Consider the following 57,671-nt stretch of genomic DNA (forward strand, 5'->3'; position numbering starts at 1 on the left):
ACGCCACTCTTTTGTCTTATGCTTGTCGGGGCAGGGCAGTCATCTCCGCTCTTCTTGTCTAGCTGCGCCTCCTTGCCCCTCGAGGTCATAAGCCAATCTGGCTGTGTGGCTGAAGAACGCCACTCTGCCATTTTGTCTTATGCTTGTCGGGGCAGGGCAGTCGTCTCCGCTTTTCTCTGTCTAGCTGTAGGCGCTAGTGCGTATGGTGGTTTCGAATTTTCTGCAGGAGTCAAAGAGCGACTCCCACAGAAAATCCTCCAACCTCCTATCGCACTGGACGAGCACCTTCCGCTTTTCTTCATTGTCCAGCTATAGCGGCTAGACTCTCGGTCATAAGCCGTCACGCCTGTGTGGCAAAGAGCGCCACTTCGTCGGTCCGTCTTATGCCTGCCGAGTCTGGGCAGCCGCTTCCGCTTTTCTTGTCTAGCTGTAGGCGCTAGTGCGTATGGTGGTTTCGAATTTTCTGCAGGAGTCAAAGAGCGACTCCCACAGAAAATCCTCCAACCTCCTACCGCACTGGACGAGCACCTTCCGCTTTTCTTTTATGCATAGTTTTCTTTTTGTGGGGAGATACTGTTGGTTGTACAGCAGTTCCTGCGAGGAGGGAAATTTCATAATGGCGCGAAACAAAGTGGAGATATGCGGTGTGGATACTTCGAAGCTTCCTGTGTTAAAAAATGAAGAGATGCGTGATTTATTTCGTCGTCTTCAGGGAGGAGAGCTAAGTGCCCGAGAAAAGCTGGTAAATGGGAATTTGCGGCTCGTTCTAAGTGTAATTCAACGGTTTAATAACCGCGGTGAATATGTGGATGACTTGTTTCAAGTTGGCTGTATTGGACTAATGAAATCGATTGATAACTTTGACTTAAGCCATAATGTCCGTTTTTCTACATATGCTGTGCCTATGATTATCGGTGAGATTCGGCGGTATTTGCGTGATAATAACCCAATTAGAGTTTCTCGTTCGCTGCGGGATATTGCTTATAAAGCGTTGCAGGTGAGAGAGAGGCTGATTGCTGAAACATCGAAGGAACCGACAGCTGAAGAGATCAGCAGGGAACTGGATGTACCGAAAGAAGAAATTGTATTCGCACTTGATGCCATTCAAGATCCGGTCTCTTTATTTGAGCCAATTTATAATGACGGCGGCGATCCTATTTTTGTGATGGACCAATTAAGCGATGACAGCCATAAAGACACGCAATGGATTGAAGAGATCGCTTTAAAAGAAGGCCTGAAAAGACTGAATGATCGGGAAAAAATGATCATCCGCAAACGCTTTTTTCAAGGTAAGACACAGATGGAAGTAGCTGAAGAAATTGGAATTTCACAGGCACAGGTTTCAAGGCTTGAAAAAGCAGCTATTAAACAAATGAATAAAAATATTAATTAGAAAATAGATAAGACTCTTGTGAGGCGGGCGCCTAAAGAGTCTTATTTTTTTATTTCTGCATATAGTAGTATATCGGTAACTAAGAACCAAAGGAGGCAAGACATTGGGAAGAATATCTGATTTTCAGTTAAAAGATATTATCAATGTAGCCAATGGCAAAAAACTCGGCAATATTTCTGATATTCACCTGAATTTAACAGCGGGAACCATTGATTCGATTGTGATTAGCAGTTCAGGAAAAATTCTTGGTCTCTTTGGAAAAGAAGAAGAAATTGTCATCCCTTGGTCACAGATTGTTAAAATTGGAGAAGATGTGATTCTAGTTCGCTACTCTGAACAATCACTGCCCGCAGACGCCGGACAGAAAAACGAATAATTTGTTTTTCAGTGACGTTTCCTGTTTGATTATGTTACACTAAAAGAAAATGCTCGGGAGTAGAAAAATGACAGAACCTTTTGTTTCTGCACATAACAGTTTTTATATAATAAAAGATTGGCATGAAACTATTCCTGGCCTTGTCGCGGGTTTTTCCACTAAAATGGGCGGCAAGAGCACCGGGGAGTTTGATAGCTTAAATACCGGTTTTCATGTGAATGACCGATTGGAAGATGTAATCGCTAATCGTCAGAAGCTTGGTGAGCTTCTACGTTTTCCTGCAGAGGCATGGATTGGTGCCTGCCAGACACATGGAAACCGTATAGCTTGTGTAACAAAATCGGACAGTGGGAGAGGAGCCTTATCGTATGACTCAAGTCTCCCTGATACGGATGGTTTGTATACAGATGAAAAGGGCATCCTGTTAACACTTTGCTATGCTGATTGTGTTCCTCTCTATTTTTTATCAAGGAAACATGGGAGAATAGGGACTGCTCATGCAGGCTGGAAGGGAGCGGTGCTCGGTATCGGAGCTAACCTTGTAGAACAATGGAAGAAAGACGGAATTGAGCCGCAAGAAATAGAAACGGTCATTGGTCCGTCCATTTGTAAAGATTGTTATAAGGTTGATAGCCGAGTGATTGAAGCAGCACAGCGTTGGATCAGTGATCTTGATAATCCACCATTTTCACTAGTGGATGGGGAGGCAGGACAGTTTCATCTTTCTTTGCAAGAGCTTAACAAGCTCATCTTATTGAAAGCAGGACTTCCCCTTGAAAATGTCCGTGTGACAAAGTGGTGTACAAGCTGCAGTACGGAGTTTTTTTCTCATCGGCGTGATCAAGGCAAAACGGGAAGAATGTTAGGGTTCATTGGATGGAAGGAAGGAGTTTCAACGTGAAAGTAGCAGAGAAATTACAGGACATACAGTCACAGATTCAAGCAGCTTGCCAAAAAGCAGGCAGACAGGCAGATGAAGTGAAAATCATTGCTGTAACGAAATATGTATCAGTAGAACGGGCTCAGGAGGCGCTTGAAGCCGGACTTGTTCATCTCGGGGAAAACCGAGATGAAGGGTTATTAGAAAAGTGGGACAAGCTAACAGGAGAGCCAGTTTGGCATTTTATTGGCAGTCTGCAATCGAGAAAAGTTAAAAATATAATCGATAAAGTTTCATACATACATTCTCTTGACCGTCTTTCATTAGCGAAGGAAATTGATAAACGGGCTGAAAAGCCGATTAATTGCTTTGTTCAAGTGAATGTATCCGGAGAAGAGTCCAAGCATGGTTTGTCTCCAGAAGAGGTTGTTTCGTTTGTAGAGCAGTTAGCTAAATATGAAAAGATTGTTATATGCGGCCTGATGACAATGGCACCGTTGACAGATAATGAGGACCTGTTAAGAAGCTGCTTTAAACAATTAAAACAGCTTCAGAAGGAAGTTCAGAGCAAACGATTGCCGCATGCACCATGTACGGAGTTGTCAATGGGGATGAGCAATGATTATCAAATTGCCATCGAGGAAGGTGCAACGATGGTCAGAATTGGCACTGCCCTTGTTGGTGAATAAGCCCGGGAGGTGGAATGGTGGGAATCAAGTCTAAGTTTAAAGCCTTCTTTTTATTAGATGAAGATGACTATCAACTGGTGGAAGAGACTGAGGTGGATGAAGAGGAAAGACCAGTAAAAAGCGCAAAACCTGCTAAGAAAAATGTAGTGAGTCTACAAAGTGTGCAAAAATCTTCTAAGGTTATTCTTAGTGAACCGCGAGTTTTTGCAGAAGCGCAGGAGATTGCGGACCATTTAAAGGGTAGAAAAGCGGTCATTGTCAATCTGCAGCGTATTCAGCATGATCAAGCAAAGCGAATCATTGACTTTTTAAGCGGCACCGTTTATGCCATTGGTGGAGATATTCAGCAGCTTGGCCCAAAAATCTTCCTTTGCACTCCAGATAATGTGGAGGTGGATGGCAGCATTACACAGTTTTTAACAGAAGATGATACTGATAATACGAGGTGGTCCTAAGCGATATGGAAATCGTGGTTGGTTTGTTGATGAGATTGATCGAGCTCTATTCCTGGGCTCTTATTATCTATATTTTAATGTCCTGGTTTCCAAATGCCCGTGAAACTTCTATTGGGCGCTTTCTTGCTAGAATTTGCGAGCCTTATTTGGAACCATTCAGAAAAATTGTTCCCCCGCTCGGCATGATCGATATTTCACCGCTTGTTGCTTTTCTAGTGTTGAATCTGGCAACAAGAGGATTAAGTCAACTTGCCATTTGGGTAATTTGATAACAAGACTAGATCGCAAGGGGAAGCAGCTGCTTCCTTTTTTGCTTTTATTTAAGGGCTCTGTCGTAACAAGAGCCAATAAAAAAGGAGAACAGGATATGTCATCCATTTATCAGCATTTTCGTCCAGAAGAAAAGGAGTTTATTGATCAGGTGCTCGAATGGAAAAGAGAAGCAGCTGAAATGTATGCACCAAAGCTGACAGATTTTCTGGACCCTCGAGAGCAGGAGATTGTTCGATCAGTTGTCGGGGCCCACGGTGACACGTCTGTTTTCTTCTTTGGCGGAACTGCTCATACAGAGAGAAAAAGAGCTTATATTTGTCCTAGTTATTTTACCCCTGTTGAAAAAGACTTTGATATTGTATTATATGAACTTCATTACCCTGATAAATTTGTGTCCATTGCCCATCCCCAAGTACTTGGCAGTCTAATGGGTCTCGGTCTGCGGCGGGGGAAGTTTGGGGATATTTTAACCGATGGAAAAAGAGTTCAGTTTCTGGCTGTAAAAGAAGTGAGCCAGTATATTGAGTTGAATTTGAATCAAATTGGCAAGACGGCAGTCACGCTAGATCAAAAGAGTCCTGATGAAGCTATTGCCCAAGAAGAGGAATGGAAAGAAATAAGCACGACTGTTAGCTCTCTGCGCCTCGATGCTGTTTTATCTGCTTTTATGAAGCAGTCGAGACAAAAAGTACAGATGGCTATTAAGGGCGGGCTTGTAAAGGTTAATTGGAAGCAGCAAGAGAATCCGGCTTTTGAATGTACGGAGGGCGATATTTTTTCTGTAAGAGGAGCAGGAAGGGCGAAGTTGTTAATGGTCGAGGGACAGACAAAGAAAGAAAAATGGCGAATCATCTTAGGAATCGTAAAATAAATTCTCAAAATTACAGGAATTTCACCACAAACTGTTGAAAAACCTATATAATGTTAAACAGTACATGAAAAATGCTAATGAGAGATTTGTAATGGAGGTGGGCTTATGCCTTTAACGCCGTTAGATATACATAATAAAGAATTCAGCCGCGGATTTCGCGGATATGATGAAGATGAAGTAAATAGCTTTTTAAATCAAATTATTAAAGACTATGAATTAATTATTCGAGAAAAAAAAGAGCTGGAAGAACAGCTGAACAGCCAAAGTGAAAGACTTGGATACTTTTCGAACATTGAGGAAACGTTAAATAAATCGATTGTCATTGCTCAGGAGACAGCGGAGGAAGTAAAAAGAAATGCTCATAAAGAAGCGAAGCTCCTTGTTCGGGAAGCAGAGAAGAATGCGGATCGTATTGTGAATGAATCGCTAGCAAAAGCAAGAAAGATCGCGATCGAAATTGAAGAGCTGAAAAAACAATCAAAAGTATTCCGTATGCGCTTTAAAATGTTAATGGAAGCTCAGTTAGATCTGCTGAATAATGATGACTGGGATGCTCTAATGGAATTTGAAGTAGATAATGAAGAATTAGAGAAACTAAGCGAAGAAGAATTGTAAGCTTGACGAACTGCTGGACAATTTTTATAATTGAAACATTAGAAAAGCGAATAATACACACGCGATGATAGGGACAGTACATTTTTTAGTTTTTTAAGCGAGTCGGGGAACGGTGCGAGCCCGGTAAAGGCGAAAAATGGAATATCACCCTGGAGCGCTCTTTCCGAACGACATTCAAGTAGGGAAGAGCGGGTCATTCACGATACGAATGCTTGAGTGAACACATTTTTGTGTTAAGCAGGGTGGCACCGCGGGAAACCTTCTCGTCCCTTTTTTAGGGATGAGAAGGTTTTTTTGTTGAAGCTGTAATTGTAAAAAAGGAGGATCTACTAATGGAATATAAAGACACATTATTAATGCCAAAAACAGAGTTTCCAATGCGCGGCAATTTGCCGAAGCGTGAACCGGCTATGCAGGAAAAATGGGAAGAAATGAAGATTTATGAGCGAGTTCAGGAGCGGACAAAAGGACGGCCAATGTTCGTCCTTCATGATGGCCCTCCTTATGCGAATGGTGACATTCATATGGGGCATGCGCTCAATAAAATTTTAAAGGATTTTATCGTCCGTTATAAATCAATGAGCGGATTCCATGCGCCATATGTACCTGGGTGGGACACACATGGGCTGCCAATTGAGCAGGCGTTGACAAACAAAGGCGTCAAACGGAAGGAAATGACGATTGCTGAATTCCGCAAGCTGTGTGAAGAGTATGCCTATGAACAAATTGCAAACCAAAAAGAACAATTTAAACATTTAGGCGTACGCGGTGATTGGGATAATCCGTATATTACATTAAAGCCGGAATATGAAGCTCAGCAAATTAAAGTGTTTGGCGAGATGGCGAAAAAAGGCTATATTTATAAAGGATTGCGACCTGTCTATTGGTCTCCATCCAGTGAGTCGGCTCTTGCTGAAGCTGAAATCGAATATAAAGACAAGCGGTCTCCTTCTATTTATGTTGCTTTCGATGTAAAGGATGGAAAAGGTGTATTAGATGAAGGAACAAAAATTGTCATCTGGACAACGACTCCTTGGACGATTCCAGCTAACCTTGGAATTTCTGTTCACCCTGACTTAACGTACGCCGTTGTGGAAGCAAACGGAGAAAAATATGTAATGGTAGAAGAGTTAGTGGAAGAAGTAGCTGCTAAAGTGGGATGGGAGTCTCCTCAAGTCGTGAAAACAGTTAAAGGGGCAGAGTTGGAGCATATTCTTGCGAAGCATCCTCTATACGGAAGAGATTCACTCGTTATGCTTGGCGAGCATGTGACGACAGATGCCGGAACAGGCTGTGTCCATACAGCACCTGGACATGGGGAAGATGACTTTATCATTGGGAAAAAATATGGATTGGATGTTCTTTGTCCAGTGAATGATCGCGGCGTCATGACAGAGGAAGCACCTGGCTTTGAAGGTTTGTTTTATGATGAAGCAAACAAGCCAATTACAGAGAAATTAGAAGAAGCAGGCGCACTATTAAAGCTAGAATTCTTCACGCACTCTTATCCGCATGACTGGCGGACAAAGAAACCAGTTATTTTCCGGGCAACGGCGCAATGGTTTGCCTCTATTGATAAATTCCGTAACGAGCTGCTTGAAGCGGTAAAAGAAACAAAGTGGGTACCGGCATGGGGAGAAACACGCTTATTCAATATGGTACGTGACCGTGGAGACTGGTGTATCTCTCGTCAGCGCGTTTGGGGTGTACCGATTCCTGTTTTCTATGCGGAAAACAACGAACCAATCATTACGGATGAAACGATCGCCCACGTATCAGAATTGTTCCGTGAACACGGCTCAAATATCTGGTTTGAAAGAGAAGCGAAGGATCTGCTTCCGGAAGGCTTTACGCATCCAGGCAGTCCAAATGGCCATTTCACAAAAGAGACCGATATTATGGATGTATGGTTTGATTCTGGTTCTTCTCATCAAGCTGTTTTGGAGGAACGCGAGGACTTACAGCGGCCGGCTGATCTCTATTTAGAAGGGTCTGACCAGTATCGCGGCTGGTTTAACTCGTCTTTAACGACGGGAGTGGCGATTACTGGCAAGGCTCCTTATAAGGGAGTATTAAGCCACGGCTTTGCCCTCGATGGCGACGGACGGAAAATGAGTAAATCACTCGGAAACGTTGTAGTCCCTTCTAAGGTTATGAAGCAGCTCGGTGCTGACATTTTACGTCTATGGGTAGCTTCTGTAGACTTCCAGGCGGATGTTCGTGTATCGGATGCGATCTTAAAACAAGTAGCTGAAGTTTATCGTAAAATCCGTAATACGTTCCGTTTCTTGCTCGGTAATTTAGCTGATTTTGAACCGAGCCGTGATACGGTTGCTTACGAAAATTTGCGAGAAGTTGACCAATTTATGCTCGTTAAGTTGAATAATCTTATTAAAGAAGTTCATTATCATTATGAGAACTATGAATTTGCCGCTATCTATCATGCGGTCAATAACTTCTGTACAGTTGACTTAAGCGCGTTTTATCTTGATTTTGCAAAGGATATTTTATATATCGAACCAGAAAATCATCAAGATCGCCGTGCGATTCAAACTGTCTTGTATGAAACACTGCTTTCTTTAACAAAGCTTTTATCACCAATTTTATCGCATACGGCCGATGAAGTTTGGGCTTATGTACCTGGTGTTTCGGAAGAGAGTGTCCAATTAACAGATATGCCAGAGTGGAAGGAACTATCTGGCGCAACTGAGCTGGTCGATAAGTGGACGAAGTTTATGAAACTTCGTGACGATATTTTAAAGGCTCTCGAAGAAGCCCGGAATGAGAAGGTAATCGGAAAGTCATTAACAGCGAAAGTAACAGTGTACACTGATGAAGAAGCAAGCGCGCTATTAGACTCTATCCAAGAAGATATGAAACAGTTATTAATCGTATCAGGATTCGAGCGTGGTGGAGCAAAAACAGAAGCTCCTGCTGATGCTTTACAATTTGATCATGTAGCTGTTGTAGTCGAAAAGGCAGAAGGAGAAACATGTGAACGGTGTTGGGTTGTTTCTACTGAAGTGGGAACAGATCCAAATCATCCGACACTTTGCCCGCGTTGTGCCGAAGTTGTTTCAGAGCACTACGCTGATGTACAGTAAGATAGATAAAGAAAAACTGGTGCTCATGCCAGTTTAAGTGGAGGTTGTCCTGCAAGTGTCCGTTCTGATAAATTATGCCGTGTGGATAATTATCGGAAACGTCTGCTGCTTGCAGGACAGCTTTTTTAATGGCAGAAAGACAGGCAAGAATGGAGGAGTTTTTTTGTACTATTTGCTGGCATTGTTAGTCGTTTTACTTGACCAGTGGACAAAGTGGCTGGTCGTGAAAAGCATGGATCTGGGAGAAAGCGTAGAAGTCATTAAGGATTTCTTTTATATTACTTCTCATCGCAACCGGGGAGCTGCTTGGGGTATGCTGGAAGGGCAATTTTGGTTGTTTTATATTATTACAGTTGCTGTAGTGGTTGGAATTGTTTATTATATGCAGACAGAGGCGAAAAACAAGCCGCTCATGAAGAGTGCTCTTGCATTTCTGCTTGGCGGAGCGGTCGGAAACTTTATTGACCGTATTTTCCGCAAAGAGGTCGTTGATTTTTTTGACACGTATATTTTTGGTTACGATTTCCCAATATTTAATATTGCAGATGCTTCTCTGACGTTTGGGGTTATTTTATTAATACTGGCAATACTTATTGAAGACAGGAAAGAAAAGAGGAAATTGAATGGATAGGATAGAGTATATCGTCCGCGAAGAAGAAGAGAACGTTAGAATAGATAAAGTAGCGGCAGGGATAAATGAAGAATGGTCCCGTACACAAGTACAGGATTGGATCAAGGCAGGGTTAGTAAAGGTAAATGGCAAACCGGTCAAGTCTAATTACAAGTGCTTGCCGGGTGATGAACTCATAATTGATATCCCTAACCCTGAGCCTCTTGATATTGAAGCTGAAGATTTAGACCTCGATATTTATTATGAGGATCAAGATGTTCTCGTTGTGAATAAGCCGCGTGGAATGGTTGTCCACCCTGCCCCAGGGCATCTTTCTGGTACGCTTGTTAATGGCCTTATGGCCCATTGTAAGGATTTATCAGGGATCAACGGGGTGATGCGTCCGGGCATCGTTCACCGAATTGATAAAGATACATCTGGGCTATTAATGGTTGCAAAAAATGATATGGCTCATGAAAAGCTCGTTCAACAGCTTGTAGACAAAACGGTTACACGAAAATATAAAGCCATTGTTCATGGTGTGATCCCGCATGATGATGGCACGATTGATGCCCCAATTGGCCGTGACACGAAGGACAGACAAAGCATGGCAGTGGTCAATGGCGGTAAACATGCTGTGACTCATTTTCACATTATCGAGCGCTTTAAAGATTTTACTTTCGTCGAATGCGTTCTTGAAACAGGGCGTACGCATCAAATTAGGGTGCATATGAAATATATCGGCTATCCGCTTGCTGGTGATCCAAAATATGGTCCAAAGAAGACGCTCGATATTGATGGTCAGGCACTGCATGCCGGTGTGCTCGGTTTCATTCACCCGCGTACTGGTGAGTACATGGAATTTGAAGCTCCGCTGCCTGAAGAATTTGAACGACTTTTAGAATTATTGTCGAAAAACAATTGACAATCATCGAAAGAAGCAGTAAGCTTATAACAGTTGAATAAGACCTTTAAACACAGTCCCGTGAGGCTGGGAAGGTAGCGGATGATGCACTGGGAGATTGTTCTTATACCCTCCGTGTGCTCAAGTATATCTGTCCTCTCGTCTACACGGCGGGAGGATTTTTTTATCACTAAGATCATGAGGTGATCGCATGGAAAAAGCGACAGTTATGGATGAGCAGGCGATACGCCGGGCACTGACACGAATTGCCCATGAAATATTAGAAAGAAATAAAGGCATTGAAAATTGTGTATTAATTGGAATTAAAACAAGAGGAATTTACTTAGCACAAAGATTAGCGGAGCGTATTAAGCAAATTGAAGGTCAGGAGATACCAGTTGGCGAACTTGACATTACTTTGTACAGAGATGACCTTTCTGTTAAAACGGAGAGTAACGATCCTGAAGTAAAAGGCTCTGATATTCCAGTCAATATCACAAACAAAGTGGTCATTCTTGTTGATGATGTTCTTTATACAGGCAGAACAGTCCGAGCTGCTCTTGATGCAGTAATGGATATTGGCCGCCCTTCTCATATTCAAATGGCAGTACTGATCGACCGCGGTCACCGTGAGCTGCCAATCCGAGCGGATTATATTGGAAAAAACATTCCATCAGCCAGTAGTGAGCGAATTGTTGTGGAGTTAGAGGAAGTAGACGATACTGATCGGGTGACGATTCACGAATAATAGGCGAACTCTTTAATCGCTGTCCAGAGAGACAGACAAAGAGAAAAAACTAACCTTTAAATGTATAAATCATACAAGAAAAACTTATAAACATGCACAACTTCATAGGAACCTTTTAAAAATGTCCAGAGAGGCATTTAAGGGTGTGGGACAATCTTCTGCATGGCATTTCCGTCAAAACATTGTCTAATGGCTAAACACCCTTGAAAATGGGTGTTTTTTTTATGAAAAATGGAGGCGGGAAAACAATGATGCAAAATTTAGTTTCAATTAAGGATATGAATAAAGATGAAATTCTGTTAATATTAATGCAGGCAAAGAAATTCTCTCAAGGTGAAATTTGGCATGCTGGCAAACAAACATTTGTCGCTAATTTGTTTTTTGAAGCTAGCACACGCACGAAGACGAGCTTTGAAGTGGCGGAGAGAAAATTGGGCCTCGACATCATCCCGTTTGAAGCGGGCAGCTCCAGTGTGTTAAAGGGAGAAACACTATATGACACTGTCCGTACACTTGAGTCAATTGGAGTCAATGCAGTTGTCATTCGGCACGAAGAAGACCAATATTACAAGCAGCTTATCAATAAAGTAAATATTCCTGTGATTAACGCAGGAGACGGCTGCGGACAGCATCCTACACAGTGCTTACTCGATCTGTTCACGATTCAGCAGGAATTTGGCCGATTCGAAGGATTGAAAATAGGAATCGTCGGCGACATTCGCCATAGCCGGGTAGCTCGTTCAAATGCGGAAGCCCTTCGCAAGCTTGGCGCAGAAATTCATTTCTCTGGACCGCCTGAGTGGTTTGCTGATGATTATGTAGCAGCCGGTGATTATATGGATTTAGATCATCTTGTTGAAGAAGTAGACGTTTTAATGCTGCTTAGAATTCAACATGAACGCCATGATGGCAAGTCCGCTATGACAAAAGAAGAATACCATGCAAAATATGGGTTAACAGTGGAAAGAGAAAGACGTATGAAGACAGGCAGCATTATTATGCACCCGGCTCCAGTCAATCGCGATGTGGAGATTGCAGACTGCCTTGTAGAGTGTGAAAGATCACGTATTTTTAAACAGATGGAGAACGGCGTATTTGTTAGAATGGCTGTTTTAAAACAAGTGCTGGAAGGGAGATTATCAAATGAACTTGCTAATCAAAAATGGCAATATTCTTGCTGAGAACGGTGAATTGAAAAAACAGGATATACGGGTAGAAGGAACAAAGATCTCAGAAATAGGGGAGAACCTTGCTGAAAATGGCGAACACGTTCTAGACGCAGAAGGACAGCTGATCGTACCGGGCCTGATTGATCTGCATGTTCATTTGCGTGAACCGGGCGGTGAACATAAAGAAACAATTGAAACAGGCACGCTGGCAGCAGCAGCCGGCGGTTTTACGACGATTGCGGCTATGCCGAATACTCGTCCTGTTCCAGATACAGTCGAGAACTTGACTAACTTAAATAACCGCATTGAAGAAACCGCACATGTTCGCGTGCTTCCATATGCTTCGATCACCATTAGAGAAGCAGGAAAAGAATTAACAGATTTTGCTAGTTTAAAAGAAACAGGGGCATTCGCTTTCACGGATGATGGGGTCGGTGTTCAGCAGGCTGGAATGATGTATGAAGCCATGAAAAAGGCAGCGGCGATTGATGCAGCAGTTGTTGCTCACTGTGAAGACAATTCGTTGATTTATGGAGGAGCTGTTCATGACGGCGAATTTGCAGCGAAACACGATATCCCTGGTATTCCCTCAATCTGTGAATCTGTACATATTGCTCGGGATGTACTAATTGCTGAAGCAGCAGGATGTCATTATCATGTTTGTCATATTAGTACCGAGGGGTCTGTCAGAACGGTAAGAGATGCAAAAAAAGCCGGTATTCGGGTGACAGCTGAAGTAACACCGCATCATTTGCTGCTTTGTGATGAAGACATTCCGGGAATCGATACGAATTTTAAAATGAACCCGCCGTTACGCGGCAAGAAAGATCAGCAAGCTTTAATCGAAGGATTGCTAGATGGAACGATTGATTTTATTGCGACTGACCATGCCCCGCATACAGCTGAAGAAAAAGCAGCTGGCATGAAGACCGCCCCATTTGGCATTGTTGGATTAGAAACAGCGTTCCCGCTTTTATACACACACCTTGTGCAAAAAGGGCTGATGACACTAAAGCAGCTCGTAGATTGGATGACGATCAAACCAGCACAGGCTTTCGGGCTGCCTTATGGAAGGCTTGAAGAGGGAGCAGTTGCAGATATCGCTTTAATTGACCTGCAAGCTGAAAAAGAAATTGATCCAGAAAAGTTCTATTCAAAAGGAAAAAATACCCCATTCGCGGGCTGGAAATGCAACGGCTGGCCTACAGCCACCATCTCAGAAGGTAAACTCGTATGGCAGGAAGGAAAGGTGCAAGCATGAAAAAACAGCTGATTTTAGAAGATGGAACAGTCTTTACTGGCAAGGGCTTTGGCAGTGAAAAAGACGTTATTGGAGAAGTTGTCTTTACGACAGGAATGACAGGCTATCAGGAAATATTATCAGACCCCTCTTACTGTGGACAAATTGTCACATTTACGTATCCGTTAGTTGGAAACTACGGCATCAATCGCGACGATTTTGAAACGATTCGTCCTGCTGTAAAAGCATTAGTCGTTAAGGAAGCAGCTGATTTCCCATCCAACTTCCGCAGCGAAATGTCACTTGATGAGTATTTAAAAATGAAACAAATCCCCGCTATTTGCGGTATTGATACGAGAAAATTAACGAGAATTATCCGTCAATACGGAACGTTAAAAGGCGCAATCGTGTCTGTGGAAGAAAAAGCAGAAGAAGTCGTCCACCGTCTTCAGGCAGCTGTTTTGCCTACAGATCAGGTTGATCAGGTGTCTACTAAATCGGCATACCCGAATCCAGGCCGCGGCTACCGTGTAGTGCTAGTGGACTTCGGAATGAAGCACGGCATCTTGCGCGAGTTAAACAACCGTGACTGCGATGTGATCGTAGTTCCACACGATACAACAGCTGAAGAAATCCTGCAATTAAATCCAGATGGCATCATGCTGTCAAATGGACCTGGGGACCCGAAAGATGTCCCGCACGCTATTGAAACGGTAAGAGAACTGATTGGTCAAGTACCGATTTTCGGAATCTGTCTTGGACATCAGTTGTTCGCCCTTGCATCTGGCGCCGACACGTTTAAATTGAAGTTTGGTCACCGCGGTTCGAATCACCCGGTGAAAGACTTGGCTACAGGAAAAACAGCTCTTACATCTCAAAACCACAGCTATGCAGTAGATGAAGAGACGATTGCTAATACAGAACTAAAGGTCACTCACATTGCGTTGAACGATGGAACGATTGAAGGTCTTGCTCATAAAACATACCCGGCCTTCACGGTTCAATACCATCCAGAAGCATCACCAGGACCAGAAGATGACAACCATTTATTTGACCGCTTTATCAACATGATGAAAGAACATGCTGGGAAGGAGCTTCAACATGCCTAAACGTACAGATATTGAAAGCATACTAGTAATAGGATCAGGTCCGATTGTGATCGGCCAAGCTGCAGAGTTTGATTATGCTGGAACACAAGCTTGCTTAGCTTTAAAAGAAGAGGGTTACCGTGTCATCCTTGTGAACTCAAACCCGGCAACGATCATGACAGATACTGAAATTGCTGATGCGGTTTATATCGAACCGATCACACTAGAGTTTGTTAGCCGGATTATTCAAAAAGAGCGTCCAGATGCTGTTTTACCAACGCTTGGCGGCCAAACAGGTTTGAATATGGCTGTAGAATTGGCAAAAGCAGGTGTGCTTGAAGAATATGGAGTGAAAGTGCTTGGAACAGAATTGTCAGCGATCGAGCAGGCAGAAGACCGCGACTTGTTCCGCCAGCTCATGAACGAATTAAATGAGCCGGTACCAGAAAGTGAAATCATCCATACACTTGAAGAAGCTTATGCATTCGTTGAAGAAATCGGCTATCCGGTCATCGTACGCCCGGCCTATACACTTGGCGGTACAGGCGGCGGGATTTGTACAAACGAAGAGGAGCTCATTGAGACGGTAACGAGCGGTCTTAAGTACAGCCCTGTAACACAATGTTTACTAGAGAAAAGCATTGCCGGCTTTAAAGAAATTGAATATGAAGTAATGCGCGACTCTAACGACAATGCGATTGTCGTTTGTAACATGGAAAACATTGATCCGGTAGGAGTTCATACAGGTGATTCTATCGTAGTGGCGCCGAGCCAAACGCTAAGCGACCGCGAATACCAAATGCTGCGGAATGCTTCTTTAAAAATCATCCGTGCGCTCGGTATTGAAGGCGGATGTAATGTCCAGCTTGCACTTGATCCGTACAGCTTCCAATATTACATTATTGAAGTAAATCCGCGCGTCAGCCGCTCATCGGCTCTTGCTTCAAAAGCGACGGGCTACCCAATCGCTAAGCTTGCAGCTAAAATTGCTGTCGGCTTAACATTAGATGAAATGAAAAATCCGGTCACAGGAAAAACATATGCTTGCTTTGAGCCGGCACTTGATTATATCGTTTCAAAAATTCCAAGATGGCCGTTTGATAAGTTTGAATCAGCAAACCGTACACTTGGTACACAGATGAAAGCAACAGGGGAAGTTATGGCGATTGGACGCACGCTTGAGGAATCTATTTTAAAAGCTGTTCGTTCTCTTGAAAGCGGTGTGTATCACCTGGAGCTTGAAGATGCGAAGGAAGCAAGTGATGCTTTGATTGAAAAACGGATTAGAAAAGCAGGAGATGAACGACTTTTCTATATCGGTGAAGCGCTGCGTCGCGGTGTAACGATTGAAACCATCCATGAATGGTGCCAAATCGATCTGTTCTTCTTGAAAAAGTTCTCTAATATTATTGAGTTTGAAAAAGAAGTAGCAGCCAACCGATTTGATGAAGAAACAGCAAAAACAGCTAAAGAAATGGGCTTTGCCGACTCTACTATTGCTGCGCTTTGGGGCGTCAGTGAAAAAGAAGTATATGACTGGCGTAAAGAAAATCAAATTATTCCGGTATATAAGATGGTAGACACATGCGCGGCTGAGTTCGAATCTGCAACGCCATATTATTATGGAACGTATGAAGAAGAAAACGAGTCCATCGTGACGGACCGCAAAAAGGTAGTTGTGCTTGGTTCTGGACCGATCCGTATCGGCCAGGGGGTTGAGTTTGATTATGCAACGGTTCACTCCGTCTGGGCGATTAAAGAAGCTGGATATGAAGCGATCATTATCAATAACAATCCAGAAACAGTATCAACAGACTTTAGTATATCTGACAAGCTGTACTTTGAACCGCTTACGATTGAAGATGTTATGCACATCATTGATTTAGAACAGCCAGAGGGTGTTGTTGTCCAATTTGGCGGCCAAACAGCGATTAATCTAGCAGAAAAATTGATAGAACACGGAGTAACAGTTCTAGGTACAACGGTTGAGGACCTGGATCGGGCAGAAAATCGTGATAAATTCGAGCAAACACTTCAATCCTTAGACATTCCACAGCCGCTCGGAAAAACAGCTTTCTCTGTTGAAGCCGCTGTGAAAATTGCTGAAGAGATCGGTTATCCGGTTCTTGTGCGCCCGTCTTATGTACTCGGCGGCCGGGCTATGGAGATTGTTTACAAAGAAGCAGAATTGCTTCATTACATGAAAAATGCAGTAAAAATCAATCCAGAACATCCGGTGCTCATCGACCGCTACTTAACTGGTCAGGAAATTGAAGTTGACGCAATTTCTGATGGTACAGACGTTGTAATCCCGGGCATTATGGAACATATCGAGCGGGCTGGTGTTCACTCTGGTGATTCGATCGCAGTATACCCGCCGCAGCAATTGACAAAAGAACAAAAAGAAACGATTGTGGATTACACGATTCGATTGGCAAAAGGCCTGAATATTATCGGTTTGTTAAACATTCAATATGTGGTTTCTAGAGGAGAAGTATTCGTGCTGGAAGTTAATCCGCGTTCAAGCCGTACGGTTCCTTTCCTGAGCAAAATTACGAACATTCCAATGGCGAACATTGCGACAAAAGCGATTCTTGGACACTCATTGCAAAGTCAGGGCTATGAAACTGGCCTCGTAAAAGAAGAGAAAGGCGTATTCGTGAAAGTCCCGGTGTTCTCCTTCGCTAAATTGCGCCGCGTAGATACGACGCTTGGACCTGAGATGAAATCAACAGGTGAGGTTATGGGGAAAGATACAACGGTTGAAAAAGCTTTGTACAAGGGACTAGTAGCAGCCGGCATTAAGATTCCTACAAAAGGAACGGTCTTAATGACAGTAGCAGATAAAGACAAAGAGGAAGCATTAGAATTAGCGAAACGCTTCAATAACATCGGCTACAAACTGCTGGCTACGCATGGTACTGCCCAATACCTTAAAGAATCTGGGGTATCTGCAGAAACAGTGGCTAAAATTGGCGCCAAAGGACCGGACATTCTTGATACGATCCGTTCTGGTGAAGCTCAATTCGTCATCAACACATTAACGAGAGGCAAACAGCCTGCGCGTGATGGGTTCCGCATTCGCCGCGAAACAGTAGAAAACGGCATTCCGTGTCTAACTTCCTTAGATACAGCAGAAGCCATTCTGCGTGTGTTAGAATCGATGATTTTCTCTGCGGAATCTATGCCGAAGGCCGAGACTTCAAAAAAGTCTGAGGCGGTGTTTATATGATTAAAAAAGAATGGATGACGGTTGTTTCGCAACAAAACATTGCTAAAAATATATATGAGCTCACTCTTCAAGGTGAGCTTGTACAAGAGATGAACGAACCTGGCCGGTTCGTTCATCTTAAAGTAAGCGGACAAACGATGCCGCTGCTTCGCCGGCCTATCAGTATCGCGAACATTGACCAGGCAAACTCACGTTTTACGATGATTTACCGGGCAGAAGGCGAAGGAACAAAACTGCTTTCTGAAAAAAAGGCGGGGGATCAAGTTGATGTACTTGGTCCGCTTGGCCATGGTTTCCCGGTGAATGAGGCTCAAGCAGGAGAAACGGCTATTTTAGTCGGAGGCGGTATCGGTGTACCACCGCTGTACGAATTATCTCAACAGTTGAACGAAAAAGGTGTAAAAACAATTCATGTGCTCGGTTTCCAATCAGCAGATGTTGCTTTTTATGAAGAGAAATTTGCTGAACTAGGAGAAACATATGTCGCGACTGTTGATGGCTCACTCGGCACGAAAGGATTTGTAACAGATGCGATCCGCGAGTTTAATTTACAAGGAAATATCTTGTACTCTTGCGGTCCAGTCGTCATGTTGAGAGCGCTCGAGGAGCTGCAATTAACGAAAAAAGGGTTTATTTCATTAGAGGAACGGATGGGCTGCGGCATCGGCGCTTGCTTTGCATGCGTTTGCCATACACAAAATGACCCGACTGGCACGGAATACCGCAAAGTTTGCAGTGATGGACCTGTATTTCCAATGGGAGAGGTGGCTTTATGAGTAGATTAGAAACGAAACTGCCTGGCTTAACGTTAAAAAATCCAATCATGCCTGCATCCGGCTGCTTCGGTTTTGGACGTGAATTTAGCCAACTCTATGACTTAGATGTTCTAGGGGCTATCATGATTAAGGCAACGACAGAAGAGCCGCGCTATGGCAATCCGACTCCGCGTGTAGCGGAAACACCGGCAGGCATGCTGAATGCCATTGGCTTGCAAAACCCAGGGCTCGAGAAAGTAATGGAAAGAGAACTTCCTTGGCTATCCCAATACAACGTACCAATCATTGCTAATGTAGCTGGTTCCCAAGTAGAGGATTATGTGGAAGTAGCCCGTACTATTTCAGGCTCTCCCCATGTGCAGGCGTTAGAGCTAAACATCTCTTGCCCGAATGTAAAAACAGGTGGGATTGCTTTTGGAACCGTACCGGAAACGGCGAAACATTTGACGAAGAAAGTCAAAGAGGTGTCTGAAGTCCCGGTCTATGTAAAACTCTCTCCGAACGTATCAAACATCGTAGAAATGGCGAAAGCTGTAGAAGATGGCGGAGCCGATGGCCTAACGATGATTAACACGCTGCTCGGCATGCGCATTGATTTAAAAACAGGCAAGCCGATCCTTGCCAATCGGACAGGCGGTTTATCAGGACCAGCCATCAAGCCAGTAGCGATCCGGATGATTTACGAAGTAAGCCAGCAGACGAACCTGCCGATCATTGGCATGGGCGGTATCTCTACAGTGGAAGATATTATTGAATTTTATTTGGCTGGTGCCGATGCCGTTGCTATTGGTACAGCGAATTTTTCTAATCCATACATTTGTCCGGAGCTCATTAAAGAATTGGATGAGTATTTGAGTGTGAATCAGATTGATCACATCAGTGAATTAACAGGAAGGAGCTGGGCTGAAGGTGGAAAAAGAACCTATTATTGCTCTTGATTTTCCGACATGGGAAGATACAGAACATTTTTTACAGCTCTTCTCTAATGAATCATTGTATGTAAAAGTCGGAATGGAGCTTTACTTGCAAAATGGCCCGGCTGTCATTGAGAAGCTAAAAAAGATGAATCATCGAATTTTCTTAGATTTAAAACTTCACGATATCCCTAATACCGTACAACAAGCAATGAAGGGACTTGCCAACCTTGGTGTTGATATGCTCAACGTACATGCAGCCGGCGGTGAAAAAATGATGGCTGCAGCTAGAGAAGGATTAGAGCAGGGCGCATCGGGGAATAGACCACTGCTTTTGGCTGTTACGCAATTGACATCGACTTCTGAAAAGCAAATGCATAAGGAGCAGCTCATACCCGTTTCTTTGGAAGAATCGGTGCTTCATTATGCCAAGTTAACGAAAGCAGCAGGATGCGATGGCGTCGTCTGTTCCGTTCATGAAGCGGCAGCCATTCGTGAAGCTTGTGGTGCTGAGTTCTTACGAGTGACACCTGGAATCCGGCTGAAGGAAGATGAAGCTAACGATCAACAAAGAATAGCTGACCCCGCCGGAGCAAGAGCACTCAGCTCGTCCATGATCGTGGTCGGCCGTTCGATTACAAAGGCAGATAAGCCAGTTGAAGCGTATCAAAAAGTAAAGCAGCAATGGGGAGAGATCACACATGTTAAATAAGGAAATTGCCGAAAAATTATTAGATATTCAAGCGGTTTTTTTACAGCCGAATGAACCATTTACATGGTCTTCAGGAATTAAATCACCGATTTATTGTGACAACCGGTTAACGCTATCTTATCCAACTACACGAAAAGCGATCGCCAAGGGGCTTGTATCTTTAATTGAGGAGCATTATCATGAAGCAGAGCTGATTGCCGGCACAGCAACAGCAGGTATCCCTCATGCTGCCTGGGTTAGCGATTTAATGGACTTACCTATGTGTTATGTCCGTTCAAAAGCTAAAGGACATGGCAAAGGCAATCAAATTGAAGGAAAAGCAGAACCGGGAACGAAAGTAGTGGTGGTAGAAGACTTGATTTCTACGGGTGGAAGCGCCATTACAGCCGTAGAAGCTTTACGGGAAGCGGGCTGTGAAGTGCTTGGCATCGTAGCGATCTTCACTTATGAGCTGCAATCCGGTAAAGACAAGCTTGAAGCAGCTGATATTACTGCCCGTAGCTTAAGCAGTTACTCTGCTTTAATCGAGGTAGCAGTAGAGAAGGAATATGTAAAAGAGAGCGAGCTCGAAACGCTTCGCGAATGGCAAAAAGACCCGGTTAATTGGAAATAAGAGAGGGAAGGGGCGACTTGAAAAGTTAGTTAACGGTTAACTTTTCAAGTCGCCCCTTTTTATTATTTCTTCATTTTTAACACTAAATCCTCATTAGGTGTTACATAAACGGTTTGCTGATGGTCGTAAATCACAAATCCCGGCTTGGCGCCGCTCGGTTTTTTCACATGCCGCACTGTTGTAAAGTCAACTGGAACAGAGCTTGATGACTTTGCTTTACTAAAGTAGGCAGCAAGGTTAGCAGCTTCTAAAATTGTATCCTCTGCTGGTTCCTCACTGCGAATTACCACATGCGAACCAGGAATATCCTTCGTATGCAGCCAGATTTCATCCCGGCGGGCAAATTTGTTCGTCAAATAATCATTTTGCTTATTATTTTTACCAACAAAAATAAGAGTGCCATCGCTTGCTTCGTATGTTTCTAATTCTGGCTTGCTGTTAGCTAACTTCTTTTTCTTCGATGATTTTGCTTTCATATAGCCTTCATCTATTAACTCTTCGCGGATTTCTTCAATATCCTTCGGTGAAGCCGATTCAATCTGCTGCAAAAGATGATCGATATAAGAAAGCTCTGCATTTGTATTTTCAATCTGTTCATTTACAGCTAAAATCGCATTTTTTGCTTTCTGATATTTTGAAAATAGTTTTTGCGCGTTTTCTGATGGCGTCTTTTGTGGATCTAAAGGAATCGTTATTTTGCCGCCAGCTTCATCGTAGTAGTTCACGACCTCTATTTCTTTCATGCCTTTTTCAACAGCGTATAAATGAGCTGTAAGCAGTTCTCCGTATAACTGAAAGCGGTCTGCGTTTTCAGCTTCCTTTAACGTTTGTTCAAGCTTAACCAATTTTGTTTCATTTTTTTCTTTTTCATTTTTTAAGAGTCGTTCAATATCATTCGCCTGCTGTTTTACCCTGTCGCGGTCCGCTTTTCCGACATAAAAACGATCCAACAATTCGCTTAGCGACTCAAAAGTTTTTCGTTCACCTGGCAAATGCTGCAGATCTTTTAAATAAAAGGCGGATTTTTGTTCATGTTCAATCAGAGTCGGTGTATAGTGATGTTCCCGTATCGGTTCCATCTCCTGAATAAACGTCCGAGGCAGAGTTTCACGATTAGCTAATCCGCTTTGATGAATGATTTCTTTAGCGATCAGCGGAGAGAAACCAGAAAAATGGGCAACGAGCTGGCGGTCTAAACGCCCGCTATTAAAGTCTAATTGACGGATAATATCTTCCTCAGTAGCCGTGAGCGGATTTACTTTGTCTTGTGCAGGAGGATAGACATAATCATAGCCCGGCAGCACGGTACGATAGCTGTTAACTGCTGCGGATATATGTTTGACGCTGTCAATGATGGTTCCTTTTTGCTGATCAACAAGGATGATGTTGCTGTGGCGGCCCATTATTTCAACGTAAAGCTGTTTATAGGCAATATCGCCGATCTCATTTTTTCCCCTGAAGTGAAAAATAACTAGCCGATCAAGTCCGGCTTGTTCAATTGAGTCCAATACCGCTCCTTCTAAATGTTTGCGCATCATCATACAAAAAAGAGGGGGCTCTTTTGGATTTTCATAACTTTCTTCGGTCAGCTGTACCCTTGCATAGGAAGGATGGGCAGAAAGTAGAAGTTTATGATTTTTTCCTTTGGCACGAATAATTAAAATGACTTCATTTTTATAAGGCTGATGAATTTTGTTCACCCGGCCTCCTTGAAGAGCTGTGGACAATTCTTTCGTCATCGCTCTTGTGAATAAACCGTCAAATGACATAGGCTGTCTTCCTTTTCCTTAACTTTAGTTAAAACTTAACTAAATCATAACATGTTTTGCCCGGTGACTGAATAATCTTGCTATGAGAAGGACAAGTTTGTCCATTAAAGGAGTGAGGAGATGAATTTTCACGAGCTGAAACGAGAAGAAGTAGAAACGAAACTTCAGACTAGCATTCAGCGCGGATTAACAACGGAGGAAGCAGAGAGACGGAAACGTCAGTATGGGAAAAATGAGCTGACGGAAGAAAAGCTTCCTTCTGCCTGGGTTGTATTTATCCGCCAGTTTAAAGATTTTATGGTTCTTGTGCTCATTGCAGCGACTGTCATCTCCGCTTTAATGGGAGAGTACATTGACTCCGCTGCGATCTTTGCCATTATCATTATCAATGGTGTGCTCGGATTCTTGCAGGAGAGGAGAGCAGAAAAGTCGCTGCAGGCATTGAAGGAATTGTCCGCTCCACAATCGCTCGCCTTGCGTGATGGGGAATGGAAAAAAATACAGTCGGCCGATATCGTGGCAGGAGACGTCTTAAAGTTTTCTGCAGGGGATCGAATTGGAGCGGATATTAGGCTGTTAGAAGCGATTAATCTTGAGATTGAAGAATCGGCTATGACGGGGGAATCCGTTCCCGTTGAAAAGCACGCCTCTCCTTTAAAAGGAGAAAATCCGGCACTTGCCGATATGAAGAACATGGCGTTTATGGGCACACTCGCCACGAGAGGCAGCGGCATTGGTGTCGTGACCGCAACAGGAATGAAAACAGCTATGGGGAACATTGCTTCTATGCTGCAAACGGCCCAAAGGTCAGAAACACCGTTGCAGCGCCGGCTCGAACAGCTCGGAAAAATATTAATTGGGGCAGCCCTGTTTTTGACCGTTCTCGTTGTAGTAATTGGGATTATTCAAGGGCACGAGCTGTACACGATGTTATTAACCGGTGTATCGCTTGCTGTGGCGGCTATCCCAGAGGGGCTGCCAGCCATTGTGACGGTTGCTTTGTCGCTCGGTGTCCAGCGGATGATCAGACAAAAAGCGATCGTTCGCCAGCTGGCAGCGGTAGAAACGCTAGGCTGTACCACTGTTATTTGTTCGGATAAAACCGGAACGATGACTCAAAACCAAATGACTGTGACGGATGCCTGGAGCAGCGGAAAACACTGGCAAATTAGCGGGAAAGGTTATGAACCGAAAGGGAAATTTTTTGAAGGGACGAAAGAAGTGTCTCCGTCGGAAGAAAAAAGTTTGTATCAGCTGCTTACGTTCGGCTTGTTATGTAACCATGCTGAATTGAGAAAGAAAGAAAAAGAGTTTGTGATTCAAGGAGATCCAACAGAAGGGGCTCTTCTCACGGCGGCTTTAAAAGCCGGATTAGGCCGTGAGCAGCTGTCCAAGACATTTACAGTTGAGCAGGAGTTTCCGTTTGATTCAAAAAGAAAAATGATGACGATGGTCGTGAAAGATGCACAGGGTCAGCGTTTCACTGTGACGAAAGGTGCACCGGATGTACTGATGGGAAAAAGCGATTATATTTTATGGGAGGAAAAAAGGCAGGTCTTCTCCAAGCTTTACAGAAAGGAAACAGAAGAAATGCTGCAAACTCTTGCAGGAAGAGCCTTGCGAGTCATTGCTGTTGCTTATAAGCCGCTGCGTGCAACAGATACACTTCAGGATGCGGAACAAGCAGAATCCGGCATGACATTTATCGGAATGCAAGGAATGATCGACCCGCCGCGTCCAGAAGTAAAGCAAGCGATTGCAGAGTGCAAACAGGCAGGAATCCGGACGATTATGATTACGGGAGATCATAAAGAAACGGCGGCCGCGATCGCTGGTGATTTAGGACTTGCTCATCGGCAATCAGATATTTTAGACGGGCAGGCCCTCAGCGGAATGACAGAAAAAGAAATGGAATCAGCGGCAGAGCACACAGCGGTTTATGCCCGGGTTTCCCCAGAGGATAAGCTGAAAATTGTGAAAGCTCTTCAAAAGAAGGGGCATATCGTCGCTATGACGGGGGATGGAGTCAATGATGCCCCAGCTATTAAAGCGGCGGATATTGGCATTGCCATGGGAATAACGGGAACAGACGTCGCGAAAGAAGCGTCTTCTCTAGTGTTAGCGAATGATCATTTTGCTACGATTAAAGCAGCTGTAGAAGAAGGCCGAAATATTTACGAAAATATTCGTAAATTTATCCGCTATTTGCTGGCATCAAACGTGGGTGAGATTTTAGTGATGCTGTTTGCGATGGTATTGGGAATGCCGTTGCCGCTCGTTCCGATCCAGATCCTCTGGGTGAACCTTGTAACAGACGGTTTGCCGGCGCTTGCTCTTGGGCTTGATAAGCCGGAGGAAGACGTGATGAAAAGACCGCCAAGACATCCGAAAGAAGGGGTATTTGCGAGAGGGCTTGCCTGGAAAATTATTTCCCGCGGCTTTTTAATTGGTGCTGCGACACTCATTGCGTTCATTATTGCTTATCAGCAGCACGCAGATAATCTCGTTTATGCTCAGACGGTCGCTTTTGCTACGCTCGTAACGGCACAGCTTATCCACGTATTTGACTGCCGAAGTGAAAAATCGGTTTTAGCCCGTAATCCATTTGGCAATATGTACTTGATTGCAGCCGTTATCTCCTCTTTCTTATTGATGGTGGCTGTTATTTATATCCCGCAGCTTCAAACCATTTTCCATACGACCGCTCTGGCTCCAAGAGAATGGCTGCTCGTCTTTGGAATTGGCGCCATTCCGACATTTTTACTTGCCGGATCATTTTTTGCAAGAAAAAGAAAATAGAATATGGTACAATATAAAAGGTAGTAGAGTGTACTCTATTGCCTTTTTATTATGTCGACAGGATGTGAGTGGCTGATGGTAATGAGCATGACAGGGTTTGGCAGAAGCACGATAAAATCAGCCGATTGTGCGGTGGTTGTGGAAATGAAATCAGTCAATCATCGGTTTAGTGAATTTCAAATAAGAATGCCAAGGCAATTAATAAAAATTGAAGATAAAATAAAGAAAGAGCTGTCAAAATACATACAAAGAGGTCGAGTAGAGCTGTTTATCACAGTTGAGGGAGAGGGCCTTACACACCGGACATTGCAAGTGGATTGGCAGTTGATGGATGATTTCGTTGGGATGATGGGGCAAATAGCAGAAAAGTACGGGTTTCCGACAAAGCCGGACTTGAAGGATTTGCTGCAGCGGCCGGATTTTATTACAATCGAGGAAAGCGAAGAAGAAAACTCCTCATTAGAAAGGCTTGTTCTAGAGACGGTGGCATCAGCCGCAGCCCGATTATATGACATGCGCCAGGCGGAAGGCCAGGAATTAAAAAAGGATCTCCTTCTCCTGCTATCCGACTTGGAGCAAAGGCTTTCCAAAATTAAGGCGAGAGCTCCCATCGTAGTAGAAGCTTATAGCCAGCGTCTTGAACGCCGAATGAAGGAAATGGCGGCCGGTGTCTTTAATGAAGATCGTCTGGCAACAGAGGTAGCTGTGTTTGCCGATAAATCGGATATCCATGAGGAGTGCATCCGTCTTGAAAGCCATATCCAGCAATTTCGTCAGGCACTTGAACATGACGGACCCATCGGCCGTAAATTAGACTTTATGATTCAAGAAATGAACCGTGAAGTAAATACGATCGGTTCGAAAGCAAACGATTCTATTATTAGCTCGGGCGTTGTGGAATTGAAGACGAGCCTTGAAAAAATGAGAGAGCAAGTGCAGAATATCGAATAAAGTCAAGCGCGTTTGTAAAAAGCTGTTGTATTGGAGGAACTTTATGTCCATTCGATTGATTAATATCGGATTTGGCAACATCGTATCCGCAAATAGAATTGTATCGATTGTCAGTCCAGAGTCAGCACCAATCAAGCGCTTTGTACAAGAAGCAAGAGAAGCCGGTACGTTGATTGATGCCACTTATGGAAGAAGAACGAGAGCGGTGCTAGTAATGGACAGCGATCACGTCGTTTTATCCGCTGTCCAGCCGGAAACGGTTGCCCATCGAATTCTCTCCACAGAAGAAGTAACTGAAGAAGGGCAGGGAAAGGCATGAAAGAAAAAGGTTTACTGATTGTATTATCAGGACCTTCCGGAGTGGGAAAAGGAACGGTAAGAAAAGAAATTTTCTCACAGCCGGATGTTAAGTTTGAGTATTCTATTTCAATGACAACACGCGCTCCGCGTGCCGGGGAAGTGGATGGTGTTGATTATTTTTTCAAATCAAGAGAGGAGTTTGAGCAGCTAATTGCTGAAGGCAAGCTGCTTGAATACGCGGAATTCGTCGGCAATTATTATGGAACTCCTGTTGACTATGTACGGGAAACGCTTGACGCAGGCCGCGATATTTTCTTGGAGATTGAAGTGCAGGGAGCTCAGCAAGTACGGGAGAAATTTCCGGAAGGGCTGTTTATCTTTCTCGCACCGCCTAGCTTATCCGAGCTTCATAGCCGTATCCTTACCCGTGGAACGGAGAGCGATGACGTTATTAAGGGGCGAATGGAAAAAGCTCGAAAAGAAATTGAAATGATGAGCTTGTATGATTATGTTGTAGAGAACGATGAAGTGGAGAAAGCGTGCAGCCGGATCCAATCCATCATCGTGGCTGAGCACTGCCGCCGTGAACGCGTACAGCACCGCTATAAAAAAATGTTGGAGAGTGATTAAGATGTTATACCCATCTATTGATAACTTATTAACAAAAATTGATTCTAAATATTCGTTAGTCAGCATTGCCGCTAAACGCGCCCGCAGCCTTCAAGAAAACAGTTCAACTCAAATGCTTGATTCTTATGTTTCTCATAAATATGTTGGCCGTGCCCTTGAGGAGATTTATGCAGATAAGTTAACGATGAAGGAAAAAGACCAAGATCAAGTTTACGATGACGAAGTATAAGAAACTTTAGGAATAACAACCTTTGGAAGGTTGTTATTTTTTTACATGAAAAGGCGAGCAGGAAGGCAAAGTTTATCACGATTCAGCTAAAATAGCGGTACAATTGTTTAGAATATAGATAAAGATTAGTTGCAATATTGGCAATCTAATTAAAACCCTTAGCTTCAAGCTGTACGGCTCGCTAAAGAACGGAGCGAATAAAGAAGAAGCAATCGTTTTATAAAGGTCTGCAATGGCTGCTTATGTTGTTTGAAAAGAATGGGAGGATTCGTTATGTTAAGTAAAAAGAAAATTCTACTTTGTGTAACTGGGGGAATCGCGGTTTATAAAGCAGCCGCATTGACGAGTAAAATGGTCCAAGCAGGTGCTGAAGTAAAAGTGATCATGACTAAATCAGCTTGTGAGTTTGTCACTCCGCTCACTTTCCAGGCGCTGTCACGAAATGACGTATATACGAATACCTTTGATGAAAAGCATCCAGAGGTGATTGCTCATATCGATTTGGCGGATTGGGCTGATTTAATTATAGTGGCTCCAGCTACGGCTAATATGATAGGAAAGCTGGCGAACGGCATTGCAGATGATATGATTTCTACAACGTTACTCGCTTCTACCGCACCTGTCTGGATTGCTCCAGCCATGAATGTCCACATGTATGACCACCCAGCAGTGAAAAAAAATCTTGCCACGCTTGCCGGTTTTGGCTGGCAATTTGTTGAGCCGGGTGAAGGGTTTCTTGCCTGTGGGTACGTTGGGAAAGGCCGCCTGGAAGAGCCGGAAAAAATTGTAGCTCTCATGGAGCAATTTTTTAAGCAGAGAGAAGAACAACCGTTAAAGAACAAACGGGTTATGATCACAGCTGGCCCAACACGGGAAATTATTGATCCGGTTCGTTTTTTAACTAATCGCTCTACCGGAAAAATGGGCTATGCCTTAGCCGAAGCTGCCCGTGATTTAGGCGCGGATGTCTATTTAATATCGGGCCCAGTTTCGCTAAGTCCTCCTTCAGGAGTAAAAGTACAGTATGTGCAAAGTGCAGAGGATATGTATCAGGCCGTTATGGAGAAGTTTTCTGAGAGTGACATCGTTATTAAAACGGCTGCTGTCGCTGATTATCGGCCAAAACTAGTCCATACAGAAAAAATGAAAAAACAAGAAGGAGATCTAATCATTGAAATGGAGCGGACAAGAGATATTCTAAAAACGCTCGGGCAAGAGAAAACACATCAAATGCTGATTGGCTTTGCGGCCGAAACCGTCAATGTAGCAGAATACGCACGAAAGAAATTACAGAAAAAGCAAGCTGATATGATTGTAGCGAACAATGTGAAATTAGACGGGGCAGGATTCGGAAGTGAAACGAATATTATCTCGATCTTTAAAAAAGACGGCACGCAAAAAGATTTCGATTTAATGACAAAGAAAGCAGCAGCAAGAGAAATCTTATTAGAAGCAGCTGCCGATTTAAAAAAGGGTGAAGGTGCATGCAAGTAGCCAGCGTCATCGTAGATGTAGCGGCAATGCAGACAGATAAAGAGTTTGATTATATTGTGCCAGAAAAATGGGAGGGGTTAATCCAGCCTGGCATGAGAGTGGTTGTTCCCTTTGGTCCGCGAAAAATCCAAGGGTTCGTCACTGCGCTTAAAAATAGGTCAAACGTAAAAAGACTTAAGTCTATCATTGAACCGATGGATTTACTTCCAGTATTAAACCAAGAATTGCTCGAGCTGGCCGATTGGCTGACGGAAACAACACTTTGTTTTAAAATATCGGCTTATCAAGCAATGCTCCCAGCGGCAATGAAAGCGAAATATGAAAAAGTATTTCAGATAAGGGAAGCAGCAGAGCCGATGGATGAAGGGCTGGCTAGCTTATTTAACCGAAACGGAGAACTGGCGTGGGAGGCAGCAGCCAAAGCTGGACTGCTTAATTCTTTGCGCGAGGAAGTAAAAGAGAACCGGGCAGAGCTTGTTTATAAAGTGAAGAGCAGAGACAAGAAAAAGAGTATTCGGATGATTGGCCTCGCTTTATCGGATGAAGAGCTAGCCGGTCATTTGGACGCTCTGCCTGCTAATGCCCGCAAACAAAAAGACGTTTTACACTATTTAGCGGCTTCCGGGTCATCTCTGCTTTCTGCAAAAGAAGTCATGGAACAGACGGACACATCAAACAGCACATTAAAAAGCTTATTGGAAAAAGGTTTTATAGTAGAACGCTACCAGGAGGTCTACCGTGATCCTTACGAAAACAGACAGTTTGAAAAGACAGAACCGCTCCCTCTAACAGATCAGCAGCAAGAGGTGATTGCCCCCATTCTCGGCTCTATAGAGGATGTACGCCATGAAACCTTTCTTCTTTATGGGGTGACTGGAAGCGGAAAGACCGAGATTTATTTACAATCAATTCAACGTGTGTTGGAAAAAGGAAAAGAAGCGATTGTGCTCGTTCCGGAAATTTCGTTAACACCGCAAATGGTTCACCGTTTCAAAGGCCGTTTTGGTGACGATGTAGCCGTCTTACACAGCGGCCTATCAACAGGAGAAAAATACGATGAATGGCGCAAAATTCAACGCAAAGAAGTAAAGGTAGTCGTAGGTGCGCGTTCTGCGGTATTTGCCCCTTTTGAAAATCTTGGCATTGTTATTATTGATGAAGAGCATGAAACGAGCTATAAACAGGAGGAGAACCCCCGTTATCATGCACGGGAAACGGCGATTAAAAGGGCGGAATTTTACCAGTGCCCTGTTATTTTAGGCAGCGCTACGCCGTCTTTGGAGAGTTTTGCGAGAGCACAAAAAGGGGTCTATCACCTTTTAACGCTTCCAAACAGAATGAATAATCAGCAGCTCCCGGAAGTAGAAATTGTAGATATGCGTGAAGAGCTGCGCCATGGCAACCGCTCTATGTTTTCACGTGCGTTATTTGAGAAGCTGACAGATCGGTTGGAAAAAGGAGAGCAAACGGTCCTTTTCTTAAATAGGCGTGGCCATTCTTCCTTTATTATGTGCCGTGATTGCGGCTACGTAGCAGGGTGCCCGCACTGTGATATTTCTTTAACGTATCATCGTCACAGTCACCGGATGAAGTGTCACTATTGCGGTTTTGAAGAACCTGTTCCTTCCCAGTGTCCAGAATGTAACAGCGAGCATATTCGTTATTTTGGCACGGGTACACAAAAGGTAGAAGACGAATTGGGCAAGCTGCTGCCACACGCCCGGGTAGTACGTATGGATGTGGATACGACGAGCCGCAAAGGTGCCCATGAAAAGCTGCTTCAGCAATTTGCAGAAGGGAAGGCGGATATTCTGCTTGGAACCCAGATGATTGCCAAAGGGCTTGATTTCCCTAATATTACACTTGTCGGAGTACTGAGTGCCGATACGATGCTTCATATTCCTGACTTTCGCTCTGCAGAAAAGACATTTCAATTGCTTACGCAGGTAAGCGGCCGGGCAGGAAGGCACCAGCTGCAAGGTGAAGTGGTCATTCAGACGTACACACCAGAGCATTACAGCATCCAGCTCGCTGGCAAGCAAGACTACGACCAATTTTATAAAGAAGAAATGATGATGAGGAAGCTAGGGAACTATCCGCCGTTTTATTACTTAGCTCTCGTCACGGTCAGTCATGAAGACGTCATGATAGCGTCGGGTGTAACAGAAAAAATTACGCAATATATTCAAGCCCGTTTATCAAATGAAGCCATTATTCTTGGGCCTGTTGCTTCACCAATTGCCCGGATCAATGATAGATATCGTTACCAATGTTTGATAAAATACAAACGGGAACCAAAGCTGAATGAAATTTTAAAGACAGTAATGGAACATTATACAAAGCAGCAAGGCGATAAAAGCTTACAGGTTGCGGTAGATGTGAACCCGTTTATTATGATGTAAAATAAAGTGTTGCTTGATTTATTGACAACCAGGGAGGATTATTTTGGCACAATTACCCATCGTATATTATCCGGATGCCATTCTTGAAAAGAAATGCGAACCGGTTACACAGTTTGATAAAAAGTTGAAAAAACTTGTAAAAGATATGTATGAAACGATGATTGCGGCAGATGGAGTTGGATTGGCTGCTCCTCAAATTGGAAAAGACATGCAGCTGGCCATCGTGGATATTGAAGATGATCATGGCTTGATTACACTAATCAATCCTGTGATCGAAGAAGCAAAAGGAAGCGATACCGACATCGAAGGGTGTTTAAGCTTTCCAGGCCTATATGGACATGTTACACGTCCCTCTTTTGTAAAAGTAAAAGCTCAAGACGTGAAAGGCCGTTTTTTTACTTTAAAAGCAGAAGGATTTTTAGCCCGGGCGATTCAGCATGAAATTGACCATCTGCACGGCGTTTTATTTACGTCCAAAGTAGAGCGGTATATACCGAAGGAAGAACTAGAAGCGGAGGAAATGTCATGACAAAGATTGTATTTATGGGCACACCCGACTTCTCTGTTCCAGTACTGAGAACATTAATTGAAGAGGGATATACGATCCAGGCTGTGGTGACACAGCCGGACCGGCCAGTTGGAAGAAAACGGATCCTGACACCTCCTCCAGTAAAAGTGGAGGCGATGAAGCACAATATCCCTGTTTTGCAGCCGGAAAAATTACGGTCATCAGAGGAATTACAGCAAATTATTGACTTGCAGCCACATGTGATTGTCACAGCGGCTTATGGACAAATTTTGCCAAACGAGCTGCTTGCTGCACCAAAATTCGGCTGTATTAACGTGCATGCTTCTTTGCTGCCGGAATTGCGTGGCGGTGCTCCTATTCATTATGCGATTTTGCAAGGCAAGGAAAAAACGGGCATCACCATTATGTACATGGCAGAAAGGCTAGATGCAGGGGATATCATCAGCCAGACAGAGGTAATAATAGAAGAGATGGACCATGTTGGCAGTTTGCATGATAAGCTGAGCGAAGCCGGCTCAAAACTGTTGTCAGATACGTTGCCTAAGTTGATTGCTGGTGAAGTATCTCCTGTGCCGCAAGAAGAATCAAAAGCTACTTTCGCTTCTAACATTAAAAGGGAGCAGGAAAAGATTGATTGGTCAAAAACAGGAGAAGAAATTTATAACCATATTCGCGGGCTGCATCCGTGGCCTGTTGCCTATACGACTCTTGACGGCCAAGTGATGAAAGTTTGGTGGGGAGAAAAAGTGAAGGCAGCGAAGGAAGCAGCTCCTGGAACGATTATAGAGTTAACAACAAACGGCTTTGTTGCAGCGACTGGAAACAGCACAGCCATCAAGATTACTGATGTGCAGCCTTCCGGTAAAAAACGCATGTCCGCTGAACAATATTTACGAGGAGCCGGCTCAGACTTAACCGCCGGCAAAAAGTTAGGGGAATAATCAATGAAGCAAAATCAGAAACGAGTGCGCGAAATCGCCCTTGACTTGCTTGAATCTGTAGAGAAAAATCAATCCTACAGTAATCTACTGCTCCATTCAGCAATTGAAAAGAACCATTTAACAGGCAGAGATGCCGGGTTATTGACGGAAATCACGTACGGAACCATTCAGAGAAAGTTGACGCTAGATTTTTTTCTAGCACCATTTATTAAGAAAAAGTTAGAGCCATGGGTACAACAGCTGCTACGGCTTTCTCTTTATCAAATGATCTATCTCGATAAAGTACCAGAACGGGCTGTCATCCATGAAGCAGTAGAGATTGCGAAAAAAAGAGGACATAAAGGAATCTCTGGTCTTGTGAACGGGATTTTACGTTCTGTGCAGAGAAATGGCCTGCGCAGTTTTTCGGAAATAAAAGATGAAGCCGAACGAATTTCGATTGAAACGAGCCACCCCCTTTGGCTTGTGAAACGATGGCTTGCCCAATTTGGAGAAGAGAAAACAAAAGAAATGTGTGCGATTAATTTAACAGCGCCAATGCAAACCATCCGTGTGAATAAAACAAAAGCGAACCAGGAAGAAGTTTTGCAACTACTTGAAGCAGAAGGGTTTGAAGCAGAACCAAGTGATGTGCTGCCGGAAGCAATCCGCATTTTAAAAGGCAATGCTGCCCGCTCCTCAGTATTTGAAACTGGTATGGCAACGATTCAAGATGAAAGCTCGATGATTGTTGCTTATGCTCTTGGCATTGAGCCGAATGAAGCCATTCTAGATGCTTGTGCAGCCCCAGGCGGCAAAACGACCCATATAGCGGAAAAGTTAAACAACACGGGTTCTGTTTCAGCGCTTGATTTGCATGAGCATAAAATCAAATTGATTAAGCAAAATGCTGCTCGGCTCGGGTTGACAAACATTGAGGCCAAGGCATGGGACAGCCGCAAAGCAGGAGAAATTTTTGAAAAAGAGAGCTTCGACCGTGTGTTAGTAGATGCTCCTTGTTCAGGTCTTGGTGTTTTGCGAAGAAAACCGGATATTAAATATGTGAAGGAAGAGAAAGATCTTTCTTCCCTTCAGAAAATTCAGCTCGACATCTTAGATGCTGCAGCGCCTCTTCTAAAAAAAGGCGGTGTTCTTGTTTACAGCACGTGCACAGCCGATAGAGAAGAAAATGAAGGCACTGTGAAAAAGTTTTTAGAGACCCACACTGATTTTGAACCAGCGGAACTTACCGATTTGCCGCCCGTCATTCAGACGCTGGCCAATGATCACTTGCTTCAAGTTCTGCCGCAGGACTTTGGCGGAGATGGATTCTTCATCAGTAAACTACGAAAGAAGGTGCAGTAATGGAGCAAGCAACAACAGCGAAAGAAAAAGCAGGAGACAAACAGCAGCTGCCATCCATTTATTCACTGCAATTGCAGGAGTTGAAAGACTGGCTGAAAGAGCAGGAAGAAAAGCCGTTTCGGGCAGAACAGATTTTTGATTGGCTTTATAAAAAGCGGGTGACGTCTTATGAGGAAATGTCTAATTTGTCAAAGCAGCTGCGTGAAAAGCTCGCCGCTCATTTTGCGATTACGACATTAAAGACACTTATTCAGCAAGAGTCTTCCGATGGGACGATTAAATTTTTATTTGAGCTTCATGATGGCTATTCGATTGAAACAGTTTTAATGCGCCATGACTATGGAAATTCAGTCTGTGTCACGACGCAAGTCGGCTGCCGCATCGGCTGTACGTTTTGTGCTTCTACACTTGGCGGTTTAAAGCGCCATTTAGAAGCAGGAGAAATTGTGGCTCAAGTCGTAAAAGTACAACAGGCACTGGATGAAAAAGATGAGCGGGTCAGCTCGATCGTCATCATGGGAATTGGCGAGCCGTTTGATAACTATGACCAGATGCTTGCTTTCCTGAAAATTGTTAACCATGAACAGAGCTTAAACATTGGGGCCCGGCATATTACGGTTTCAACGAGCGGCATTATTCCGAAAATTTACAAGTTTGCAGACGAAGAAATGCAAATTAATTTTGCTATTTCCCTTCATGCTCCTAACAATGAGCTGCGTACAAAGCTCATGCCAATTAATAGAGCATACAAGCTGCCGGATTTGATGGAGGCTGTTCGTTATTACATTAATAAAACTGGACGGCGTATTAGTTTTGAATACGGCTTGTTCGGTGGAGAAAATGATTCCGTTGAACATGCCATCGAATTAGCTGAATTAATTAAAGGGTTAAAGTGCCATGTGAATTTAATCCCGGTGAACTATGTGCCAGAGCGTAACTATGTACGTACACCAAAAAATAAAATATTTGAATTTGAAAAGGCGTTGAAAGATCGAGGTGTCAATGTAACGATTCGCCGTGAGCAGGGGCATGATATTGATGCGGCCTGTGGACAGTTACGAGCGAAAGAACGGTCAGAAGAAACGAGGTGAGCCCTATGGACTCTGTTTTTCGGACAGATAAAGGCCGAATTCGTCCTCACAACGAAGACAACGGCGGAGTATTTCTTAATGCGGCAGGTGACCGCCTAGCCATCGTGGCTGATGGCATGGGCGGTCATAATGCAGGAGATATCGCCAGCCACATGGCTATTGAGACCATGAAAGACCTATGGACGAAAATGGAAGGGATTCAAAGCGCCAGCCAAGCAGAAAGCTGGTTGAAAACAGCTATTTTAAAAAGCAACGAAAAAGTATTAGAACACTCGAAAGACGTTCCTGAATGTAGTGGCATGGGGACGACGCTTGTAGCCGCTATATGTACGGCTAGCTTTTGTACCATTGCTAACATTGGTGATAGCCGTGGTTATTTATTTAATGAAAATGGTCTTACGCAAGTAACGGAAGATCATTCACTCGTAAATGAGCTTGTGAAATCAGGGGAAATTACGAAGGAAGATGCAGAAAACCATCCGAGAAAAAATGTATTAACTCGGGCATTAGGAACAGAACGCGATATTATAGCAGATTTTTACACAGTAATGTTTGAGCAGGGGGATTTACTCCTTCTTTGTTCAGATGGCTTATCCAATAAATTAGCACAGCGAGAAATGCAGCAAATTTTAGAAGCCGGACTGTCTATTGAGAAAAAAGCTGATTCCTTTATTCAATTGGCAAATGAAAATGGCGGGGAAGATAATATTACCCTTGTTATTCTCAAGCATTCTGCTGGCCTTGAAAGCGGGTGAGAGCAGGATGTTAATTGGAAAGCGACTGGGCGGCCGTTATAAAATCATTAAAATGATTGGCGGCGGCGGAATGGCCAATGTATATTTGGCGCAAGATATGATTTTAGAAAGAGAAGTCGCTCTTAAGGTGTTGCGTCTCGACTTTGTAAATGAAGAAGAATTTTTAAGACGCTTTCAGAGAGAAGCACAGTCTGCTACGAGTCTCGTTCACCCCCATATCGTGAATATTTATGATGTGGGGGAAGAAGAAGGCATCAATTATATTGTCATGGAATACGTGGATGGAATGACGTTAAAACAGTATATTCAACAGTATTCCCCTATTCCAGTAGAAAAAACAATTGATATTATGAAACAGCTTGCTTCAGCTATTGCTTTTGCCCATCACAACTCCATTATTCATCGGGACATTAAACCGCACAATATATTAATGGATCGAGATGGAAACGTTAAAATCACAGACTTTGGTATTGCTATGGCATTAAGTGCTACCTCTATTACGCAAACAAATGCTGTTCTTGGATCTGTTCATTATATTTCTCCAGAACAAGCACGTGGAGGAATGGCGACAAAGAAGTCAGATATTTACGCTTTAGGGATTGTCATGTTTGAGTTACTAACGGGACAGCTGCCATTTTCAGGTGAATCTGCCGTATCTGTTGCGCTAAAACATTTGCAGGCTGAAACACCATCCGTGAAAAGATGGAATCCGGCTATTCCGCAAAGTGTGGAAAACATCGTCTTGAAGGCGACAGCGAAAGATCCTTTTCACCGATATGCAAGTCTTGAAGAAATGGAACAAGATTTATCAACCGCCCTCGATCCAGAAAGAGCGGATGAGGAGAAGTTTTCTATCCAAGAAGATGACGAAAAAACAAAAGCTATTCCGGTGATTACAGACGGTCAACTTTCTGAAGGGCTCGATACAAAGATTGTTCGGCCGGCTGACTCGAAGGATGAACCGCAAGCGAAAGTAAAAGAAAAGAAGAAGCGAAAACGTTGGCCGATTGTTGTACTCGTTTCTGTCTTGCTTATTGCCCTGGCCGTTGCAGCGGCTATTCTCGTCCCTGCCTTATTGGGACCGAAAGAAATACAGGTGCCTGATGTGAGCGGCAAGCAGTTGGATGAAGCGGTATCGAAGCTTGTTACGGATGGGTTTAAAGTTGGAAAAACAAAAAAACGATTCAGCGATGAAGTACCTGAAGGAGTAGTCATTAAAACCGCCCCGGCAGCCGGACGAACGATACAAGAGGGCGATACGGTGAACATCTATATGAGCTCTGGGAAAGAGACTATTTCCTTTGCTGATTATCGAGGCAAGTCATTTGCTGAAGCAAAAGAAGAACTTGAAAAAGCCGGATTTAAAAGTATAGAGCAAAAGACCACTCATGATGAGAGTGAAGCTGGCACTATCCTGGATCAGGATCCCGAACCAGAGAATAAAGTAGTGCCTGAGGAAACAACGGTTACGTTTACAGTGAGCGGAGGACCCGAGAAGATCCCCTTGATTGATTTAAAGGATTACAATGAAAAGAGTTTAAAAGATTACGCTGAATCTACAGGCTTAAACATTGTCATTGTACGGGAAGATTATTCGGATTCCGTAGCAAAAGGCTTGGTCATGTCTCAAAAGCCGAGCAGTGGCACGGCTCTGAATAAAGGGGATACAGTGCAGGTGGCAATTTCTAAAGGGAAGAAAGAAATTCCTCCGAAGACGGTCACGAAAGAAATTACCATTCCTTATGAACCAGAGGAAGAGGGAAAACCTCAGGAAGTCCAAATTTATATAGAAGACATGAATCACAGTATGACAGAGCCATTCGAAGTGCTTACCATTCAAGAAGATTTAAAGAAAACGTTAGAGTTTGTTTTAACGAAGGATAGTAAAGCGGGCTATAAAGTGATTAGGGATCAACGAGTGATTATTGATGAAACGATTCCTTATCCGGATGAAACAGAGGATGTACAGGCAGAAGCGGCGGATGATGCTGATAGTGAAGAATAAGAAACAATTGAAAAGGGTTGTTCGTAAATAATTCTTTTAATAGGAGGAATGGGATGCCTGAAGGAAAGATAGTGAAAGCGCTGAGCGGGTTTTACTATGTAGCAGCTAATGATCAGATTTTTCAATGCCGGGGCAGAGGCGTTTTTCGGAAGCGGAAAGTGTCTCCGCTCGTCGGTGACTTTGTTGAATTTCAAGTAGAAAACGATCTAGAAGGGTATATTTTAGCCATTGAAGAAAGGAAAAATGAACTCGTCAGGCCGCCAATTGCCAATGTAGATCAGGCAATTCTTGTTTTTTCTGCTGCTAGGCCGGATTTTAGTACAGCTTTGCTCGATCGTTTTCTCGTCCTAATTGAATCAAAACATATAGAACCGCTTATTTGCATTACAAAAATCGACCTGTTAAATGAAGAAGAAGAAGCCCTTATTAAAAATTATGCTGATGATTATCGCTCATTTGGCTATGAGGTGCTTCTTACTTCTTCAGAAAATCTTGCTAATCTTGATGAACTAAGAGAGCAGCTGCAGGGGAAAACATCGGTATTTGCTGGACAATCCGGTGTTGGAAAATCCTCCTTATTAAATGCTCTTAAACCTGAACTAGAGTTGAAGACGAACGATATTTCAAATTCTCTTGGGCGAGGGAAACATACAACGCGGCATGTGGAATTAATTAACGTGGAAGATGGGCTGGTCGCTGATACACCTGGCTTCAGTTCGCTGGAATTAACAGAAATTGAAGGGGAAGACCTTCCTCAGTATTTTCCTGAAATGGTGGAAAGAAGTCACTCCTGTAAATTTAGGGGCTGCCTGCATGTTAACGAACCAAAATGTGCAGTGAAAGAAGCTGTGGATAACGGAGAAATTCCTTCCTACCGGTATGAGCATTATTTGCAGTTTATGGATGAAATTAAAGAAAGAAAGCCGAGGTATTAATATGGTGAAAATTGCCCCATCAATCTTATCAGCTAATTTTGCTAAGCTGGGGGAAGAAATTAAAGAAGTAGAAATGGGAGGCGCTGATTGGATTCATGTAGATGTAATGGATGGACATTTTGTTCCTAACATTACGATTGGTCCATTAATTGTTGAAGCTGCCCGTCCGATTACAAAGCTTCCGTTAGATGTTCATTTAATGATTGAAAATCCTGATCTTTACATTGAGGCATTTGCCAAAGCGGGAGCCGATTATATTACAGTACATGCTGAGGCTTGCCCACATTTGCATAGAACCATTCAATTAATTCGTTCCTTCGGGGTAAAACCAGGAGTGGTATTAAATCCAGCAACCCCTGCATCTGTGCTTGAATATATTATAGAAGATATTGATCTCGTTCTTTTAATGACGGTTAATCCGGGATTTGGAGGCCAGTCCTTCATCCATTCTGTTGTGCCAAAAATTCGTGAGGTAAAACAGATGATCACAGCGAAAGGGCTTGATGTTTTAATTGAAATCGACGGCGGTGTAAACACTGAAACGGCCAAATTATGTACAGATGCGGGAGCAGATGTATTAGTAGCCGGATCAGCTGTCTATAACAAAGCAGATCGAAAACAGGCAATCGCTGATATTCGGCTGTCCACCACAATGTAAAGATAACGGGAATGGAGTCGTTTCGTACGGCTCCATTTATTTCTATATCATGTTAATAAGGGGAGGTGAAAGAGGTTGAAAATGATTTTAGTAGCTGGAGGACCGGAAAGAGAGCTGCCTGATTTAAAGAGCATTGAGGAAACAGATGTCCATTGGGTAGGGGTTGACCGGGGAACATTATACCTGCTCCATCGAGGGATTAAGCCACAAACCGCATTTGGTGATTTTGACTCTATTTCAGCAGAAGAGTGGGACCTTATTCAAAAAGAAGTGGAATCTATTCATACATTTCCGGCTGAAAAAGATGAAACCGACTTGGAGCTCGCCTTGCAATGGGCGCTTTCGTTTAATCCAGAACACCTTACTATTTTAGGGGCAACAGGCGGGAGGCTGGATCATTTTTTTGGTACGGTCAGCTTGCTGACGAACAATCAACTAGCCTTTCATGATACCGAAGTGGAAATCGTCGATCGTCAAAATCGCCTAGCCATTTACCAAGGGCCGCTTAAAAAACGAGTAGGGAACGACACGGACTATAAGTACTTTTCTTTTTTTCCTGTAACGAAAGAAGTAAAAGAATTTACGTTGGAGGGCTTTAAATATCCGCTTACTAATCATACCGTCCAATTAGGCTCGACTTTATATGTAAGTAATGAATTGATAGGCGAAAGTGGTACTTTTTCTTTCACAGATGGCATATTAATAATGGTAAGAAGTTCCGATGATTGAGCAGCTTTAAATTGGAGGGGTGGCAATCATGAAATTTTATACTATTAAACTGCCTAAGTTTCTTGGCGGGCTTGTCCGGGCAATGCTTGGAACACTAAAAAAGTGAAGGCAGGCCATACCAGAAGATAGATGAAAGAAACAAAAGGGCAAATGCCTGCTGTTTTTCTGGAAGGAATCCGCTTTTTGGCTCTATTGGGGACAGGTAATGGGCTTCAAGGGGCTAAACGCTAGATCAGGATGCAAATCCATGCTAGCACCGACCTATCCATCATGCGGTTACTTTATAGCTTTCCAATAGAAAAAACCGACTGTTTATCAGTCGGTTTTTTCTATTGGAAAATTATTATACGCGCTCTACTTTTCCGGATTTTAACGCTCTTGCAGAAACCCAAACACGTTTAGGTTTGCCATCTACTAAGATGCGAACTTTTTGCAAGTTGGCCCCCCAAGTACGCTTATTTGCGTTCATAGCGTGGGAACGAGTGTTGCCGGAACGAGCTTTACGGCCTGTTACAACACATTTTTTTGGCATATTATTCACTCCTCACCATTGAAGCTGAAAAGATGGTTTCAATACTTCATGATATTCTGAAAGATACTTTAATAATTTACCATACAACTTTTTTAATTGCAACTGTTCTTGCAAAGTCTTTCAAGAAAAAAACCTTGACATCCTTCTGCTTCTTTTGAAATGATATAGTGCGGGTAAGTGTTTCTTTTAAAACAGGGGCAACTATAGTAAAATGTCTATAGCTTACAACCAATTTTAAGGGGGGGTCCAAGTGGCCATTGAGCTTAGAACAAAATACGGACAAATTGATATTTCAAACGACGTAATTGCTATGATTGCCGGTGGAGCAGCTATTGATTGCTATGGAATTGTAGGAATGGCATCTAAGAAACAAATAAAAGACGGAATCACTGAAATCCTGCGACGGGAAAACTTTGCCCGCGGTGTCGTTGTACGCCAGGAAGAGGACCAAGTATTTATTGATATGTACATCATCGTTAGTTATGGAACAAAAATATCAGAGGTAGCCAATAACGTGCAGTCAAAAGTAAAATACACGCTTGATCAAACGGTTGGTCTGTCTGTTGATGCAGTGAACATTTTTGTGCAAGGGGTTCGAGTAACGAATCCATAGAGTGTGAGGAGGAAAGATTCGTGTCAATTACTTCATTAGAAGGAAAGCGGTTTGCTGACATGGTTCAAGCAGGAGCCGCTCATTTATCAGCTCATGCCGATATGGTCGATGCGCTGAACGTGTTTCCTGTTCCTGATGGGGATACGGGAACAAATATGAACTTATCGATGACTTCTGGTGCAAAGGAAGTTCAACAAAATATAAGCGCTCATTTTGGCAAAACAGCAGCAGCCTTGTCTAAAGGGCTGCTTATGGGAGCGCGCGGAAACTCAGGTGTTATTTTGTCCCAATTGTTCCGCGGCTTCTCTAAAGCAGTAGAACAAAAGCAGGAAGTAACAGGTAAGGAGTTAGCGCAAGCTTTTGAGGCCGGTGTTGAAACGGCTTACAAGGCGGTTATGAAACCGGTAGAAGGAACGATTTTAACCGTTGCGAAAGATGCTGCCAAGAAAGCTGTTTCCGTTGCTAAAAAACAGGCAGATATCGTTGTGATTGTAGAAGAACTTGTAAAGGAAGCAAGAGCTTCATTAGAACGGACACCGGATTATTTACCTGTACTGAAAGAGGTCGGGGTCGTAGACAGCGGCGGACAAGGATTGTTGCTCGTATATGAAGGTTTTCTGGCCGAGTTAAAAGGAGAAAAGCTTCCTGAAACGGCAGGTATCACACCAAATATGGATGAGCTTGTCAGCGCTGCACACCACAAAAGCATTCAAAGCTTTATGGATACATCCGCTATTGAATTTGGTTATTGTACAGAATTTATGGTTCGTTTTGAAGAAGACAAAATTAAAAGGAATCCATTTTCTGAAGAGAAATTCCGGGCGGATTTGAGCGAGTATGGAGATTCCCTGCTTGTTATCGCCGATGACGAAATCGCCAAGGTGCACATCCATTCTGAACAACCGGGGAACGTATTGACATACGGCCAGCGCTACGGAAGTTTGATCAACATGAAGATTGAAAACATGCGTCAGCAGCATAGTGACATTGTTGGCACTCCGGCTAAAGAGCCCGTTGCCGCCGTGCAAAAAGAAAAGCAGGAAATGGGAGTTGTTACCGTCTGTATGGGAGAGGGAATCGCCCAATTGTTCGAAAGCATCGGCGCTTCTGCCGTAATAGAAGGCGGTCAAACGATGAATCCAAGCACAGAAGATATCGTAAAGGCCATTGAACAGGTCCACGCAAACAAGGTTATTCTTTTACCGAATAACAAAAACATTATTATGGCAGCAGAACAGGCGGCTGAAGTAGTCAATATGGAGGCAGTGGTTGTTCCTTCGAAAACGGTTCCTCAGGGAATGTCGGCTCTGCTTGCCTATAATCCTGAAGCGAGCCTTGAAGAAAACAAAGCAGCTATGACAGCTGCTCTTGCCCACGTCAAGACGGGGCAAATCACTTTTGCCGTTCGTGATACGAATATTGACGGCATTGAAATTGCCAAAGATGATTTTATGGGAATTGCCGATGGGAAAATCTTGTTAACGGACAAAAATAAAGTGACCGCAGCAAAGGAGCTCATCCGTACGATGATAGATGATGAATCTGAAATCGTTACGATCATTTATGGAGAAGATGCTTCTGAACAAGAAGTAGAAGAGGTAACTAGTTTTATTGAGGAACAGTTTGAGGAAGTGGAAGTAGAAGTCCACAACGGCAAACAGCCTCTTTATTCTTTCATCTTTGCAGTAGAATAACGTGAAGGAAGGGCTTCCCTTCCTTCTTCTTTATGTGCATTTTTAGTGTAATCATAGTAAAATAGAGAGGGTAAGTTTTTTCTATTGCGGCTTATCAGCTTGTTTTTAAATAGGCATCAATCAAGGATGGAAGCTGTCTTAAGTATAAATAAAATCAAAGGGGGCGGCGTAGTGAAATATAAAAGTGTATTTGATATTATTGGACCGATTATGATCGGACCTTCAAGCTCTCATACAGCAGGAGCGGCCAGAATTGGCAGAGTGGCTAGAAGTTTATTTGGCAGAGAACCGCAATGGGCGGTTATTTCTTTTTATGGCTCATTTGCGGAAACATTTAAAGGGCATGCAACAGATGTAGCGATTGTTGGAGGGCTTCTTGATTTTGATACATTTGATGAACGCATTAAAGATGCGCTCAATATAGCGAAAGAGCACGGAATCGATATACAGTTTGTGAAAGAGAAAAGTGTCCCGGTTCATCCGAATACCGCAAAAGTTCGGATTGGCGATGACCAGTCAGAAATGGAACTCGTGGGAATTTCGATTGGGGGCGGAAAAATCGAAATTACAGAGTTAAACGGATTCGAATTAAAACTTACAGGTCATCATCCTGCTATTCTTGTTGTTCATGAAGATCGGTCAGGGGCCATTGCAACGGTTTCCAATGAATTGGCAAAGCACAATATCAACATTGGCCACATGCAGGTTTCTCGAAAAGGAATCGGAGAAATGGCTTTGATGACCATTGAAGTGGATCAAATGATTGATGATGAAGTTCTAGATGAGATCCGGCGTTTGCCTCATATTACTCAAGTAGTGAGAGTAGCTGACTAATCAGCCTATAAATCCAGCTAAGAAGAGGAGTGGTTAGTTTGTTTAAAAATGCAGCTGAACTTGTAAAATTAGCTGAAGACCAACAAAAGAAGATTTCTGATATTATGATTGAACAAGAGCAAGAGGTAACAGGAAAATCTTATGAAGAAATTATAGAATTAATGGGGAAAAACTTAGATGTGATGGAGCAGGCAGTAGAACGCGGCTTAAAGGGAGTTCATTCTCTCTCTGGATTAACGGGAGGAGACGCCGTGTTGCTGCAGCAATACATCCAAAAGGGAAATACACTATCAGGCCCGCTGCTGCTTGACGCGGTTAGTAAAGCGGTAGCGACAAACGAAGTGAATGCCGCGATGGGCACGATCTGTGCAACGCCGACTGCTGGCAGTGCAGGGGTTGTTCCCGGGACATTGTTTGCGGTACAGGAGAAGCTAAAGCCTTCCCGTGAAGAAAAAATTCACTTTTTGTTTACAGCCGGGGCATTTGGGTACATCGTGGCGAACAACGCTTCTATTTCCGGAGCAGCTGGCGGATGTCAAGCTGAGGTAGGCTCTGCTTCCGGAATGGCAGCGGCAGCTATTACGGAAATGGCTGGCGGTACACCAGCGCAGTGTGCGGAAGCGATGGCCATTACGTTAAAAAATATGCTTGGGTTAGTTTGTGACCCTGTAGCCGGTCTCGTAGAAGTTCCTTGTGTAAAGAGAAATGCCATGGGGGCTGCTAATGCAATGGTAGCTGCAGACATGGCGCTTGCCGGTGTGACAAGCCGGATTCCTTGTGATGAAGTAATTGATGCGATGTATAAGATCGGTCAAACGATGCCTTCTGCCTTACGGGAGACAGCCGGCGGCGGCTTGGCTGCCACACCTACCGGGCGAAAATTGGAGGCGAAAATTTATGGCACACCACTCCAATCCCGCGATTAATCCATCTCTGCTCTTGCAGCCAGTAGAGGTATTAAAAGGGATCGGTAAGGAAACGGCCTTAACATTAAATGAACTTAGCGTTGAAACAATTAAGGACTTAATGGAGTTTTTTCCTTCTCGCTATGAAGACTACCGGCTTAGAGACCTGGCTGATGTTGAGCATGAAGAGCGGGTAACTGTGGAAGGGAAAGTTCATAGCCAGCCCTCAATTATGTTTTATTCAAAGAAAAAATCTCGTTTAACATTTAAACTGCTCGTCGGACGCTATTTAGTGAATGTTATTTTTTTTAACCAGCCTTATTTAAAAAGTAAGATCGCTATTAATGATACGGTCACGATCACGGGAAAATGGGATAAGCATAGACAGACGATTACGGCCCAGCAATTTGCAGCTGGCCCGCACAGCCGACAGGGTGACTTCGAAGCTGTTTATTCGTTAAGGGGCGCACTTTCGCAAAAAATGTTCCGCAAATATGTCGGGCTTGCTTTGGCGGAGTACAGTGAACATATAGAAGAAACGCTTCCACAGAAAACGATCCATGAGTATAAGTTGATGAGCCGCCGAGATGCACTTCGCTCCCTTCACTTTCCGGCATCCGAAAAGGAAATGAAACAGGCAAGGCGACGTTTTGTTTTCGAAGAATTTCTTTATTTTCAATTAAAGATGCAGGCATTGCGTAAGTTTGAGAGGGAGCACTCGGCAGGGATTTCCCAAGCCTATGATGTTCGGAAGCTTAAACAATTTATCAGCTCATTGCCCTTTACGATGACAAATGCTCAAAAGAGGGTAGTGAATGATATTTGCGCTGATATGAGATCGCCTTATCGGATGAACAGGCTTCTTCAGGGCGATGTGGGAAGCGGGAAGACAGCAGTAGCTGCTGTCTGTCTTTATGCGAGCGTGACGGCAGGCTTTCAAGGGGCATTAATGGTGCCGACTGAAATTCTTGCTGAGCAGCATGCTGAATCACTGCTTCAGTTATTTGAGCCAATGGATGTAAAGGTCGCTCTTCTCACGAGTTCGGTTAAAGGCAAACGGCGAAAAGAACTGCTCGCACGCTTGGAGTCTGGTGAGATCAACATTTTAGTGGGTACGCATGCGCTCATTCAGGAAGATGTAGGCTTTCATCGGCTTGGTCTCGTTATTACCGATGAACAGCATCGATTCGGTGTGAACCAGCGGCGGATTCTCCGCGAAAAAGGAGAGAGTCCAGATGTTCTCTTCATGACGGCAACGCCTATTCCGCGTACATTAGCCATTACCGTATTCGGAGAAATGGATGTTTCCATCATCGATGAAATGCCAGCTGGAAGAAAAGAAATCGAGACGTACTGGGCAAAAGAAGAAATGCTGGACCGTGTTCTCGGTTTTATGGAAAAGGAATTAGTAAAGGGCCGGCAAGCTTACGTTATTTGTCCATTAATTGAGGAATCGGAAAAGCTTGACTTGCAGAATGCCCTAGACGTTCATGCTCAACTCGTTCAATACTTCCATGGCCGCTATCGTGTAGGGTTAATGCATGGCCGGCTTCCAGCAGAAGAAAAAGAAACGGTCATGAAAGCTTTTACAGAGCAGGAAGTAGAGGTTTTAGTGTCGACCACCGTTGTGGAGGTCGGTGTGAACGTCCCAAATGCCACGATGATGGTTATTTATGACGCAGAACGTTTCGGCCTTTCTCAGCTTCATCAGCTGCGTGGCCGTGTCGGACGGGGAAGCGAGCAGTCCTACTGTATTTTACTCGCTAATCCCAAAACAGAGATTGGCCAGGAGCGTATGAAAATCATGACGGAGACCAATGACGGCTTCGTCTTGAGCGAGAAAGACCTGGAATTAAGAGGGCCGGGAGACTTTTTCGGCAAAAAGCAAAGCGGTCTGCCAGAATTTAAAGTAGCTGATATGGTACATGATTACCGGGCACTTGAAGTCGCAAGGGAAGACGCGAAACAGCTCATTGAATCAGAGGCGTTTTGGAACGATGAGCAGTATGCAGCACTGCGCCGGCATTTAGAGGAGTCTGGCGCCCTTTCAGGTGAAAAGTTAGATTAAAGTCAAGCTGTTGATAATTGTTCGTTTTTCGTTGCTCGCCTGCCTGTGGTGCTCATGAGCTTCATGGTTATTCCTTTCTCGTCAGGAGTCCGAAGAATGCAAGTTTTTCCTTGCATTCTTTTTTTTTTGCTTTTATACTACTATTAGTACCTAGTCCTAATATCGGATGGTGTGAGACAATGAAACGAACAAAGAAAGAGAGACAACTTCAACTTCAAGAAACGATTGCACATAACCCGTTTATCACGGATGAAGAATTAGCCGAACATTTCCAAGTAAGCGTGCAGACGATCCGATTAGATAGGATGGAGCTGTCCATTCCGGAACTGCGTGAGAGAATTAAGCATGTAGCCGAAAAAAAACTGACGAATGAAGTTCGCTCGCTGCCAATTGAGGAAGTGATCGGCGATGTAATTGATATTGAACTGGACAAAAGTGCGATCTCTATATTTGATGTAAAAAGAGAGCATGTATTTGTTAGAAATGGGATTGCCCGCGGCCATCATTTATTTGCGCAGGCTAACTCTCTGGCTGTTGCTGTTATCAATGACGAGCTAGCTTTAACTGCCAAGGCCAATATCCGTTTTAAAAGATCAGTCCGTGAAGGGGAGCGGGTTGTAGCAAAGGCAAAAGTACTTGATGTTAAAGCAGCGAATGAACGGACGATTGTTGAAGTAAACAGTTATGTCGGACAGGAGCTTGTTTTCCGCGGAGAATTTACGATGTATCGCTCTAATACACAAACAGAGGATGAAGGACAATGAAAATAGCAATAGATGCAATGGGCGGCGATCATGCACCTAAAGAAATTATTTTAGGCACAAATAAGGCGTTGGCGGAACTGCCTAGTCTAGAAGTGCTTATTTATGGGGATAAAGAGAAAATTACACCGTTATTGACGCCAAACAGTCGGGCGCAAGTTATACATACAGATGAAGTCATTCTTGGAACGGACGAACCAGTAAGAGCTGTGCGTCGCAAAAAAAGTGCCTCTATGGTCATGATGGCACAAGCTGTCGCTGATGGAGAGGCAGCTGCTTGTGTATCGGCTGGAAACACCGGTGCTTTGATGGCGGCTGGTTTGTTTGTTGTTGGCCGCATTGAGGGAATTCAGCGTCCGGCTCTTGCTCCTACACTGCCGACTATTGATGGTAAGGGGTTTGTCATGTTAGATCTCGGAGCCAACGTGGATGCTAAGCCGGAACATTTGCTTCAATATGCCATGATGGGTTCGATCTACGCGGAAAAGGTGAGAGGCATAACGAATCCCCGTGTTGGCCTATTGAATATTGGCACAGAAGAGAAAAAAGGAAACGATTTAACGAAGGAAGCCTTCCAGCTGCTTAGCAAGCAAGAAGGAATCCACTTTGTTGGCAACGTGGAATCCCGTGACTTATTAAATGGAGTGGCTGACGTAGTCGTAACGGACGGTTTTACAGGGAATATGGTATTAAAAACCATTGAAGGGACGGCTTTATCTGTGTTTTCCATGTTAAAGTCGGCTCTTACATCGTCTTTAAAAGCAAAGTTAGGCGCTGGTCTGCTTAAAAATGAGCTTTATAGTTTGAAAGATAAAATGGATTATACGGAATACGGAGGCGCTGGGTTATTTGGCCTGAAAGCCCCTGTTATTAAAGCGCACGGTTCATCAAACGCCAATGCTTTTTACAATGCATTAAAGCAGGCGTATACGATGGCAGAAGCGAATGTCCCGTCTAAAATTGCGGAGGCAGCGAGTCTAATGTCATCAACAGATCAGTAAGGAGGAAAAGAAGATGGGGAAAATAGCGTTTGTCTTTCCTGGACAAGGATCTCAAGCAGTCGGAATGGGAAAAGCTCTTGCAGATGAGCATGAGGAAATTCAGGAATTATTCCAAACAGCGGATCGTAAATTAGGTTTTTCATTAAGCGAGCTTATGTTTAATGGGCCGGAAGAAAAATTAACTTTAACGATGAATGCTCAACCGGCTATTTTAGCAGCAAGCATTGCAGCATTAAGAATCTTTGAGAAAGAGGGCATCCAACCTGATTTTGTAGCTGGTCATAGTTTAGGTGAATATACAGCACTCACTGCTGCTAAGGCATTGGCATTTGAAGATGCTGTCTATGTTGTTCATAAACGTGGACAATTCATGGAACAGGCTGTACCTGCGGGTGAGGGAACGATGGCTGCTGTACTCGGCATGGAGCGAAGCCTTTTACAAGAAGTAACCGATGAAATAACAGCATCCGGCGATACAGTAGGTCTTGCCAACTTAAACTGCCCAGGGCAAATCGTTATTTCAGGAACAAAGAATGGAGTAGCGCGAGCTGGGGAACTTGCTAAAGAAAAAGGGGCAAAACGGGTGCTTCCGTTGAATGTAAGTGGTCCTTTTCACTCCTCGCTCATGAAACCGGCGACAAAACAGCTTGAAAAAGTGCTCGCGGAAGTGGAAATAAAAAATTGTGACACACCGCTTATTGCGAACGTTGACGCAAAAGCTGTTGTAGAGGCTGAGGAAATTCGAGAAAAATTACTTCAACAACTATATTCTCCAGTTCTTTGGGAAGACAGTGTAGAAGCGCTAATCGAAGCCGGAGTCGATACGTTTATTGAAATTGGCCCAGGGAAGGTCTTATCAGGCTTAGTTAAAAAAGTAAATCGGAAAGTAACGACTTACTCCGTTCAAGATGGAGAGTCTATCCAAGAAACAGTGAAAGCGTTAAAGGAGGCAGCACAATGAAACTTGAAGGAAAAGCCGCTTTAGTAACAGGGGCATCCCGCGGCATTGGCCGTGAAATTGCTCTAGAACTTGCCCGTGCCGGAGCGGACGTGGCAGTGAACTATTCTGGAAGTGAAGCAAAAGCAAACGAAGTCGTGGAAGAAATCAAAGCACTGGGCCGTAAAGCGTTAGCGATACAATGTGATGTTTCTAACAGTGAATCCGTAGCAGAAATGGTAAAACAAACGACAGAAGCATTCGGCAAAATTGATATCCTTGTCAACAATGCTGGTATTACACGCGATAATTTGTTAATGCGTATGAAGGAACAGGAATGGGAAGACGTCATTGACACAAATTTAAAAGGCGTATTCCTTTGTACGAAGGCCGTTACACGGCCGATGATGAAACAGCGGAGCGGCCGAATCATCAACATCGCTTCGATCGTTGGAGTAAGCGGCAATCCAGGCCAAGCTAACTATGTGGCAGCTAAAGCGGGTGTGATTGGTTTAACAAAGAGCACAGCGAAAGAGCTCGCTTCACGTGGCATTACAGTCAATGCTTTAGCCCCAGGGTTTATTACAACCGATATGACAGATGCCTTGCCAGAAGAAGCAAAAGAAGCCATGCTCAGCCAAATACCGCTCGGACAATTTGGTGAACCGGCAGATATCGCCAAAGCAGCTCTTTTCCTTGCCTCCGAAGACTCTAAATACATTACTGGCCAGACCATCCACATCGACGGCGGCATGGTGATGTAACAAGAAAAGCGGAAGGCGCTCGTCCTGCGTGATAGCGGATTGGAGCTCTCGACAAGGAGTTGCTTTTTCAAACTCTGACAGAGAGAGCGAAATCAGCGCAAGCGATTCAATGTTGACGTATCACTAGGAGGCACCATCTACACTCTTACTTTTACAGAATAGAAAATTTATTTTATCTTTACCGAAAATCGTCTATAATGACTTGAGGGGAGGTGAATGAGTGTGGCAGATGTATTAGAGCGTGTAACGAAAATTATCGTAGATCGTCTTGGAGTAGAAGAATCCCAAGTAAATCTTGAAGCTTCTTTCAAGGAAGACCTTGGAGCAGATTCTTTAGACGTAGTTGAACTAGTAATGGAATTAGAAGATGAGTTCGACATGGAAATCTCTGACGATGATGCAGAAAAAATTGCAACAGTGGGCGACGCTGTGAATTACATAAACAGCAAAAATTAATCGTTCGAAGAATACAAGCTCCGTTCTTGAAACGGAGCTTGTATTCTTTTGCGATTTTTTTCAATTTCGACTACACTGTGGGTGGATGTAAATTAGTTTAATTACCGGAGGAAATCCAATGAAGAAACCACATAGAGACTCTAAAAGGCCTTTAACGAAAAGAGAACAGCAATTTCAGCAGTTACAGGAAAACTTAGGAATTCATTTTCATGATGAGAATTTATTAAAACATGCTTTTACTCATTCATCCTATGTGAATGAGCATCGGAAAAAACCATATGAAGATAACGAACGACTTGAATTTTTAGGGGACGCTGTCCTTGAATTGACCGTTTCCCACTATTTATTCAAAAAATACCCACTAATGTCAGAAGGAGACTTAACGAAACTACGAGCTGCCGTTGTTTGTGAACCATCGCTCGTTACGTTTGCGAATGAGTTGAATTTTGGGAAATACGTTCTTCTTGGAAAAGGAGAAGAAATGACCGGAGGACGCATGAGACCTGCTCTCCTGGCAGATGTGTTTGAAGCATTTATGGGTGCTTTGTTTTTAGATCAAGGAATGGATGCCGTTCTCCTTTTCCTAGAAAAAATGGTTTTTCCAAGAATTGATTCCGGTGCTTTTTCTCATATGATGGATTACAAGAGCCAGCTGCAAGAACTTGTACAGCGAGAGACAAAAGGCTTGATTGAATATAAAATTTTGCAAGAAAAGGGTCCGGCCCATAGCAAAGAGTTTGTCTCGCAAGTTTCATTAAATGGAGAAGTACTTGGAAGTGGACAAGGGAAATCAAAAAAAGAAGCCGAGCAATTAGCCGCTCAAATGGCGTTGACAGCTTTGAAACAACAGACAGAGTAGAAGGCAGGGGAAAGAAACATGTTCCTGAAGAAATTGGAAATCGCCGGCTTTAAATCATTTGCTGAGCGCGTTTCTATTGAATTTGTCGATGGGGTAACCGCTGTAGTCGGACCAAATGGTTCAGGTAAGAGTAACATTACTGACGGCATACGCTGGGTGCTTGGGGAGCAGTCAGCTAAGAGCTTGCGTGGCGGCAAGATGGAAGATGTTATTTTTGCTGGCAGCGACAGCCGTAAGCCGCTTAATTTTGCTGAAGTCACGCTAACATTAAACAATGAAGCACAAACGCTTCCGATTGAATACAATGAAGTCAACGTAACGAGAAGGGTCTACCGGTCAGGGGACAGTGAGTATTTTATTAACAAAAGAGCCTGCCGTTTAAAAGACATTGTTGATTTGTTTATGGACTCGGGTCTCGGTAAAGAAGCCTTTTCCATTATTGGACAAGGGAAAGTAGAAGAAATATTAAATAGTAAGCCAGAAGAGCGTCGAGCGATCTTTGAAGAGGCAGCCGGCGTATTAAAATATAAAACTCGAAAAAAGAAAGCAGAAAAGAAATTAGATGAAACCCAAGAAAATCTTTTACGCGTCCAGGATATCCTTCACGAACTAGAAGGCCAAATCGAACCTTTACGTATCCAGGCTTCTATCGCAAGAGATTATCTGGATAAGAAAGAAGAAATGACAGGCTATGATATCGCAGCGATTGTGTATGAAATTGATGAACTGCATGCCCAGTGGGAAACGTTAAAGTCAAGTCATACAGAACATATGAAAGAGGAATCCGCTCTTTTTTCAAATCTGCAAAAGAGAGAAGCGAAAGCAGAAGAGCTGCGAGCGCAAATTACGGCTCTTGATGAGTCTGTTAACGATTTACAGGCTGTGCTGTTAGCGGCCAGTGAAGAATTAGAAAAGCTTGAAGGCCGTAAGCAAGTACTGCAGGAACGGAGAAAGAATGCCATCCAAAATGAAGGACAGCTTGCGGACAACTTGGCAGAAGTAAAAGAGAAAATCAAGCAGCTTACCAAACAGGCAGATGAATTAAAGAAAATGTCCGAAGAAGACAAGAAGGAAGCGGCTGAATTAAAACAACAGCTGTCGGAAAAACAGGAGGAAAAGAAACAGCTCTCGCAAAATCTGGAAGAGGAAATCGAGTCCTTAAAATCAGAGTACATTGAAAACTTAAATGCACAAGCTTCAGCCAAAAATGAACGGCAACACGTAAAGCAGCAGTTAGAACAATTAGTGCGGAGAAAAGAGCGGCTGGATGCTGAAAATAAAAGATATCTTGCTGAAAGAGAAGAAATAGCAGCGAAGAAATCAGCGATAGAAGAAGCGTTAGTTTCGGAGCAGGAGCGTATAGCAGCCCATTTGGATGCTTTACACGGGGAACAGCGTCTGCTCGAAACGATGAAGGCGAAATATGAAAAGCAAGAATCTAACCTTTATCGAGCTTATCAAATTCTTCAAGAAGCTAAATCCCGCAAAGATATGCTGGAATCCTTGGAAGAAGATTATTCAGGATTTTTCCAGGGGGTTAAGGAAATATTGAAAGTGCGAGACCGACACCTCTCGGGAATTGAAGGGGCCATCGCCGAAATCATCGACGTACCGAGAGAATATGAGACGGCTATCGAAATAGCACTTGGAAGCAGTATGCAGCATATTATTACGACTGATGAACGGGCAGCTCGAGAAGCTATTGGTTACTTAAAAAAGCATCGATTTGGACGGGCAACATTCCTGCCGTTAACTTCGATAAAAGAAAAAACGTTTCCGGCTTCCCTTTTCACACAGCTTGAAAATGATGATCGCTTCATCGGCGTAGCGGCCGATCTTATTCGCTTTCCGGATCAATACCGTCCAGCGGTGACCAGTCTGCTTGGTCACACCGTCATCGCGGCTCACCTGGAAGGGGCCAATGAACTGGCTAAGCTTATGAACTATCGGTATCGCATTGTCACGCTTGAGGGTGATATTGTGAATCCAGGCGGTTCGATGACGGGGGGCGCTTTAAAGCAACAAGGGAATTCATTAATTAGCCGCAAAAATGAGCTTGAAACATTAAAAGCGAAGCTCTCTTCTATGGAATCCAAAACAGCAGCGGCCGAACGTGAAGTAAAAAAATTAAAAGAAGATATCCTCTCCAAAGAAGTCCTTCTTAAGCAGATGAGAAATGAAACAGAATCGATCAGAGAAAGAGAGCAGGAGCGAAAGAATGAACAGCTTGAATGGCAATTCGCTTATCAAACGATTAACAGCCGTCTATCTATTTATGATGCGGAGAAACAAGAATTTGAAGCGGAGAGCGAGAGGCTGAAACAGCTCTTAGAAAAGGCTGAAAATCAATTAACTGCCAGTCAGAAAGAAATTGAAACGCTGGATGCCAAGATTAAGAAATTAACAGAGCAAAAGACACATGAAAGCACCTTGAAAGAAACCATTGTTCAGTCTATAAGTGAGTTGAATTCTAAACTGGCAGTGAAAAATGAACAGCTGGCCTCCAGAACAGAACGTCTTGAACAAGTCGTTGCTGAGCTCACGGCCTCTGAGCAAAAATATAAGCAGTGGAATGAAGATTTAAACTGGCTGCAAACAGAAATGTCAGAAAGCGGACAAGGAGAAGAAGAGCTTGATGAGGCAACACGGAAAAAGCGGCAGGATAAAGAAGAAATTACGAAGCTGATTACAATGCGCAGAAATGAACGAATGGATAAGCTAGGCCAGCTAGAAAATGAGGAGAAAGAGCTTAAAGAAGCGAGAAGACTTCACAAAGCCATGAGTGAAGCGATCCAAGATGAAGAAGTAAAAATCAACCGCCTAGATGTAGAACTCGACAACCGCTTAGGCCAATTAAGTAAAGAGTACGCGATGACGTATGAAGCAGCAAAAGAAAAATATCCATTGCCTTTCCCGATTGAAGAGGTACGTAAAAAACTTCATTTAATTAAGCTGTCAATTAAAGAACTAGGCAACGTTAACCTCGGTGCGATTGAAGAGTATGATCGTGTGTCTGAGCGGTATACATTTCTTGAAGAGCAGCGGGCTGACTTACAAGAAGCAAAAGATACGCTATCGCAGGTAATAGAGGAAATGGATGAAGAAATGACGAAGAGATTCAAGGAAACCTTCCAATCAGTCAGCACGCATTTTCTTCCTGTTTTTCAATCATTATTTGGGGGCGGTAAAGCTGAATTACGATTGACCGATCCTGACAATCTACTGAACACTGGAGTAGAAATCGTAGCACAGCCGCCTGGGAAAAAGCTGCAAAGCCTCAGTTTGTTGTCGGGCGGGGAGCGCGCATTGACGGCTATAGCCCTCTTATTTGCCATTCTAAAAGTACGACCTGTTCCTTTCTGTGTGCTTGATGAAGTGGAAGCGGCCTTAGATGAGGCGAATGTCTTTAGGTTCAGCCGCTATTTAAAACAATTTAGTCAAGATACTCAATTTATTGTCATCACGCATCGAAAAGGCACAATGGAAGAAGCAGATGCTCTTTATGGAATTACAATGCAAGAATCAGGAGTATCAAGGCTGGTCTCCGTTACAATGGACAAAAAAGAGGAAACTCCTGTTTAATCGCGGCATTTATAAGCCAAATAGCGAATAGGCGAACCTTTACACTATTTGGCTTGTCATCTATTTACTTAACCATAGTTAGTATAGGAGGAAAACAGATGAGCTTTTTTAAAAAATTAAAAGAGAAATTAACGACTTCGACAGACCAGGCGACAGAGAAGTTTAAAACAGGCCTGACAAAAACACGTGACAATTTTTCCAATAAGGTAAATGACCTCGTAGCGCGTTACCGTAAAATTGATGAAGACTTCTTTGAGGAGTTAGAAGAAATTCTCATCGGTGCTGACGTTGGATTCGATACCGTTATGGAATTGATTGATCAGTTGAAATATGAAGTAAAACGGCGCAACACGAAAGATCCAGCAGAAGTGCGTGATATAATTACTGAAAAGCTAGTGGAGGTTTACCAAAATGGCGAAGAAACGCCAAATGAATTAAATATACAGGAAGATGGACTGACAGTCATCCTCTTTGTGGGCGTCAACGGTGTAGGGAAAACAACAACAATCGGTAAGCTGGCTCATAAGTTTAAGTCAGAAGGCAAGAATGTCTTGTTGGCTGCTGGAGATACATTTCGTGCCGGGGCGATTGAGCAGCTTGAGGTTTGGGGAGAACGCACAGGCGTCGAGGTCATTAAGCAAGGAGAAGGATCGGACCCGGCGGCTGTTATGTACGATGCTGTTCGGGCGGCTAAATCACGGAATGCAGATATCTTGCTATGTGACACAGCTGGACGGCTTCAAAACAAAGTGAATTTAATGAAGGAACTAGAAAAAGTGAAACGAGTCATTGAACGGGAAGTTCCAGGGGCGCCACATGAAGTATTGATCGTTCTCGATGCGACGACTGGGCAAAATGCCATGGTGCAAGCAAAAACGTTTAAAGAAGCAACAGATGTAAGTGGGATTGTGTTAACAAAGCTTGACGGAACAGCCAAAGGAGGAATCGTCCTCGCAATTCGTAAAGAGCTTGAAATTCCGGTGAAATTCGTTGGTTTAGGTGAGAAGATGGATGATCTCCAACAATTTGATGCTGAGAAATATGTATATGGCTTATTTTCATCAGCCTTTGAAGAAAAAGAGGAAGATGGAGAAGAAGACGAGGAATAATTAGGAAGAATGGGCTTGCCTGAATGTCAGTAAATGCTGCTCGCTTTTCTTACTCGCCAAACTTGTCATTTTACTGATCTAAAAAGCGGGTTTACTGGCCATATGTGAAATTGCTGAGCAAGCGCCTTCCGCTTTTCTTGTTGTCTAGCTGCAGGCGCTTAGCGACTGGTGGACTTCCGGCTCCTTCTTGCGATAAGTCAACATCGAATCGCTCTCGCTCTTCGTGTTTCCTTTATCTCATACGGAGCCGTCCAATCCATGCGTCGCTGAGCAAGCGCCTTCCGCTTTTCTTGGCCGTAAAGATATTTTCTTGACATTACTGTTTAAAATGAGTAGACTGTTTTTATGTAAAGGTTTTTAACTTAACAAGGGGGGCTGTCTATGCTTGAGAAAACAACAAGAATGAATTTTTTGTATGATTTTTATCATTCTTTGTTAACAGATAAGCAGCGCAGTTATATGTCCCTTTATTACCTGGATGATTTCTCTCTTGGTGAAATCGCGGAGGAGTATGAAGTAAGCCGTCAGGCGGTTTACGATAATATTAAACGCACAGAAGCAATGCTTGAAGAGTATGAAAGCAAGTTATTGCTATTCAAAAAATTTCAAGAGCGCAGCCGCTTACTGAAGCAGTTAAAGTCATTTGTTTCGGATGAGGGTCTGTCCATTATTGAATCGCTTGAGAAATTAGATTAGGAGGCGGCACAATGGCATTTGAAGGATTAGCCGACCGACTGCAGAATACGATGCAAAAGATCCGCGGCAAAGGAAAAGTCACAGAGGCGGACGTTAAAGACATGATGAGAGAAGTGCGTCTTGCACTTCTTGAAGCCGATGTTAACTTCAAGGTCGTTAAAAGCTTCGTTAAAAAAGTCAGCGAGCGCTCTGTCGGTCAGGAAGTGATGAAAAGCTTAACACCTGGCCAGCAGGTTATCAAAGTCGTGAAAGAAGAATTAACAGATTTGATGGGCGGTGAGCAGAGCCAAATCGCCGTAGCAAAGCGCCCGCCAACAGTGATTATGATGGTCGGTTTGCAGGGGGCTGGTAAGACAACGACTACCGGCAAGCTGGCTAATTTGCTGCGGAAGCGATATAATCGCAAGCCGCTGCTCGTAGCGGCGGATATTTACCGTCCGGCAGCTATTAAGCAGTTGGAAACGCTCGGCAAGCAACTAAATATGCCTGTTTTTTCTTTAGGAGACCAAGTGAGTCCGGTAGAGATTGCTAAACAAGCGATTGAAAAAGCAAAAGAGGATCATCACGATTACGTGCTAATTGATACAGCTGGTCGTCTTCATGTAGATGAAAACTTAATGGGTGAGTTAAAAGATAT

At 43.5% G+C, this 57,671-nt stretch carries 55 protein-coding genes and 1 other annotated feature (1 of these 56 only partly in view); of the genes, 53 read left to right on the top strand and 2 right to left on the bottom strand.

Annotation, left to right across the window (positions count from 1 at the left end; translation table 11 throughout):
* From AC623_RS21875 to pyrE, 21 genes are all read left to right on the top strand, one after another.
* Nucleotides 1–315, top strand: a 315-nt coding sequence (locus AC623_RS21875; RefSeq protein ID WP_231603381.1) for a hypothetical protein, incomplete at its 5' end; no start/stop codon positions are given.
* Nucleotides 316–616: 301 nt separating this feature from the next.
* Nucleotides 617–1,393, top strand: coding sequence for an RNA polymerase sporulation sigma factor SigG (sigG, locus tag AC623_RS05705; RefSeq protein WP_041099837.1), 777 nt, complete (start codon nt 617–619; stop codon nt 1,391–1,393).
* Nucleotides 1,394–1,496: 103 nt separating this feature from the next.
* Nucleotides 1,497–1,769: a YlmC/YmxH family sporulation protein gene (locus tag AC623_RS05710; protein WP_049661399.1), complete on the top strand. Its 273-nt coding sequence runs from the start codon at nt 1,497–1,499 to the stop codon at nt 1,767–1,769.
* Between the two features lie 67 nt (nt 1,770–1,836).
* Nucleotides 1,837–2,670: a peptidoglycan editing factor PgeF gene (pgeF, locus tag AC623_RS05715; protein WP_049661401.1), complete on the top strand. Its 834-nt coding sequence runs from the start codon at nt 1,837–1,839 to the stop codon at nt 2,668–2,670.
* On the top strand, nt 2,667–3,338 hold the full coding sequence (locus AC623_RS05720; RefSeq protein WP_049661402.1) for a YggS family pyridoxal phosphate-dependent enzyme: 672 nt from the start codon (nt 2,667–2,669) through the stop codon (nt 3,336–3,338). The genes pgeF and AC623_RS05720 overlap by 4 nt, the downstream gene beginning before the upstream one ends.
* A gap of 17 nt (nt 3,339–3,355) precedes the next feature.
* A complete protein-coding gene (locus tag AC623_RS05725) occupies nt 3,356–3,793 on the top strand; it encodes a cell division protein SepF (RefSeq protein ID WP_049661404.1) in 438 nt (145 codons plus the stop codon).
* A 5-nt stretch (nt 3,794–3,798) separates the two neighbouring features.
* A complete protein-coding gene (locus tag AC623_RS05730) occupies nt 3,799–4,062 on the top strand; it encodes a YggT family protein (protein ID WP_049661406.1) in 264 nt (87 codons plus the stop codon).
* A 98-nt stretch (nt 4,063–4,160) separates the two neighbouring features.
* Nucleotides 4,161–4,937 (top strand): YlmH family RNA-binding protein, encoded by a 777-nt coding sequence (locus AC623_RS05735; protein ID WP_049666297.1) that lies wholly within the window; start codon nt 4,161–4,163, stop codon nt 4,935–4,937.
* A 105-nt stretch (nt 4,938–5,042) separates the two neighbouring features.
* Nucleotides 5,043–5,552, top strand: coding sequence for a DivIVA domain-containing protein (locus tag AC623_RS05740; RefSeq protein WP_049661408.1), 510 nt, complete (start codon nt 5,043–5,045; stop codon nt 5,550–5,552).
* A gap of 55 nt (nt 5,553–5,607) precedes the next feature.
* Nucleotides 5,608–5,826 (top strand) — a binding site (T-box leader).
* A 58-nt stretch (nt 5,827–5,884) separates the two neighbouring features.
* Nucleotides 5,885–8,656 (top strand): isoleucine--tRNA ligase, encoded by a 2,772-nt coding sequence (gene ileS, locus AC623_RS05745; protein WP_049661410.1) that lies wholly within the window; start codon nt 5,885–5,887, stop codon nt 8,654–8,656.
* Between the two features lie 163 nt (nt 8,657–8,819).
* Nucleotides 8,820–9,287 carry a signal peptidase II gene (lspA, locus tag AC623_RS05750; RefSeq protein WP_049666299.1) on the top strand — a complete coding sequence of 156 codons (468 nt, stop codon included), beginning with the start codon at nt 8,820–8,822 and terminating at the stop codon, nt 9,285–9,287.
* On the top strand, nt 9,280–10,191 hold the full coding sequence (locus AC623_RS05755; protein WP_049661411.1) for an RluA family pseudouridine synthase: 912 nt from the start codon (nt 9,280–9,282) through the stop codon (nt 10,189–10,191). Before lspA ends, AC623_RS05755 begins: the two co-directional genes overlap by 8 nt.
* A 190-nt stretch (nt 10,192–10,381) precedes the next feature.
* A complete protein-coding gene (pyrR, locus tag AC623_RS05760; protein ID WP_049661413.1) occupies nt 10,382–10,918 on the top strand; it encodes a bifunctional pyr operon transcriptional regulator/uracil phosphoribosyltransferase PyrR in 537 nt (178 codons plus the stop codon).
* 251 nt (nt 10,919–11,169) lie between these two features.
* Nucleotides 11,170–12,099, top strand: coding sequence for an aspartate carbamoyltransferase catalytic subunit (locus AC623_RS05765; RefSeq protein WP_049666301.1), 930 nt, complete (start codon nt 11,170–11,172; stop codon nt 12,097–12,099).
* Nucleotides 12,062–13,348, top strand: a complete 1,287-nt coding sequence (locus AC623_RS05770; protein WP_049661415.1) for a dihydroorotase — start codon at nt 12,062–12,064, stop codon at nt 13,346–13,348. The genes AC623_RS05765 and AC623_RS05770 overlap by 38 nt, the downstream gene beginning before the upstream one ends.
* Complete coding sequence (locus AC623_RS05775; RefSeq protein ID WP_049666305.1) at nt 13,345–14,436, top strand: carbamoyl phosphate synthase small subunit; 1,092 nt, start codon at nt 13,345–13,347, stop codon at nt 14,434–14,436. Before AC623_RS05770 ends, AC623_RS05775 begins: the two co-directional genes overlap by 4 nt.
* Nucleotides 14,429–17,647: a carbamoyl-phosphate synthase large subunit gene (carB, locus tag AC623_RS05780; RefSeq protein ID WP_049661417.1), complete on the top strand. Its 3,219-nt coding sequence runs from the start codon at nt 14,429–14,431 to the stop codon at nt 17,645–17,647. The genes AC623_RS05775 and carB overlap by 8 nt, the downstream gene beginning before the upstream one ends.
* Nucleotides 17,644–18,423, top strand: a complete 780-nt coding sequence (locus AC623_RS05785; protein WP_049661419.1) for a dihydroorotate dehydrogenase electron transfer subunit — start codon at nt 17,644–17,646, stop codon at nt 18,421–18,423. The genes carB and AC623_RS05785 overlap by 4 nt, the downstream gene beginning before the upstream one ends.
* Complete coding sequence (locus tag AC623_RS05790) at nt 18,420–19,361, top strand: dihydroorotate dehydrogenase (RefSeq protein WP_049661421.1); 942 nt, start codon at nt 18,420–18,422, stop codon at nt 19,359–19,361. Before AC623_RS05785 ends, AC623_RS05790 begins: the two co-directional genes overlap by 4 nt.
* Nucleotides 19,333–20,049: an orotidine-5'-phosphate decarboxylase gene (pyrF, locus tag AC623_RS05795; protein ID WP_049661422.1), complete on the top strand. Its 717-nt coding sequence runs from the start codon at nt 19,333–19,335 to the stop codon at nt 20,047–20,049. Before AC623_RS05790 ends, pyrF begins: the two co-directional genes overlap by 29 nt.
* Entirely contained in the window at nt 20,039–20,662 is a 624-nt protein-coding gene (gene pyrE / locus AC623_RS05800; RefSeq protein WP_049661424.1) for an orotate phosphoribosyltransferase, read from the top strand. Before pyrF ends, pyrE begins: the two co-directional genes overlap by 11 nt.
* A gap of 62 nt (nt 20,663–20,724) precedes the next feature.
* Here pyrE and AC623_RS05805 read toward each other — a convergent pair whose 3' ends face one another.
* Nucleotides 20,725–22,431: an Rqc2 family fibronectin-binding protein gene (locus tag AC623_RS05805; protein ID WP_049661425.1), complete on the bottom strand. Its 1,707-nt coding sequence runs from the start codon at nt 22,429–22,431 to the stop codon at nt 20,725–20,727.
* A gap of 120 nt (nt 22,432–22,551) precedes the next feature.
* Here AC623_RS05805 and AC623_RS05810 point away from each other — a divergent pair, with 120 nt between their 5' ends.
* From AC623_RS05810 to spoVM, 17 genes are all read left to right on the top strand, one after another.
* Entirely contained in the window at nt 22,552–25,230 is a 2,679-nt protein-coding gene (locus AC623_RS05810; RefSeq protein ID WP_049661427.1) for a cation-translocating P-type ATPase, read from the top strand.
* 75 nt (nt 25,231–25,305) lie between these two features.
* Nucleotides 25,306–26,181 carry a YicC/YloC family endoribonuclease gene (locus AC623_RS05815; protein ID WP_049661428.1) on the top strand — a complete coding sequence of 292 codons (876 nt, stop codon included), beginning with the start codon at nt 25,306–25,308 and terminating at the stop codon, nt 26,179–26,181.
* A 43-nt stretch (nt 26,182–26,224) separates the two neighbouring features.
* The gene (gene remA, locus AC623_RS05820) at nt 26,225–26,500 is read left to right on the top strand and encodes an extracellular matrix/biofilm regulator RemA (protein ID WP_049661430.1); all 276 of its coding nucleotides are present in this window, start codon (nt 26,225–26,227) and stop codon (nt 26,498–26,500) included.
* Complete coding sequence (gene gmk / locus AC623_RS05825; RefSeq protein WP_049661431.1) at nt 26,497–27,111, top strand: guanylate kinase; 615 nt, start codon at nt 26,497–26,499, stop codon at nt 27,109–27,111. The genes remA and gmk overlap by 4 nt, the downstream gene beginning before the upstream one ends.
* Nucleotide 27,112: 1 nt before the next feature.
* Nucleotides 27,113–27,340, top strand: coding sequence for a DNA-directed RNA polymerase subunit omega (gene rpoZ, locus AC623_RS05830; RefSeq protein WP_049661433.1), 228 nt, complete (start codon nt 27,113–27,115; stop codon nt 27,338–27,340).
* A 273-nt stretch (nt 27,341–27,613) separates the two neighbouring features.
* On the top strand, nt 27,614–28,834 hold the full coding sequence (gene coaBC / locus AC623_RS05835; protein WP_049661434.1) for a bifunctional phosphopantothenoylcysteine decarboxylase/phosphopantothenate--cysteine ligase CoaBC: 1,221 nt from the start codon (nt 27,614–27,616) through the stop codon (nt 28,832–28,834).
* Nucleotides 28,825–31,236, top strand: coding sequence for a primosomal protein N' (priA, locus tag AC623_RS05840; RefSeq protein WP_049661436.1), 2,412 nt, complete (start codon nt 28,825–28,827; stop codon nt 31,234–31,236). The genes coaBC and priA overlap by 10 nt, the downstream gene beginning before the upstream one ends.
* Before the next feature lie 43 nt (nt 31,237–31,279).
* On the top strand, nt 31,280–31,765 hold the full coding sequence (gene def, locus AC623_RS05845) for a peptide deformylase (RefSeq protein ID WP_049661437.1): 486 nt from the start codon (nt 31,280–31,282) through the stop codon (nt 31,763–31,765).
* A complete protein-coding gene (fmt, locus tag AC623_RS05850; protein WP_049661439.1) occupies nt 31,762–32,706 on the top strand; it encodes a methionyl-tRNA formyltransferase in 945 nt (314 codons plus the stop codon). Before def ends, fmt begins: the two co-directional genes overlap by 4 nt.
* A 3-nt stretch (nt 32,707–32,709) precedes the next feature.
* On the top strand, nt 32,710–34,050 hold the full coding sequence (gene rsmB, locus AC623_RS05855; RefSeq protein ID WP_049661441.1) for a 16S rRNA (cytosine(967)-C(5))-methyltransferase RsmB: 1,341 nt from the start codon (nt 32,710–32,712) through the stop codon (nt 34,048–34,050).
* Nucleotides 34,050–35,141, top strand: coding sequence for a 23S rRNA (adenine(2503)-C(2))-methyltransferase RlmN (gene rlmN, locus AC623_RS05860; protein ID WP_049661443.1), 1,092 nt, complete (start codon nt 34,050–34,052; stop codon nt 35,139–35,141). The genes rsmB and rlmN overlap by 1 nt, the downstream gene beginning before the upstream one ends.
* Nucleotides 35,142–35,146: 5 nt before the next feature.
* Complete coding sequence (locus AC623_RS05865) at nt 35,147–35,896, top strand: Stp1/IreP family PP2C-type Ser/Thr phosphatase (protein WP_049661444.1); 750 nt, start codon at nt 35,147–35,149, stop codon at nt 35,894–35,896.
* A 7-nt stretch (nt 35,897–35,903) separates the two neighbouring features.
* The gene (gene pknB, locus AC623_RS05870) at nt 35,904–37,901 is read left to right on the top strand and encodes a Stk1 family PASTA domain-containing Ser/Thr kinase (RefSeq protein WP_049661446.1); all 1,998 of its coding nucleotides are present in this window, start codon (nt 35,904–35,906) and stop codon (nt 37,899–37,901) included.
* Between the two features lie 53 nt (nt 37,902–37,954).
* Nucleotides 37,955–38,836, top strand: a complete 882-nt coding sequence (rsgA, locus tag AC623_RS05875; protein ID WP_049661447.1) for a ribosome small subunit-dependent GTPase A — start codon at nt 37,955–37,957, stop codon at nt 38,834–38,836.
* Nucleotide 38,837: 1 nt separating this feature from the next.
* Complete coding sequence (gene rpe, locus AC623_RS05880) at nt 38,838–39,494, top strand: ribulose-phosphate 3-epimerase (protein WP_049666308.1); 657 nt, start codon at nt 38,838–38,840, stop codon at nt 39,492–39,494.
* Between the two features lie 75 nt (nt 39,495–39,569).
* A complete protein-coding gene (locus tag AC623_RS05885; protein WP_049661449.1) occupies nt 39,570–40,223 on the top strand; it encodes a thiamine diphosphokinase in 654 nt (217 codons plus the stop codon).
* A 28-nt stretch (nt 40,224–40,251) separates the two neighbouring features.
* Nucleotides 40,252–40,329 (top strand): stage V sporulation protein SpoVM, encoded by a 78-nt coding sequence (gene spoVM / locus AC623_RS20930; protein WP_099098601.1) that lies wholly within the window; start codon nt 40,252–40,254, stop codon nt 40,327–40,329.
* A gap of 237 nt (nt 40,330–40,566) precedes the next feature.
* Here the strand turns inward: spoVM and rpmB are convergent, their stop codons facing one another.
* Nucleotides 40,567–40,755: a 50S ribosomal protein L28 gene (gene rpmB, locus AC623_RS05890; RefSeq protein ID WP_041099906.1), complete on the bottom strand. Its 189-nt coding sequence runs from the start codon at nt 40,753–40,755 to the stop codon at nt 40,567–40,569.
* A 250-nt stretch (nt 40,756–41,005) separates the two neighbouring features.
* Between rpmB and AC623_RS05895 the strand changes: the two genes are divergently transcribed.
* From AC623_RS05895 to ffh, 15 genes are all read left to right on the top strand, one after another.
* Nucleotides 41,006–41,368: an Asp23/Gls24 family envelope stress response protein gene (locus AC623_RS05895; RefSeq protein ID WP_049661452.1), complete on the top strand. Its 363-nt coding sequence runs from the start codon at nt 41,006–41,008 to the stop codon at nt 41,366–41,368.
* A gap of 20 nt (nt 41,369–41,388) precedes the next feature.
* Nucleotides 41,389–43,062, top strand: coding sequence for a DAK2 domain-containing protein (locus AC623_RS05900; RefSeq protein WP_049661453.1), 1,674 nt, complete (start codon nt 41,389–41,391; stop codon nt 43,060–43,062).
* A 171-nt stretch (nt 43,063–43,233) separates the two neighbouring features.
* A complete protein-coding gene (gene sdaAB, locus AC623_RS05905; protein ID WP_049661455.1) occupies nt 43,234–43,896 on the top strand; it encodes an L-serine ammonia-lyase, iron-sulfur-dependent subunit beta in 663 nt (220 codons plus the stop codon).
* A gap of 38 nt (nt 43,897–43,934) precedes the next feature.
* Nucleotides 43,935–44,822, top strand: coding sequence for an L-serine ammonia-lyase, iron-sulfur-dependent, subunit alpha (sdaAA, locus tag AC623_RS05910; protein WP_049661457.1), 888 nt, complete (start codon nt 43,935–43,937; stop codon nt 44,820–44,822).
* Nucleotides 44,794–46,869, top strand: coding sequence for an ATP-dependent DNA helicase RecG (gene recG, locus AC623_RS05915; protein WP_156186999.1), 2,076 nt, complete (start codon nt 44,794–44,796; stop codon nt 46,867–46,869). Before sdaAA ends, recG begins: the two co-directional genes overlap by 29 nt.
* A 179-nt stretch (nt 46,870–47,048) precedes the next feature.
* Nucleotides 47,049–47,633 carry a transcription factor FapR gene (fapR, locus tag AC623_RS05920; RefSeq protein WP_049661459.1) on the top strand — a complete coding sequence of 195 codons (585 nt, stop codon included), beginning with the start codon at nt 47,049–47,051 and terminating at the stop codon, nt 47,631–47,633.
* Nucleotides 47,630–48,631: a phosphate acyltransferase PlsX gene (plsX, locus tag AC623_RS05925; protein ID WP_049661460.1), complete on the top strand. Its 1,002-nt coding sequence runs from the start codon at nt 47,630–47,632 to the stop codon at nt 48,629–48,631. Before fapR ends, plsX begins: the two co-directional genes overlap by 4 nt.
* 13 nt (nt 48,632–48,644) lie before the next feature.
* Complete coding sequence (gene fabD / locus AC623_RS05930) at nt 48,645–49,592, top strand: ACP S-malonyltransferase (protein WP_049661463.1); 948 nt, start codon at nt 48,645–48,647, stop codon at nt 49,590–49,592.
* Nucleotides 49,589–50,332: a 3-oxoacyl-[acyl-carrier-protein] reductase gene (gene fabG, locus AC623_RS05935; RefSeq protein WP_049661464.1), complete on the top strand. Its 744-nt coding sequence runs from the start codon at nt 49,589–49,591 to the stop codon at nt 50,330–50,332. The genes fabD and fabG overlap by 4 nt, the downstream gene beginning before the upstream one ends.
* A 222-nt stretch (nt 50,333–50,554) precedes the next feature.
* Nucleotides 50,555–50,788, top strand: coding sequence for an acyl carrier protein (gene acpP, locus AC623_RS05940; RefSeq protein ID WP_049661467.1), 234 nt, complete (start codon nt 50,555–50,557; stop codon nt 50,786–50,788).
* 118 nt (nt 50,789–50,906) lie between these two features.
* A complete protein-coding gene (gene rnc, locus AC623_RS05945) occupies nt 50,907–51,647 on the top strand; it encodes a ribonuclease III (RefSeq protein ID WP_049661469.1) in 741 nt (246 codons plus the stop codon).
* An 18-nt stretch (nt 51,648–51,665) separates the two neighbouring features.
* Nucleotides 51,666–55,229, top strand: coding sequence for a chromosome segregation protein SMC (gene smc, locus AC623_RS05950; protein ID WP_049661471.1), 3,564 nt, complete (start codon nt 51,666–51,668; stop codon nt 55,227–55,229).
* Between the two features lie 98 nt (nt 55,230–55,327).
* Nucleotides 55,328–56,338, top strand: a complete 1,011-nt coding sequence (ftsY, locus tag AC623_RS05955; RefSeq protein ID WP_049661473.1) for a signal recognition particle-docking protein FtsY — start codon at nt 55,328–55,330, stop codon at nt 56,336–56,338.
* A 381-nt stretch (nt 56,339–56,719) separates the two neighbouring features.
* On the top strand, nt 56,720–57,034 hold the full coding sequence (locus tag AC623_RS05960; RefSeq protein WP_049661474.1) for a putative DNA-binding protein: 315 nt from the start codon (nt 56,720–56,722) through the stop codon (nt 57,032–57,034).
* Between the two features lie 11 nt (nt 57,035–57,045).
* Nucleotides 57,046–57,671, top strand: the 5' portion of a protein-coding gene (gene ffh / locus AC623_RS05965; protein WP_049661476.1) for a signal recognition particle protein. Its footprint extends 724 nt past the window's final position; the window shows 626 of its 1,350 coding nt (coding positions 1–626); the start codon lies at nt 57,046–57,048; its stop codon lies off the right edge, out of view.

Origin of the sequence: Bacillus sp. FJAT-27231 (assembly GCF_001183975.1) — a bacterium.
Classification (GTDB): Bacteria; Bacillota; Bacilli; order Bacillales; family Domibacillaceae; genus Pseudobacillus; species Pseudobacillus wudalianchiensis.

Excerpts from the sequence above, each read along its gene's own strand:
- carB (WP_049661417.1), top strand. The coding sequence starts at position 14,429 with ATGCCTAAACGTACAGATATTGAAAGCATACTAGTAATAGGATCAGGT.
- fabD (WP_049661463.1), top strand. The coding sequence starts at position 48,645 with ATGGGGAAAATAGCGTTTGTCTTTCCTGGACAAGGATCTCAAGCAGTC.
- priA (WP_049661436.1), top strand. The coding sequence starts at position 28,825 with ATGCAAGTAGCCAGCGTCATCGTAGATGTAGCGGCAATGCAGACAGAT.
- spoVM (WP_099098601.1), top strand. The coding sequence starts at position 40,252 with ATGAAATTTTATACTATTAAACTGCCTAAGTTTCTTGGCGGGCTTGTC.
- sigG (WP_041099837.1), top strand. The coding sequence starts at position 617 with ATGGCGCGAAACAAAGTGGAGATATGCGGTGTGGATACTTCGAAGCTT.
- AC623_RS05960 (WP_049661474.1), top strand. The coding sequence starts at position 56,720 with ATGCTTGAGAAAACAACAAGAATGAATTTTTTGTATGATTTTTATCAT.
- AC623_RS05785 (WP_049661419.1), top strand. The coding sequence starts at position 17,644 with ATGATTAAAAAAGAATGGATGACGGTTGTTTCGCAACAAAACATTGCT.
- fmt (WP_049661439.1), top strand. The coding sequence starts at position 31,762 with ATGACAAAGATTGTATTTATGGGCACACCCGACTTCTCTGTTCCAGTA.
- AC623_RS05810 (WP_049661427.1), top strand. The coding sequence starts at position 22,552 with ATGAATTTTCACGAGCTGAAACGAGAAGAAGTAGAAACGAAACTTCAG.
- AC623_RS05865 (WP_049661444.1), top strand. The coding sequence starts at position 35,147 with ATGGACTCTGTTTTTCGGACAGATAAAGGCCGAATTCGTCCTCACAAC.
- AC623_RS05740 (WP_049661408.1), top strand. The coding sequence starts at position 5,043 with ATGCCTTTAACGCCGTTAGATATACATAATAAAGAATTCAGCCGCGGA.
- rnc (WP_049661469.1), top strand. The coding sequence starts at position 50,907 with ATGAAGAAACCACATAGAGACTCTAAAAGGCCTTTAACGAAAAGAGAA.
- pyrR (WP_049661413.1), top strand. The coding sequence starts at position 10,382 with ATGGAAAAAGCGACAGTTATGGATGAGCAGGCGATACGCCGGGCACTG.
- rpmB (WP_041099906.1), bottom strand. The coding sequence starts at position 40,755 with ATGCCAAAAAAATGTGTTGTAACAGGCCGTAAAGCTCGTTCCGGCAAC.
- pknB (WP_049661446.1), top strand. The coding sequence starts at position 35,904 with ATGTTAATTGGAAAGCGACTGGGCGGCCGTTATAAAATCATTAAAATG.
- rpoZ (WP_049661433.1), top strand. The coding sequence starts at position 27,113 with ATGTTATACCCATCTATTGATAACTTATTAACAAAAATTGATTCTAAA.
- AC623_RS05775 (WP_049666305.1), top strand. The coding sequence starts at position 13,345 with ATGAAAAAACAGCTGATTTTAGAAGATGGAACAGTCTTTACTGGCAAG.
- fapR (WP_049661459.1), top strand. The coding sequence starts at position 47,049 with ATGAAACGAACAAAGAAAGAGAGACAACTTCAACTTCAAGAAACGATT.
- AC623_RS05730 (WP_049661406.1), top strand. The coding sequence starts at position 3,799 with ATGGAAATCGTGGTTGGTTTGTTGATGAGATTGATCGAGCTCTATTCC.
- AC623_RS05790 (WP_049661421.1), top strand. The coding sequence starts at position 18,420 with ATGAGTAGATTAGAAACGAAACTGCCTGGCTTAACGTTAAAAAATCCA.
- AC623_RS05770 (WP_049661415.1), top strand. The coding sequence starts at position 12,062 with ATGAACTTGCTAATCAAAAATGGCAATATTCTTGCTGAGAACGGTGAA.
- AC623_RS05815 (WP_049661428.1), top strand. The coding sequence starts at position 25,306 with ATGGTAATGAGCATGACAGGGTTTGGCAGAAGCACGATAAAATCAGCC.
- pgeF (WP_049661401.1), top strand. The coding sequence starts at position 1,837 with ATGACAGAACCTTTTGTTTCTGCACATAACAGTTTTTATATAATAAAA.
- plsX (WP_049661460.1), top strand. The coding sequence starts at position 47,630 with ATGAAAATAGCAATAGATGCAATGGGCGGCGATCATGCACCTAAAGAA.
- gmk (WP_049661431.1), top strand. The coding sequence starts at position 26,497 with ATGAAAGAAAAAGGTTTACTGATTGTATTATCAGGACCTTCCGGAGTG.
- ileS (WP_049661410.1), top strand. The coding sequence starts at position 5,885 with ATGGAATATAAAGACACATTATTAATGCCAAAAACAGAGTTTCCAATG.
- rlmN (WP_049661443.1), top strand. The coding sequence starts at position 34,050 with ATGGAGCAAGCAACAACAGCGAAAGAAAAAGCAGGAGACAAACAGCAG.
- rsmB (WP_049661441.1), top strand. The coding sequence starts at position 32,710 with ATGAAGCAAAATCAGAAACGAGTGCGCGAAATCGCCCTTGACTTGCTT.
- recG (WP_156186999.1), top strand. The coding sequence starts at position 44,794 with ATGGCACACCACTCCAATCCCGCGATTAATCCATCTCTGCTCTTGCAG.
- ftsY (WP_049661473.1), top strand. The coding sequence starts at position 55,328 with ATGAGCTTTTTTAAAAAATTAAAAGAGAAATTAACGACTTCGACAGAC.
- coaBC (WP_049661434.1), top strand. The coding sequence starts at position 27,614 with ATGTTAAGTAAAAAGAAAATTCTACTTTGTGTAACTGGGGGAATCGCG.
- AC623_RS05755 (WP_049661411.1), top strand. The coding sequence starts at position 9,280 with ATGGATAGGATAGAGTATATCGTCCGCGAAGAAGAAGAGAACGTTAGA.
- AC623_RS05735 (WP_049666297.1), top strand. The coding sequence starts at position 4,161 with ATGTCATCCATTTATCAGCATTTTCGTCCAGAAGAAAAGGAGTTTATT.
- pyrE (WP_049661424.1), top strand. The coding sequence starts at position 20,039 with ATGTTAAATAAGGAAATTGCCGAAAAATTATTAGATATTCAAGCGGTT.
- rsgA (WP_049661447.1), top strand. The coding sequence starts at position 37,955 with ATGCCTGAAGGAAAGATAGTGAAAGCGCTGAGCGGGTTTTACTATGTA.
- AC623_RS05765 (WP_049666301.1), top strand. The coding sequence starts at position 11,170 with ATGCAAAATTTAGTTTCAATTAAGGATATGAATAAAGATGAAATTCTG.
- remA (WP_049661430.1), top strand. The coding sequence starts at position 26,225 with ATGTCCATTCGATTGATTAATATCGGATTTGGCAACATCGTATCCGCA.
- smc (WP_049661471.1), top strand. The coding sequence starts at position 51,666 with ATGTTCCTGAAGAAATTGGAAATCGCCGGCTTTAAATCATTTGCTGAG.
- fabG (WP_049661464.1), top strand. The coding sequence starts at position 49,589 with ATGAAACTTGAAGGAAAAGCCGCTTTAGTAACAGGGGCATCCCGCGGC.
- AC623_RS05805 (WP_049661425.1), bottom strand. The coding sequence starts at position 22,431 with ATGTCATTTGACGGTTTATTCACAAGAGCGATGACGAAAGAATTGTCC.
- rpe (WP_049666308.1), top strand. The coding sequence starts at position 38,838 with ATGGTGAAAATTGCCCCATCAATCTTATCAGCTAATTTTGCTAAGCTG.